50 protein-coding genes (2 of these 50 only partly in view) are annotated in these 56,874 nt (G+C 66.4%); 18 read left to right on the forward strand and 32 right to left on the reverse strand.

Annotated features, from left to right (window positions below; translation table 11 throughout):
- From V5F78_RS08930 to V5F78_RS08940, 3 genes are all read right to left on the reverse strand, one after another.
- A protein-coding gene (locus tag V5F78_RS08930; RefSeq protein WP_394071803.1) for a lytic murein transglycosylase crosses the window boundary here: on the reverse strand, window positions 1-124 show its 5' end (the start). It extends 1,121 nt beyond the left edge of the window; only the first 124 of its 1,245 coding nucleotides appear in the window; the start codon lies at window positions 122-124; its stop codon lies beyond the left edge, outside the window.
- 21 nt (window positions 125-145) lie between these two features.
- The gene (murI, locus tag V5F78_RS08935) at window positions 146-1,015 is read right to left on the reverse strand and encodes a glutamate racemase (RefSeq protein WP_394071802.1); all 870 of its coding nucleotides are present in this window, start codon (window positions 1,013-1,015) and stop codon (window positions 146-148) included.
- Between the two features lie 121 nt (window positions 1,016-1,136).
- Window positions 1,137-1,457: a 2Fe-2S iron-sulfur cluster-binding protein gene (locus V5F78_RS08940; protein WP_394071801.1), complete on the reverse strand. Its 321-nt coding sequence runs from the start codon at window positions 1,455-1,457 to the stop codon at window positions 1,137-1,139.
- Window positions 1,458-1,763: 306 nt separating this feature from the next.
- Here V5F78_RS08940 and V5F78_RS08945 point away from each other — a divergent pair, with 306 nt between their 5' ends.
- Window positions 1,764-7,067 carry an apolipoprotein A-IV repeat region-like domain-containing protein gene (locus tag V5F78_RS08945; RefSeq protein ID WP_394071800.1) on the forward strand — a complete coding sequence of 1,768 codons (5,304 nt, stop codon included), beginning with the start codon at window positions 1,764-1,766 and terminating at the stop codon, window positions 7,065-7,067.
- Between the two features lie 203 nt (window positions 7,068-7,270).
- Here the strand turns inward: V5F78_RS08945 and V5F78_RS08950 are convergent, their stop codons facing one another.
- From V5F78_RS08950 to V5F78_RS08965, 4 genes are read right to left on the reverse strand one after another with little or no spacing between them, the layout of a single operon-like run.
- Entirely contained in the window at window positions 7,271-7,867 is a 597-nt protein-coding gene (locus V5F78_RS08950; RefSeq protein ID WP_394071799.1) for an ABC-type transport auxiliary lipoprotein family protein, read from the reverse strand.
- 33 nt (window positions 7,868-7,900) lie between these two features.
- Window positions 7,901-8,821, reverse strand: coding sequence for an MlaD family protein (locus V5F78_RS08955; protein WP_394071798.1), 921 nt, complete (start codon window positions 8,819-8,821; stop codon window positions 7,901-7,903).
- 15 nt (window positions 8,822-8,836) lie between these two features.
- The gene (locus V5F78_RS08960) at window positions 8,837-9,655 is read right to left on the reverse strand and encodes an ABC transporter ATP-binding protein (RefSeq protein WP_394071797.1); all 819 of its coding nucleotides are present in this window, start codon (window positions 9,653-9,655) and stop codon (window positions 8,837-8,839) included.
- A gap of 6 nt (window positions 9,656-9,661) precedes the next feature.
- Window positions 9,662-10,741 carry an ABC transporter permease gene (locus tag V5F78_RS08965; RefSeq protein ID WP_394071835.1) on the reverse strand — a complete coding sequence of 360 codons (1,080 nt, stop codon included), beginning with the start codon at window positions 10,739-10,741 and terminating at the stop codon, window positions 9,662-9,664.
- Window positions 10,742-10,935: 194 nt separating this feature from the next.
- Here V5F78_RS08965 and dgcA point away from each other — a divergent pair, with 194 nt between their 5' ends.
- Entirely contained in the window at window positions 10,936-11,913 is a 978-nt protein-coding gene (dgcA, locus tag V5F78_RS08970; protein WP_394071796.1) for an N-acetyl-D-Glu racemase DgcA, read from the forward strand.
- Here the strand turns inward: dgcA and V5F78_RS08975 are convergent.
- From V5F78_RS08975 to V5F78_RS08990, 4 genes are all read right to left on the reverse strand, one after another.
- The gene (locus V5F78_RS08975; protein ID WP_394071795.1) at window positions 11,865-13,052 is read right to left on the reverse strand and encodes an MFS transporter; all 1,188 of its coding nucleotides are present in this window, start codon (window positions 13,050-13,052) and stop codon (window positions 11,865-11,867) included. The two genes, dgcA and V5F78_RS08975, sit on opposite strands and share 49 nt — an antisense overlap.
- An 89-nt stretch (window positions 13,053-13,141) precedes the next feature.
- Window positions 13,142-14,128: a threonine ammonia-lyase gene (locus V5F78_RS08980; RefSeq protein ID WP_394071794.1), complete on the reverse strand. Its 987-nt coding sequence runs from the start codon at window positions 14,126-14,128 to the stop codon at window positions 13,142-13,144.
- A complete protein-coding gene (locus V5F78_RS08985) occupies window positions 14,125-15,192 on the reverse strand; it encodes a glycosyltransferase family 4 protein (protein ID WP_394071793.1) in 1,068 nt (355 codons plus the stop codon). The genes V5F78_RS08980 and V5F78_RS08985 overlap by 4 nt, the downstream gene beginning before the upstream one ends.
- Window positions 15,192-15,992, reverse strand: coding sequence for a UDP-2,3-diacylglucosamine diphosphatase (locus V5F78_RS08990; RefSeq protein ID WP_394071792.1), 801 nt, complete (start codon window positions 15,990-15,992; stop codon window positions 15,192-15,194). The genes V5F78_RS08985 and V5F78_RS08990 overlap by 1 nt, the downstream gene beginning before the upstream one ends.
- Window positions 15,993-16,276: 284 nt before the next feature.
- Here V5F78_RS08990 and V5F78_RS08995 point away from each other — a divergent pair, with 284 nt between their 5' ends.
- Window positions 16,277-17,125, forward strand: coding sequence for a fumarylacetoacetate hydrolase family protein (locus V5F78_RS08995; RefSeq protein WP_394071791.1), 849 nt, complete (start codon window positions 16,277-16,279; stop codon window positions 17,123-17,125).
- Window positions 17,126-17,167: 42 nt separating this feature from the next.
- Here V5F78_RS08995 and V5F78_RS09000 read toward each other — a convergent pair whose 3' ends face one another.
- From V5F78_RS09000 to V5F78_RS09010, 3 genes are all read right to left on the reverse strand, one after another.
- A complete protein-coding gene (locus V5F78_RS09000; RefSeq protein WP_394071790.1) occupies window positions 17,168-18,289 on the reverse strand; it encodes a carboxylate-amine ligase in 1,122 nt (373 codons plus the stop codon).
- Window positions 18,290-18,616: 327 nt separating this feature from the next.
- On the reverse strand, window positions 18,617-19,372 hold the full coding sequence (locus tag V5F78_RS09005; protein WP_394071789.1) for a 16S rRNA (uracil(1498)-N(3))-methyltransferase: 756 nt from the start codon (window positions 19,370-19,372) through the stop codon (window positions 18,617-18,619).
- Window positions 19,373-19,439: 67 nt separating this feature from the next.
- A complete protein-coding gene (locus V5F78_RS09010; protein ID WP_394071788.1) occupies window positions 19,440-19,838 on the reverse strand; it encodes a c-type cytochrome in 399 nt (132 codons plus the stop codon).
- 255 nt (window positions 19,839-20,093) lie between these two features.
- Between V5F78_RS09010 and V5F78_RS09015 the strand changes: the two genes are divergently transcribed.
- The 5 genes from V5F78_RS09015 to V5F78_RS09035 are packed head-to-tail and all read left to right on the forward strand — an operon-like array spanning window position 20,094 to window position 24,055.
- Window positions 20,094-20,702 (forward strand): aspartate kinase, encoded by a 609-nt coding sequence (locus V5F78_RS09015; RefSeq protein ID WP_394071787.1) that lies wholly within the window; start codon window positions 20,094-20,096, stop codon window positions 20,700-20,702.
- Window positions 20,699-21,268 (forward strand): flavoprotein, encoded by a 570-nt coding sequence (locus V5F78_RS09020; RefSeq protein ID WP_394071786.1) that lies wholly within the window; start codon window positions 20,699-20,701, stop codon window positions 21,266-21,268. The genes V5F78_RS09015 and V5F78_RS09020 overlap by 4 nt, the downstream gene beginning before the upstream one ends.
- Before the next feature lie 2 nt (window positions 21,269-21,270).
- Window positions 21,271-22,695, forward strand: a complete 1,425-nt coding sequence (locus tag V5F78_RS09025) for a DUF6513 domain-containing protein (RefSeq protein ID WP_394071785.1) — start codon at window positions 21,271-21,273, stop codon at window positions 22,693-22,695.
- A complete protein-coding gene (locus V5F78_RS09030) occupies window positions 22,692-23,273 on the forward strand; it encodes a DUF447 domain-containing protein (RefSeq protein ID WP_394071784.1) in 582 nt (193 codons plus the stop codon). Before V5F78_RS09025 ends, V5F78_RS09030 begins: the two co-directional genes overlap by 4 nt.
- On the forward strand, window positions 23,270-24,055 hold the full coding sequence (locus V5F78_RS09035) for a (5-formylfuran-3-yl)methyl phosphate synthase (RefSeq protein ID WP_394071783.1): 786 nt from the start codon (window positions 23,270-23,272) through the stop codon (window positions 24,053-24,055). The genes V5F78_RS09030 and V5F78_RS09035 overlap by 4 nt, the downstream gene beginning before the upstream one ends.
- Window positions 24,056-24,152: 97 nt before the next feature.
- Here V5F78_RS09035 and tgt read toward each other — a convergent pair whose 3' ends face one another.
- The 4 genes from tgt to V5F78_RS09055 form a co-directional block, all read right to left on the reverse strand.
- A complete protein-coding gene (gene tgt / locus V5F78_RS09040) occupies window positions 24,153-25,289 on the reverse strand; it encodes a tRNA guanosine(34) transglycosylase Tgt (protein ID WP_394071782.1) in 1,137 nt (378 codons plus the stop codon).
- Window positions 25,286-26,377, reverse strand: a complete 1,092-nt coding sequence (gene queA, locus V5F78_RS09045) for a tRNA preQ1(34) S-adenosylmethionine ribosyltransferase-isomerase QueA (protein WP_394071781.1) — start codon at window positions 26,375-26,377, stop codon at window positions 25,286-25,288. Before queA ends, tgt begins: the two co-directional genes overlap by 4 nt.
- 83 nt (window positions 26,378-26,460) lie before the next feature.
- A complete protein-coding gene (locus V5F78_RS09050; protein ID WP_394071780.1) occupies window positions 26,461-27,063 on the reverse strand; it encodes an exopolysaccharide biosynthesis protein in 603 nt (200 codons plus the stop codon).
- Window positions 27,064-27,184: 121 nt separating this feature from the next.
- Window positions 27,185-27,454: an usg protein gene (locus V5F78_RS09055; protein ID WP_394071779.1), complete on the reverse strand. Its 270-nt coding sequence runs from the start codon at window positions 27,452-27,454 to the stop codon at window positions 27,185-27,187.
- 222 nt (window positions 27,455-27,676) lie between these two features.
- On the opposite strand from V5F78_RS09055, the gene V5F78_RS09060 reads away from it, so the two are divergent.
- The 3 genes from V5F78_RS09060 (at window position 27,677) to groL (ending at window position 31,462) form a co-directional block, all read left to right on the forward strand.
- Window positions 27,677-29,329, forward strand: coding sequence for an ABC transporter substrate-binding protein (locus V5F78_RS09060; protein ID WP_394071778.1), 1,653 nt, complete (start codon window positions 27,677-27,679; stop codon window positions 29,327-29,329).
- Between the two features lie 167 nt (window positions 29,330-29,496).
- On the forward strand, window positions 29,497-29,784 hold the full coding sequence (gene groES / locus V5F78_RS09065) for a co-chaperone GroES (protein WP_348848073.1): 288 nt from the start codon (window positions 29,497-29,499) through the stop codon (window positions 29,782-29,784).
- Window positions 29,785-29,830: 46 nt separating this feature from the next.
- Window positions 29,831-31,462: a chaperonin GroEL gene (gene groL / locus V5F78_RS09070; protein WP_394071777.1), complete on the forward strand. Its 1,632-nt coding sequence runs from the start codon at window positions 29,831-29,833 to the stop codon at window positions 31,460-31,462.
- A gap of 303 nt (window positions 31,463-31,765) precedes the next feature.
- Here groL and recQ read toward each other — a convergent pair whose 3' ends face one another.
- Together recQ and V5F78_RS09080 are read right to left on the reverse strand one after the other, a co-directional pair.
- A complete protein-coding gene (recQ, locus tag V5F78_RS09075) occupies window positions 31,766-33,610 on the reverse strand; it encodes a DNA helicase RecQ (protein WP_394071776.1) in 1,845 nt (614 codons plus the stop codon).
- A 79-nt stretch (window positions 33,611-33,689) separates the two neighbouring features.
- Window positions 33,690-34,400, reverse strand: coding sequence for a metal-dependent hydrolase (locus V5F78_RS09080; protein ID WP_394071775.1), 711 nt, complete (start codon window positions 34,398-34,400; stop codon window positions 33,690-33,692).
- Between the two features lie 224 nt (window positions 34,401-34,624).
- Between V5F78_RS09080 and ruvX the strand changes: the two genes are divergently transcribed.
- Window positions 34,625-35,164: a Holliday junction resolvase RuvX gene (ruvX, locus tag V5F78_RS09085; RefSeq protein WP_394071774.1), complete on the forward strand. Its 540-nt coding sequence runs from the start codon at window positions 34,625-34,627 to the stop codon at window positions 35,162-35,164.
- A 346-nt stretch (window positions 35,165-35,510) separates the two neighbouring features.
- Here ruvX and V5F78_RS09090 read toward each other — a convergent pair whose 3' ends face one another.
- Together V5F78_RS09090 and V5F78_RS09095 are read right to left on the reverse strand one after the other, a co-directional pair.
- A complete protein-coding gene (locus V5F78_RS09090) occupies window positions 35,511-36,809 on the reverse strand; it encodes a DNA polymerase IV (RefSeq protein ID WP_394071773.1) in 1,299 nt (432 codons plus the stop codon).
- 6 nt (window positions 36,810-36,815) lie between these two features.
- Complete coding sequence (locus V5F78_RS09095; RefSeq protein ID WP_394071772.1) at window positions 36,816-37,142, reverse strand: DUF3572 domain-containing protein; 327 nt, start codon at window positions 37,140-37,142, stop codon at window positions 36,816-36,818.
- Between the two features lie 141 nt (window positions 37,143-37,283).
- Here V5F78_RS09095 and V5F78_RS09100 point away from each other — a divergent pair, with 141 nt between their 5' ends.
- The 3 genes from V5F78_RS09100 to V5F78_RS09110 all read left to right on the forward strand — a co-directional run bounded on the left by V5F78_RS09100 (window position 37,284) and on the right by V5F78_RS09110 (window position 39,934).
- Window positions 37,284-37,652 carry a response regulator gene (locus tag V5F78_RS09100; protein WP_348848135.1) on the forward strand — a complete coding sequence of 123 codons (369 nt, stop codon included), beginning with the start codon at window positions 37,284-37,286 and terminating at the stop codon, window positions 37,650-37,652.
- Between the two features lie 362 nt (window positions 37,653-38,014).
- Window positions 38,015-39,007, forward strand: a complete 993-nt coding sequence (gene dusA / locus V5F78_RS09105; protein WP_394071771.1) for a tRNA dihydrouridine(20/20a) synthase DusA — start codon at window positions 38,015-38,017, stop codon at window positions 39,005-39,007.
- Window positions 39,008-39,097: 90 nt separating this feature from the next.
- On the forward strand, window positions 39,098-39,934 hold the full coding sequence (locus tag V5F78_RS09110; protein WP_394071770.1) for a sulfite exporter TauE/SafE family protein: 837 nt from the start codon (window positions 39,098-39,100) through the stop codon (window positions 39,932-39,934).
- Window positions 39,935-39,953: 19 nt separating this feature from the next.
- On the opposite strand, the gene V5F78_RS09115 is transcribed toward V5F78_RS09110, so the two are convergent.
- Window positions 39,954-40,649, reverse strand: coding sequence for a hypothetical protein (locus V5F78_RS09115; RefSeq protein ID WP_394071769.1), 696 nt, complete (start codon window positions 40,647-40,649; stop codon window positions 39,954-39,956).
- 277 nt (window positions 40,650-40,926) lie between these two features.
- Here V5F78_RS09115 and V5F78_RS09120 point away from each other — a divergent pair, with 277 nt between their 5' ends.
- On the forward strand, window positions 40,927-41,832 hold the full coding sequence (locus V5F78_RS09120) for an ATP-binding protein (protein WP_394071768.1): 906 nt from the start codon (window positions 40,927-40,929) through the stop codon (window positions 41,830-41,832).
- A 69-nt stretch (window positions 41,833-41,901) separates the two neighbouring features.
- Here the strand turns inward: V5F78_RS09120 and V5F78_RS09125 are convergent, their stop codons facing one another.
- The 3 genes from V5F78_RS09125 to V5F78_RS09135 all read right to left on the reverse strand — a co-directional run bounded on the left by V5F78_RS09125 (window position 41,902) and on the right by V5F78_RS09135 (window position 46,641).
- Window positions 41,902-43,545: an SPOR domain-containing protein gene (locus V5F78_RS09125; RefSeq protein ID WP_394071767.1), complete on the reverse strand. Its 1,644-nt coding sequence runs from the start codon at window positions 43,543-43,545 to the stop codon at window positions 41,902-41,904.
- A gap of 87 nt (window positions 43,546-43,632) precedes the next feature.
- Window positions 43,633-45,405 carry an arginine--tRNA ligase gene (gene argS / locus V5F78_RS09130; protein WP_394071766.1) on the reverse strand — a complete coding sequence of 591 codons (1,773 nt, stop codon included), beginning with the start codon at window positions 45,403-45,405 and terminating at the stop codon, window positions 43,633-43,635.
- A gap of 33 nt (window positions 45,406-45,438) precedes the next feature.
- On the reverse strand, window positions 45,439-46,641 hold the full coding sequence (locus tag V5F78_RS09135; protein ID WP_394071765.1) for a deoxyguanosinetriphosphate triphosphohydrolase: 1,203 nt from the start codon (window positions 46,639-46,641) through the stop codon (window positions 45,439-45,441).
- Between the two features lie 80 nt (window positions 46,642-46,721).
- On the opposite strand from V5F78_RS09135, the gene erpA reads away from it, so the two are divergent.
- Window positions 46,722-47,096, forward strand: coding sequence for an iron-sulfur cluster insertion protein ErpA (gene erpA / locus V5F78_RS09140; RefSeq protein WP_394071764.1), 375 nt, complete (start codon window positions 46,722-46,724; stop codon window positions 47,094-47,096).
- 27 nt (window positions 47,097-47,123) lie between these two features.
- Here erpA and V5F78_RS09145 read toward each other — a convergent pair whose 3' ends face one another.
- The 4 genes from V5F78_RS09145 to V5F78_RS09160 form a co-directional block, all read right to left on the reverse strand.
- A complete protein-coding gene (locus V5F78_RS09145) occupies window positions 47,124-48,266 on the reverse strand; it encodes an acyltransferase family protein (protein ID WP_394071763.1) in 1,143 nt (380 codons plus the stop codon).
- Between the two features lie 106 nt (window positions 48,267-48,372).
- Entirely contained in the window at window positions 48,373-49,503 is a 1,131-nt protein-coding gene (locus V5F78_RS09150) for an alginate O-acetyltransferase AlgX-related protein (protein ID WP_394071762.1), read from the reverse strand.
- 151 nt (window positions 49,504-49,654) lie between these two features.
- Window positions 49,655-50,788, reverse strand: coding sequence for an alginate O-acetyltransferase AlgX-related protein (locus V5F78_RS09155; RefSeq protein WP_394071761.1), 1,134 nt, complete (start codon window positions 50,786-50,788; stop codon window positions 49,655-49,657).
- Between the two features lie 3 nt (window positions 50,789-50,791).
- Window positions 50,792-52,198: an MBOAT family O-acyltransferase gene (locus tag V5F78_RS09160; RefSeq protein ID WP_394071760.1), complete on the reverse strand. Its 1,407-nt coding sequence runs from the start codon at window positions 52,196-52,198 to the stop codon at window positions 50,792-50,794.
- A gap of 131 nt (window positions 52,199-52,329) precedes the next feature.
- Here V5F78_RS09160 and xth point away from each other — a divergent pair, with 131 nt between their 5' ends.
- Window positions 52,330-53,118, forward strand: a complete 789-nt coding sequence (gene xth, locus V5F78_RS09165; RefSeq protein ID WP_394071759.1) for an exodeoxyribonuclease III — start codon at window positions 52,330-52,332, stop codon at window positions 53,116-53,118.
- Between the two features lie 69 nt (window positions 53,119-53,187).
- Here the strand turns inward: xth and V5F78_RS09170 are convergent, their stop codons facing one another.
- Together V5F78_RS09170 and V5F78_RS09175 are read right to left on the reverse strand one after the other, a co-directional pair.
- The gene (locus V5F78_RS09170) at window positions 53,188-54,123 is read right to left on the reverse strand and encodes a tetratricopeptide repeat protein (RefSeq protein WP_394071758.1); all 936 of its coding nucleotides are present in this window, start codon (window positions 54,121-54,123) and stop codon (window positions 53,188-53,190) included.
- Between the two features lie 326 nt (window positions 54,124-54,449).
- Window positions 54,450-56,874, reverse strand: the 3' portion of a protein-coding gene (locus V5F78_RS09175) for a valine--tRNA ligase (protein ID WP_394071757.1). 362 nt of this gene lie beyond the right edge of the window; 2,425 of the gene's 2,787 nt are visible here — the last part of the coding sequence; its start codon lies off the right edge, out of view — the gene reads right to left on this strand; it ends in the stop codon at window positions 54,450-54,452.

Consider the following 56,874-nt stretch of genomic DNA (forward strand, 5'->3'; position numbering starts at 1 on the left):
TCTGCACCCAGGCGGCAAACGGCTGGGCCGCGCTCTGCGCCAGCGAAGGTGACGCAAGGACACCTGCGAGGCCTGCGCCGATCAGGCCCGTCGTAAAGGTGCGGCGGTCCAGCTTGAGGCTCACGATGGTGTTCCTGATTGGCGGCTAGGATGCCACAGCAAGCTGGGTGGACAAAATCTCCGGCATCTCGACCCGGCGCTGCACGAGAGCGCTGACGAGCGCCGCATCCAGCGCACGGCCGGTCGAGATCAATCGCACCGGACCCGGACTGCTGGCAAATGCCGTGGGGCCGAGCAGCGACACGACGCGCCGCGCGATGGCTTCCGCGGGATCGACCCAGGCGACCGGCCACGGCGCGAGCCGGCGCAACTGGTCGAGGATCAGCGGATAATGGGTGCAGGCGAGAACCACCGTGTCGGTGCGTCCGCCCGCATCACGCACGAAGCAGGGTGCGATTTCCGCTCGGATGTCGGCATCGTCTACCGGAATGCCCTGGATGAGGGATTCGGCGATGCCGGCCAGCCGCTCGCTCGGCACGAGCGCCACCTGGCAGGAACTGGCGAATTCGCGGATCAGGGCGCTCGTATAATCGCGCCGCACGGTGCCGGGCGTCGCGAGCACGCTCACCCGCCGGGATACGGAGGCGGCACAGGCTGGTTTGATGGCGGGCACCGTGCCGACGAAGGGGACGCCATAGCGCGCGCGCAGAACGGGCAGCGCCAGGGTGGACGCGGTGTTGCACGCGACCACCACGATATCAGGACGCACCGCCGGCAACATCACGTCCATCACGTCACAGACGCGGCCGGAAAGCGCTGAATCGCTCAGGGCCCCATAGGGGAACCCGGCATCGTCAGCCGCGTAGACATAATGGGCGTCCGGCCGCAGGCGGGTGATTTCCCGGAAAACGGACAGGCCGCCAAGCCCGGAATCGAACACCAGGATGGTCGGTGGATGAAAACTCAAGGACGGCACGGCAGCGTATCTCTCGGCCGAAGCGGTGACTCTCGCCATGGTGTATCCTCGTCGCCCCGGGCGATATTGTGGCTGCGAGACGTAAAAGAAGGATGAGCGGCGCGCGCGCCGGCTCCGGCAGTCCACCCTGGCGCGGGACGAAGGCGCGGCCGAAAGCGCCTCAGCCCTGGAATTCGGGGGTGTGCAGAACCAGCCCGTCGAGCTTCGCATCCAGCACGATCTGGCAGGACAGGCGCGAGGTGGGGCGCACGTCGCGGGCAAAATCGAGCATGTCTTCTTCCATGCCCTGGGGCTCCCCCACCGCCGCGCGCCATGCTTCGTCCACATAGACGTGGCAGGTGGCACAGGAACAGGCGCCGCCGCACTCCGCATCAATGCCTGGCACGAGATGCCGGACGGCGACCTCCATGGCGGTACTGCCTTCCGGTGCTGTGAAGGTCCGGGCGACACCATCAAAGGAAACGAATGTAATGCGCGGCATGTCTCGCTCAGTCTCCCGCTCAGTCCCAAAGGTTCCGCAGCAGGCCGCGGCGTGCCCGCCCGCTGGAGCGGCTATAACCGCCGCTGATGTGCAAGGCCAGACCTAAGACGGCGCGCTTGTTAACGATATCTTCATATGTGTGGCCGGGCACGGTTCCAATCACCACCCGGTCATAGTTAAGATAAGGTAAGGTAAACCGTCTGGTTCTGGAAAGCGCTTGCTCTCCGCAACCCGACGATTTCGAGCGAAGTTCGGTCGATGGACGTGCATGCGCGTCGATCCCCGCGACAGAGGCGAACGGCCACCATGAAGACCCCGAAGAAGATCCAGGATCCCACGGAGGCCGCCCTCTCGGCGATCCAGGAGGCGTTGACGCTGCCTCTCGACGAGGCGGAAGTTGCGCCGCCCATGGACGAACGGCCGGCTCCGCCGGTGCGGGAAGGACGGTCGCCAGGCAACCGTCCGCGGGTCGATGTCGCCGGCCGGCGCGCCGCCAATGACGATCGCCAGACGGTCGGCCAGTTGCTCAGCCAGTTGCAGCGCCGCTCCTCGGCAGCGCCCCTGTGGTGGGCGCTTGCGGTCTCGGTGGTGTGGATCGTGTTCGGCATCGCTTATGCCATTGCCTCCCACTCCACGGCCTTCGCGGAGGCGAGCGGCGTCAACGCCATTCTCGCATCTCCCGCGCTCCTGGCCATCCTCGCCGGCCTGATCCTTCCGCCTCTCGCCTTCTTCGCCATGGCCGCGATGGTGCGCCGTTCGCGCGATCTGCAGCTGATCGCGCGCTCCATGACCGAGGTGGCCCTGCGGCTCGCGCAACCGGAATCCCTCGGCACCGATGCGGTTGTTTCGGTTGGCCAGGCCGTGCGCCGCGAAGTGGCCGCCATGGGCGAAGGCCTCGACCGTGCCGTGGCGCGCGCCGCCGAGCTGGAAGCCGTGGTCCGCAACGAGGTGTCGATCCTGGAGCGGGCCTATGAAGGCAATGAGATCCGCATCCGGAACCTCATCGAGGAGCTTCAGGCCGAGCGCCAGAACATCCTGATCCACACGGACCGGCTGCGCGAAGGCATCATGGATGCCGACAGCCTGCTGTCCACCGACATCAAGGAAATCGCCGACCGGGTGGAAAGCGGCGTGCTCACCGCCGCCGAGCGGGTCACCGATGTGTTCAGCCAGCGCGGCGGGGAAATCCTCGACAACCTCACCCGGTCCAGCGAAAAGCTCGAAGACGCCCTCAAGAGCCGCACCGCGGAATTGAATGCGAGCCTTCTCAGCTCCAGCGGCGAACTCGCCAGCATGATCTCCCGCTGGAGCGAGGAGGTCAGCACGAATGTGGAAAACACACGGACCGTGATCGCCGACACGCTCGCGGCCAACAGCGCCCGCCTCGACGCCGATATGGCGGCGCGCGTGACGGACATGAACGATACCGCCGACCGCATGCAGGAAAACATCTTCGCGGCCGCCGATCGGGCGGGCGAGATGTTCGCCGAAAAGGGCGAGCAGATGGTCGACACCCTCACCCGTGTCGGCGACACGGTGGCCGACGGCATCCACGCCAAGAGCAATGAGGTGATCGACCGCCTCCAGATGACCGGCACGGAATTGCGCTCCGACCTGACCCAGGCCAGCGAGAAGCTCGAAACCACGCTGAAGGCGCGCACCGACGACCTCAGCGCCTCCCTCATGTCGGCGACCACGGAAGTCTCCCTCTTGGTGTCCCGCTGGAGCGACGAGGTCTATTCCGGCGTCGAATCCACGCGCACCGTGATCGCCGAGACCCTCACCGCCAACAGCGCACAGATCACCGAGGAGATCGCCCAGCGCGTCGGCGACGTGACCGAGACGCTGCGGCGCACCGGCGATACCATGGCGCTGGAATTCTCCACCCGCGGCGGCGACATCGTCCGCAAGCTCGAAGAGACCGGCGCCCGCGTGGCCGAGACCATCTCGCTGCATGGCGGCGATTTCGCCGATCGCATCGAGACCACCGGCAACCGCATCCACGAGACCATCGCCGCCCAGAGCGATGCATTGCAGGACCGCCTGGCCGACACCGGCGACCGCCTGGCCCAGGCCCTGGAACGCAGCGGAGTCCAGGTGACGGAATCGCTGGTGCAGAAGGGCGACGAGATCGCCGAATCCCTCACCCGCGCCGGAACCGACATGACCGACCGGCTTGGCGCCGTCGGCACCGAGGTCACCGAGGCCATCGGCGCGCGCGGCAGCAAGGTGACACAGGCCTTCAGCGAAACCGCCGATCTGCTGGTGACCACCATCACCGCGAAGAGCGAAGCCATCGAGGACATGCTCGACGGGCGGCTGAAGGCGCTGGATGAGACCATCACGGTGCGTGGCGGCGAGCTGGCCGAGCGCATCGGGCGCGACAGCACCCTCATGGCCCGGGCCGTGCGCGATGGCGTCAGCACCTTCGACAGCGCGCTGCGCGAACATGCGCCGGCGCTGGTGGACGGCATCGCCACGCAGGTGGATGCCCTCAACGAAACCCTGCGCGGCACCCTCGAAACCATGGACGAGCGCTTCGGCGCGGCCGCCCAGACGGCCACCACAAGCCTGGACGAGCGGGTCGCCCGCATCACCCAGACCATCGACGCGCGCGCCGAAAACCTGACCGACGCCCTAGCCGATCGCACCGCCGAGATCACCAAGCTGCTGGCGGACGGCACGCGCTCCAGCCAGGTCGCGCTGGATGGCACCTTGTCCAGTCTCGACACCTTCTTCGCCGAGCGCACCCAGGCGCTCAGCGAGGAACTGGCGAACCGGACGAGCGAGATCAGCGGCACCATCGCTGAAAGCGCCCGGTCGAGCCAGGCGGCCGTGGAACGCTCGCTCGAGACCCTTAACGACATGATCGTCCAGCGCGGCCAGAGCCTCACCGAGGCATTGGAAGGCCGGACCAGCGAGATCGACCGCCTGATCGCGGAAGGCACCCGCGCGACCCACGCCGCCGTGGAACAGTCGCTCGAAACGCTCAACGGCCTGTTCGCCGAGCGCGGCCAGGGTCTCACCGACGCGCTGGACAGCCGCGCCAGCCAGATCGACCGTGCGATCGCCGAAGGCACCCGCACCACCAAGGCGGCGGTCGAGCAATCGCTGGATACGCTGAACGGCCTGTTCGCCCAGCGCAGCCAGGCCCTCAGCGAGGAATTGGCGAGCCGCACCACGGAAATCACCCGCGCCTTGAGCGAGGGGACCCGCGCCACCCATGCGGCGGTGGAGCAATCGCTCGATACGCTGGAAGCGTTCTTCACCCAGCGCTCCGAGAACCTCAGCGATACGCTGACGAACCGCACCGCGGAGATCGCCCGCACGCTCACCGAAGGCACCCGCTCCACCGGCGCGGCGCTCGACCAGTCGCTTGAATCCCTGGACGCTTTCTTCGGCGAGCGGGCGGACAGCATCGCCGAGAAGGTGGCGGCGCGGACGGCCCATATCACCCAGGCCCTCGCCGAGGGCACGGACGCCACAAATGCGGCGCTCGACCAGTCGCTTAACCAGCTCGACTCCTTCTTCGCGACGCGCAGCCGTGCGCTCAGCGACATGGTGGGCGAGCGCGCCAACTTCGCGAGCCGCACCATCGGGACGCGGGCGGACGAAATCGCCGCCATGCTCGACGGCCGGGTTGCGCGCATCGAGGACCTGGTCACCGGCCGCCTGGCGGAAGTGACCGAGGGTCTGGAACAGCGCGGCCTCGCCGTCGCCGAGAGCCTCGCCGGCCGCGTGGAGGCCGTGACCGGCCAGATGTCGCGTGAAGCCGGAACCGTGGAACGCAACCTGGTGCAATTGGCGGATAATGTCGGGCGCGGGCTTTCGCTCCAGGCGGAAAGCGTCTCGGCGATCCTCGGCGCGCGCCTCAACGAGATCGGCGATCTGATCGACTCCAAGAGCGACAGCTTCGTCACCGCGCTGCGGACCACCGGGGAAAGCGCGGTCGCGCAGATCTCCTCCACGCACAGCACGCTTCAGGCCGACGTGGAAGGCATCGTGGAAAGGCTCAACACCGCCAACGGCACATTCCAGCAGGCCATGGGCAATGTGGTCGCCTCGCTGACCCAGTTCGAAGGCGGTTTCGCCGATCAGGTGAAGGCGCTCGAAAGCTCCGTGGGGCTGATGGGCGATGCGGCGAGCGCGACCCTCGGGCAGATGGATGCGCAGGTTCAGACCCTGCGGACCCTCACCCAGGGGGCCTTGAAGGATATCGCCGGCCTCACCACCCGCTTCGAGGAACAAGGCCGCCTCGTGCGCGCCGCGTCCGAGCAGCTGGGGCAGAGCCACGAGCAGGTGGACCAGACCCTCTCCAACCGACGCGTTGCGATCGAGCAGCTGGCCACGTCCCTCACCGAGCGCGTGCAGGATCTCGACGAGCGGCTTCAGGGCTTCCACGGCACGCTGGAACAATCGCTCCAGACCGCACAGAAGCGGGCGCGAGAGATTGCCGCCATCGTCGCGGATTCGGCCAGCAGTTCCTCGAAGGCGCTCGAAAGCCAGATGGAGCGCATGCGCTCCAGCTCGGATGCCGAGCGCGAGCGCATGATGCAGGCGCTGACCAGCACCTACCAATCCGCGCTCACCGACGTGAATGGACTGTTCGAGGATACCGGCCGCCGCTTCAACGATGTCGCACGCGAACTGAAGGGTGCCGCCCAGGAAGTGCAGCACTCCATCGAGCTGGCGCGTGAGGAAATGAAGCGCGGCATTCTCGAACTGCCGGCCGAAACCGAGGCCAGCGCCGCCACCATGCGGCGCGCAGTGGCCGAGCAGATCAAGGCGCTGGCGGAGCTGAACGAGATCGTGGCGCGGCAGGGCCAATCCGCCGATATCGCCGCGCCGGCGGGCCGGGTGATCGCAAGGGAAGGCGCATCGGTTGCCCCGCGCGATCCCATTGCCCGGGACACCGCCGTGCGCGAGGCGCGCCGCGAGCCGGCCCGCGAGGCACCGCGCGACGCCCGCCCCGAACCCGTGCAGCCTGTGCGCACCCGCGCCGAGCCGCCGAGCGTCCCGGTCGGTCCGTTCGAACCGAACCGCCGCCCGGCACCCCGCCGGCCGGAACCGGCCCCCGAACGGGCGCAGGACCCCCGGCCCGCCGCCCGCGCGCCGCAACAGCGCGAGACCGAGGACAACGCCCGCGAAGGCTGGCTCTCCGAGCTTCTGGCGCGCGCCTCCGGCGATCTGGCGGAAGCCAAGCTGGACCCGAAGCCGGAGCCGGTGCGTCCCGCTCCGCGCCCCGCCCGCGAGAGGCCTCACCATCACACCATCGAGTCGCTGGATTCGCTCTCGGTCGATATCGCCCGCATGATTGATCATCAGGCGGCGGTGGAGCTGTGGGAGCGCTACAAGCGCGGCGAGCGCAATGTCTTCACGCGCAAGCTTTATACGATGCAAGGTCAGCAGACCTTCGAAGAACTGCGCCGGAAATATCGCGCCGACGCCGAATTCCACGAGATCGTCGACCGCTATGTGGCCGAATTCGAGCGCCTGCTCGATCAGGTGGCGGCGGACGACCGGGGCAATGTCCTCACCAAGACCTATCTCACCTCGGACACCGGCAAGGTCTACACCATGCTGGCCCATGCCGCCGGCCGCTTCGACTGAAGCCGGCCGCGCACAGATAGACATGAAAAAGGGCGGGAGCGATCCCGCCCTTTTTCATTTTCGCGCAGCATGGGGAGGGGGAGATGCGCGACGAGCGGATCCTACCGGCGCAAAGGGCTAGGAATGCGCCGCGCACGGCTATCCCGCCGGGATGATGGGCCCGACGGGTTCAACGGCAAAGAGGCGAAGTCGAAAGCGTGCACTCAGAAGCGCACGGATGCCCAGCGAACGATCTCCACCAGGACCTGGTTGGACGCGGCATCCAGCGCAGCCGCCACGGTGGCGCCATTGACGCTCGCCACCGGCACGCGGGCCGAGAACACCTGCGCCGCCAGGATGCGGCCCCCGGCGTTGCCGATGATCTTCGCGGACAGTTCCACGACGGCGGTCGAGGTGCCGTTCTCCACCCGTACGCCAAAGGTGCGAATGTCGATGTTGAGCTGATATTCCGCCGTGATCCCGTCACCCGGACGCGCGACCCGGCGCAGCTTGCTGCCGTTCTCGAACGCCTGGATCATCCGGGCCTGGAGCAGCGCCGGCAGGCGGTCGCCCCATTGCGCGTCGGCAAGGTAGGTGATCTGTCCGGGCGCGGGTTCCACCAGGATCTTTTCGGTGTCGAGCGCGGCCAGGGCGGTGGGAATCGGCACCACCATCTGCCCGCTGCCGGCGCCCCGCGCGGTGAAATTGCCGGGGGCCGAGAGATCGAATGTCGGAACCGGAGCCGACGAACAGGCCGCCAGAGCCAGCACCGTCATCAAGGCCAGCAGTGGCCGCACGGGGGGGCGCGGAGAAAGGGACACTTTACTCACCCTTGGCTGGCGGATCATCACGGCTTACCGCCTGTATTCTGGCACGGAACTGCCGCCGAAGATGAACTGGCGGGGATTGCGCTCCAGATTTTTGAAGACGCGCTCGATTTCCGAGAGCGTGCGACGCCCGTCCGTGGCCAGCGCCTCATATTGGCGCAGGCCAGGGCCGGTAAATTTCTCGATCTGGCTCGCAAGATCGGCCGTGCGCTTATCCAGATTGTCGGACAGGCGACGCACCGAGGCAGCGGCATCGGACACCTGCTGCACCATCCCGTCCTTGTCGCCGGTGGCGCGCTTGAGATTGTCGAGCACGCCGTCGGCCTTGTTGGCGAGATCGTTCAGCTGGCCGGACAGATCGTTCACCCGCTTCAGCAGCGAGCCGACATCCTCCGACTTGTCGGACACCGCCTTGGTGAAGGTATCCACATTGGCGACAATGGCCGCCACCTTCTGCGGGTCGATGGCTTCCAGCACAGCGTTCACGCGTCGCGCCACGCCCTGCACGGTTTCGATCAGGCTTGCCATGCCGCTGCCGCCCTCGGCCTCGATCCGGGGAAAGCCGTTGGGTCCGACGGGCAGCGGCGCCGCATTCGCCGCACCGCCGCGAATGCTCACCGCCACGATGCCGGTGAGGCCCTGCGATTCGAGGGTGGCACGCGCATCGGCGAGGATCGGCACATTGGGCTGGACACCGATACGCACCAGAACCTCGTCGGGGGCTCCGGGCACCAGTCCCAATTGCAGCACCTGTCCGACAGGGATGCCGTTGAACAGCACATTGTTGCCCTGCCGCAACCCGCTCACGGTGCCGGAATAAACGATCTCATAGGTCTTTCGCCCTTCGGAATCCTGCGGGCGCGCAAACCAATAGACGAAGGCAAACGCGGCTACGATCACGATTAGGGTAAAAGCGCCTATGGTGGTGTAGTTGGCACGGGTTTCCATCCTTACCTTCCCACCTTACCGTTTCGCCTGAACCGCGCGGGCGCGCGTTCCGTGAAAATACGCCCGCAGCCACGGATGCTGCGCTTCCATCATCGTCTCGATCGTGCCTTGAGCAATAACTTTACCATCTGCCAGGGCCGCGATTCGATCGCAGACCGTGTGCAGACTGTCGAGATCGTGCGTTACCATGAAAACGGTCAGGCCCAAAGTCTGCTGAAGGGTTTGGATGAGTTCGTCGAAGTCGCCGGCCCCGATCGGATCGAGGCCGGAGGTGGGCTCGTCGAGGAACAGGATTTCCGGATCAAGCGCAAGCGAGCGGGCAAGCGCCGCACGCTTGATCATGCCGCCGGACAGCTCGGACGGCAATTTCTCCCCCACATCGCACTTCAGGCCGACCATCTCAATCTTCGCATAGGCGATGTCGTCCATCATGCGCTGAGAGAGCTTGAGATTCTCCCGCAGCGGAAACTGGATGTTCTGCTTCACCGTCAGCGAGGAGAACAGCGCCCCCTGCTGGAACAGCACGCCCCACCGCCGCTCCATGGCGGAACGTTCGGCCTCGTTCAAGGTATCGATGTCGTGCCCGAACACCTCCACATGGCCGGAGCGCTTCGGCACCAGCCCCAGAATGGTGCGCGTGAGCACGGATTTGCCGCCCCCGGAGGTGCCGACGAAGCCGAGAATCTCGCCGCGCAGGATGTCGAGGCTGAGGTGATCGAGGATGATGCGGTCGCCGAAGCCCACCACCAGATCGCGCACCCGGATGATGGGTTCGCGATAGCCCTCCATCTCCTGAAGGCCGCTGCGCCGCATTTCGAGCGTGGAGGAGTTCATCGCGCCTCACATATCGATCGAGGCGAAGAACATGGCGAACACGCCGTCCATAACGATCACCAGGAAGATCGACTGAACGACGGACTTGGTGGTGTGGTTGCCGAGCGATTCGGCGCTGCCGCCCACGCTCAGCCCTTCCAGGCACGCCACAAGGCCGATCACCGCGGCCATGAACGGCGCCTTGATCATGCCGACGAGAAAATGGTCGATGGAGATCGCATCCTTCAGGCGGTCGATGAACACGTCCGGCGCGATGCCGCCATAGGTCCACGCCACCAGCCCGCCGCCGACGAGCGCCGACATGGAGCCGATAAAGGTGAGCAGCGGCAAGGCGATGATGAGGGCCAGGATGCGGGGCACCACCAGGATCTCGACCGGATCGAAGCCCATCACCCGCAGGGCGTCCACCTCCTCACGCATGCGCATGGAGCCAAGCTCGGCGGTATAGGCGCTGCCGGAGCGCCCGGCGATCATGATGGACACGATCAGCACGCCGAGTTCGCGCAGCACCAACACGCCCACCATGTCGACCACATAGATGTCGGCGCCGAACCGGCGGAAATGGAAGATGCCCTGTTGGGCGAGAATGCAGCCGATCAGGAATGTGATGAGGATGATGATCGGCACCGCGCGGAAGCCCACGCGATCGACCTGATTGACCATGGCGGTGAAGCGAAACGTGCGCGGGCGCCCCATCATGCGCAGCCCGGCGGCGATGGAGGCGCCAATGAAATTCAGCAAATCCTTGGCGTCGATGGAGATCGACACCACTTCGCGGCCGACCCGCTCGAGGATGGAATCGTGTCGCCGCACCGGCGGCTGGGGCTCGAGCCCGGTGCGCTTCATTTCTTCCAGCAGCACCCGGTACCGGCGCTTCAGCCCGCGCACCTCGGGTTCCACCCCGTCCACCGCCCAGGCGCGGCGCAGGCGCTCCAGCAGCAGAGCGCCGAAGGTATCCATGCGCTCGATGCCGGACAGGTCGATATCCACATTGCCAGCGCGGGGATGCGCGCTTGTGGCCTCGTCCACGAGATGCTCGAGGTCGTCCGCCCGATCCGATGTCCAGAGGCCTCGCCCGACCACCATCAGGCGGCCATCGGCGGACGTGACATCAAGGAGCGAGGCGTTGGCCACTCAGGTCTCCGGAAAACGACCGCGCTTGAGTGTGCGCAGCACCATGGTCATACTCGGCCCGCAGTACCGCGTCGAGGGTGCAAACGCGCCAAGCCTCCGGCCGGCGACCCGGTCATTCCTTCAACAGGCCCACAGCGTTAACAAATATGCCATCCCTCAGGGTCGAGATCGAGCGCTTTCCCATCGCGGGAACCTTCACCATTTCCCGTGGCTCGAAGACCGAAGCGGTGGTCGTGGTGGCGCACCTGCGAGACGGCGCCCATGTGGGGCGCGGGGAATGCGTGCCTTATGCCCGCTATGGGGAGACCGTCGAAGGCGTGGCGAACGACCTGCGCGCCCTGGCGCCGGAACTTGAGGCGGGGCTCGATCGCGCCGGCTTGCAGATGCGCCTGCCCGCGGGCGCGGCGCGTAATGCGCTCGACTGCGCGTTCTGGGACCTGGAGGCGAAGCGGGCGGGCGTGCCGGCGCATGTTCTCGCCGGCCTCCCGTCACCCTTGCCTTTGACGACGGCCTTTACGCTGAGCCTGGATTCCCCGGCCGCCATGGCTGCAGCTGCGGCGGCGGCCGGGCGCCCGCTGCTCAAGCTGAAATTTGGCGGCGGCAGCGATGTGGAGCGGATCGCCGCCATCAGGGCGGCGGTGCCCGACGCCCGGCTGATCGTCGATGCCAACGAGAGCTGGAGCGCGGACGATCTCGTCGCGAATCTCGATGCCTGCGCGCGGGCGGGGGTGGAATTGATCGAGCAGCCCCTTCCTGCGGATAATGACGCGGCTCTCGCCCACCTCCCCCATCCCGTTCCGATCTGCGCCGACGAGAGCGTGCATGACCGCGCCGGGCTCGCGGAGCTGCGCACGCGTTATGACGCGGTGAACATCAAGCTCGACAAGACCGGCGGCCTTACCGAGGCGCTCGCGCTCGCCGAGGCCGCGAAGGCGCAGGGCTTCACGCTCATGGTCGGCTGCATGCTGGCCTCCTCGCTCGCCATGGCGCCGGCGATGCTGGTGGCGCAACTGGCGCAGATCGTGGATCTGGACGGCCCGCTGCTGTTGGCGCGCGATCGCGAGCCGGGGCTGCGCTATGACGGCGCCCGTGCCTTTCCGCCCGCCCCCGCGCTTTGGGGCTGAAGCCAGAGCGTGCCGAGGGCAAGCACGCCGCCGAGACCGCCCACCACCGCAGACGCAAGGAAGCATAGGGCGCCGTACTCGGTCCAGAACGCCCCCGCCGCAGCGCTCGCCCCGGACAAGGTCAGGCTTACCGACCAGGCCGCGATGGATTGGGTGCCTGCCGCCCGGTGCTCCGGCGTGGTGCGGGCCACAAGCTCCACCATGCCGAGATAGGTCGCGCCGAACGTCGCGCCGTGCAGCAATTGCAGCACCACCAGAACCGAGAGCGGCGGATCGTAGGCGTAAGAAGCAAAGCGGATCACCGCCGCCAGGCCTCCGAGCGCGATCAGGTTCAACGGTCCAAGGCGGGAGACGGCCCGCGTCCCAAAGCGGAAGAACACGATTTCCGCCCCAACACCGATCGCCCACAGAGCGCCGATGACGGTCAGCGAAATGCCGGTGGCCGCCCAATGCAGGGAGCCGAAGGCATAAAGCGTCGCATGGCTCGCCTGAACCAGGGCAGCGGCGGCGATGCCGGCGATCAGCACCGGAGGCACGCGCAAGCGCGAAAGTCCCAATGCCGTCACTTCCGGCGGACGCTTCAATTCCGGCAGCGCCAGAGTGCCGGCGAACAGGGCGACCTGCCCGGCGATCATCAGCACCACCACGATGCCCGCGCCGGCCTGCGCCACCAGCAGCCCACCCAGCAGATTGGCGCAGACGAAGGCCGCCGACCCCCACAGGCGGCTGCGGCCATAATCCACCGCGCCTCGCCGCGCTTGCCGGGTCGTATAGGCATCCAGCAGCGAAAAGGATGGGTTCCACGCCATGGCGGTGATCCCGAGCACCACGTAGATGGCGAAGGCACCGTGACTGAAGGCGAGCGCGCCCATCATGAGGCTCGAAGCAAGGGCAAGCCACATCAGGATCGCCTTGGGCCGACCGAGGCGGTCCGAGAGCAGCCCGAGGACCGGCGTCGCGATCAACCGCGTGACCAGCGGCACGGCCAGGGCCATGCCGATCTCATCGGGATCCAGCCCGCGCGCGATGAGCCAGAGCGAAAAGAACGGCATGTAGATGCCGAGGGAGAAATAGAGGGCGCCGAAGGCGCAGGCCAAGGTCAGCCCAACCGGCCGCGCGTCTCCCTCGCCTCTGGTCATCCGGGTCTCCCACGGCCTCTTCGTCATGCCGGGTGCGGCGCGGCGGGTGCGGTGCAAGCCGGCCCGAGCCGGAACGCCATATGTCCGGATCAGGCCTGCAGGCAGGCCAGGAAGGTCGCCACGTCCACATTGCCGCCCGACAGCACGATGGCGACCACCTTGCCGCGCGCGTCATAGCGCCCTTCGAGCAATGCCGCGAGCGCCACCGCGCCACCCGGCTCCACCACCAGCTTCAGTTCGCGGAATGCAAAGGCAACCGCCCGCGCGACTTCCGCGTCGGTGGCCGAAACCGCTTCCCCCGACAGCTTGCGGGTAATCTCGAACGTGAGCGCACCGGGCGTGGGCGCCAGCAGCGCGTCGCAGAAGGAGCCGGTCGCGCTCGCATTCCGCTCCCGGGCACCGGACTTGAACGAGCGCGCGTGGTCATCGAACAAAGCCGGCTCGGCGACGATGATGCGCGCATCAGGAACCCGCGCCTTCACCGCGAGCGCGATGCCCGCCATCAGCCCGCCGCCGGAGGCGTTGGCGCTCACGATATCAGGGGCCAAGCCCTGGGCGGCGAGATCCGCAACGATTTCAAGCCCGGTCGTGCCCTGGCCGGCGATGATGTCCGGATCGTCATAAGGCGGAACGAAGATCGCGCCTCGCTCCGTGGCGATCGCATTGGCGATGGCGTCGCGGTCATCGGTGATGCGATTGTAATCCACCACCTGCGCCCCGAGCGCAATCGTGCGTTCGCGCTTCAAGGCGGGAGCGTCCGTCGGCATCACGATCACCGCCGGCATGCCGAGCAGCTTCGCCGCCGCAGCGACACCCTGGGCATGATTGCCGGAGGAGCAGGCCACCACCCCGGCTGCGCGCAGTTCGACCGGAATCTGCGACATGCGGTTATAGGCGCCGCGAAACTTGAAGGAGCCCGTGCGCTGAAGCGTCTCGGGCTTCAGGAAGATTCTGCCCCCGGTCAGCTCGCTGAGCACCGGGGAAAACACCAGCGGGGTCCGCACGGCAACGCCGGCGAGGCGAACGGCGGCGGCATCGACGTCCGCTGCGGTCGGGAGATGAGAAATCGTATTCATGCGGACGAGACGATACGCGTCCTGCGCAGCAAGCGGAAGCGCCGGGCGACCGGCCCAAAATCGTGGGCGATCAGTACATTGTCGAGAAACTGGCGGGCGCATTCGCGCCAGGTATGGCGCAGCGCGAATTCCCGTGCGGCCACCGGCGACAGCTCCAGTGCCTTCAGGCAGGCGTTGCGCAAATCCTCGTCCAGCACGCCGACAGGTTCGGTTGCATCTTCCAGAACGTCCTTGGGCCCGGTCACGGGATAGGCGGCGACCGGAAGGCCGCTCGCCAGGGCCTCAAGCAACACGATGCCGAACGTATCGGTGCGGCTCGGGAATACGAAGACATCGCTGCCGGAATAGACCCGCGCGAGATCCTCGCCTTCCAGCGGGCCAAGGAAATGGCTCTCGGGATAGCGCTCACGCAAGCTGTTCAGCGCCGGCCCGCCACCCACCACCACCTTGGAGCCCGGCAGGTCCAGCGCAAGGAACGCCTCGATGTTCTTTTCCACCGCCACCCGGCCGACGAACAGGAAGATCGGCTTGGGGAGGTTGAGATCCACCTCCGGACGCGGCCGGAACAGCTCCGCATCCACACCGCGCGACCAGCGCATCAGGCGCTTGAAGCCGCGCGCATCCAGTTCACGTTCCAGGGTGGCCGTGGACACCATGACGCCACCGCCGGCGTTGTGGAAGCTGCGCAGCCACGCATAGGTCAGGCGTTCCGGCACCGGCGCGCGGGCGGAGAGATATTCGGGAAACTTGGTGTGATAGCTGGTGGTGAAGGTGCGCTTGCTGGCGATGCAGGCGCGCCGCACCAGCATGCCGATCGGCCCCTCGGTGGCTACATGGACGAAGTCCGGCCGCATGGCCTCGATCCGACGCATGATCATGCGCGGTGTTGCGAGCGCCAGGCGAATTTCCTGATAGGTGGGGAGCGGAACGGTTTTAAACCCTTGGGGGCTCAGGAACATCATCTCCGCGCCGAGCGCTTCGGCCTCGCGGGCGGTGTGTTCGAGGGAACGGACAACCCCGTTGATCTGGGGGTGCCAGGCATCCGTGGCGACAAGTACCCGCATCAGGCCGCCGCGCGCGCCCCCTCGACTTCGGATTCAGGTTCCGCCTCAAGGCGACGTGTCCAGGAAATGATTTCCATCCGCCCGTCTTCATGCTCCGCGATCGCGGTGCAGCTTTCGACCCAGTCCCCGCAATTCACGTACCGCACGCCGAACTGGTCATGAATGACCGCATGGTGGATGTGGCCGCAGATCACGCCATCCACCTTATGCCGCTTGGCCTCGTCGGCAACAGCTTCCTCGAACTTGCCGATGTAATTCACCGCATTCTTCACCTTCAGCTTCGCCCATTGGCTGAGCGACCAATAGGTGAGGCCAAGCTTGCGGCGGGCGAGGTTCACATAGGTGTTGATTGCGAGTGCGAGCGTATAGGCGCCGTCGCCGAGGAAGGCGAGCCATTTTGCGTGGCGCACCACCACGTCAAACACGTCCCCATGGATCACCAGATAGCGCTTGCCATCGGCCGCCTCGTGGATGGCGGTTTCCACGACTTCGATGCCGCCGAAATGGGTGCCGTAGTAATCGCGCAGGAATTCGTCGTGATTCCCGGGCAGATACACCATGCGCGTGCCCTTGCGGCCCTTGCGCAGCAGCTTCTGCACCACGTCATTGTGCTTTTGCGGCCAATACCAGGAGCTGCGTAGGCGCCAGCCATCCACAATGTCGCCGACCAGATAAACCGTATCGGCATCGTGGAATTTCAGGAAATCAAGAAGCAGGTCAGCCTGACATCCCTTCGTCCCGAGATGGACGTCGGAGATGAACAGAGCTCTGTACCTGCGCGCTTCAGGGCTGTCGCTCACGGCATGGCCTCTGCGGAAAATTGCTCCCTGAGAGCAGTGTGACGGACTTAGCCGGAGTCGTGTATCCCTTTTATGACGCCACTGCGAACAACTTCTCGGTTTTTACTGCACAGCAATATAATCAGCCGGCCACACTTCCCTACCCCCTTACGGAAGGCGGGACGGATGGCGAATCGGCACGATCCAGCATCCCAAGCATTGACCAAATGGCTTCCGCGCGCCAGCTTGCGCGGCAGTGGATCGGTTCCGTGTCCGCATCATCACTCAGCTCAGGGAGAGGTCCGATGAAGCTCGTGCGCTTCGGGGAAAAAGGGCGAGAAAAGCCTGGTTTAATCGATTCAACCGGCAAGATTCGGGACATTTCGTCCCTGGTTCAGGACATTTCGGGCGATGTTCTCACGCCTGAGGGACTGGCGCGGATTCAGGCCGCCGACCCCCAGGCCTTCCCCCTCGCGCCCGAAGGCGTGCGCCTCGGATCCTGCGTCGCGCGACCGGGCAACTTTGTCGCGGTCGGGCTGAATTTCGCCGATCATGCGGAAGAGACCGGCAACCCGATTCCCGAAGAGCCGGTGCTCTTCAACAAGGCGCCCAATTGTGTCGTCGGTCCCGATGATGACGTGATGATCCCCAAGGGGTCCACCAAGCTGGATTGGGAAGTGGAGCTGCTGATCGTCATCGGCGCCCGCGCGCGCTATGTGGAGAAGCAGGACGCCCTCAAGCATGTGGCCGGCTATGCGATCTGCAACGACGTGTCCGAGCGCGCGTTCCAGATCGAGCGCGGCGGCCAGTGGGTGAAGGGCAAGGCGTCCGAGACCTTCGGCCCGATCGGTCCCTATCTCGTCACCTCGGACGAAATGAGCGACACGTCCGACCTTGCCATGTGGCTCGAAGTGAACGGCGAGAAGGTCCAGAACGGCTCGACCCGCACCATGATCTTCGATCCCGCCTATCTCGTGTCCTACATCAGCCAGTTCATGGTGCTGGATCCCGGCGACATCATCACCACCGGCACGCCGCCCGGCGTCGGCCTTGGCATGAAGCCGCCGCGCTATCTCAAGGCCGGTGACGTGATGCGGGTGGGCATCGAGGGCCTCGGCGAACAGCGCCAGACCGTGGTGCCCTTCGCGCCCTGATCCCAACGGGGCCCCTCAGCAGGGGCCCTGTCTTTCCGGCGGTCACTGCAAGGTCGCGTGGGCGAGCCAAGTCTTCACCGCGTTCAGCGCCTCGCCCCGATTTCCGGTGCGATGGTGCGCTTCCTGAAACACCGCCAATTGCATATCCGCACTCGTGCCGGCGAGGGCAATGGTGCGCAGATGCAGGAGCGCATCGAGCGCCCCAAGGGCGTCGGCATCTTCCCCGACCATGGCGATCAGAGATTCGACCGCATCCGTGACCGGTACGGCGCGGCGTTCCGCGAGATTCACGAACGAGCCGTGGATGCCGTAGCGCTGGGCCCGCCATTTGTTCTCATTGGCGATCGCCCGGTCCACCGCGCCGATCTTCGCATTGTGCTCGGGATGGCGCACGAGATAGCGCACCAACGAGCGATAAAGCGCTGCGATCGCAACCGTATCCTGAATGCGGGTGCAGCTGTCCGGCGCCCGCAATTCGAGCGTCGGATGCTTGGAGGAGGGGCGGATCGCCCACCACACATAGCTTGAATCGGTAATCGCGCGCGCTTCCACCATGGCGTCTACGTAAGCCTGGTAATCGGCGCTGTCCTCGAACAGCTCGGGAAGGCCGGTACGCGGCAATTCATCATAGGCGGCAAGGCGATAGCCCATCAGCCCGGTCTGCTTCGAGCCCCAGAAGGGCGAGGAGGTCGCCAAGGCGATGAAATGGGGGATATAGGGCAGGATGCGGCGCATGACGTCGACCCGCTGGTCGGGCTGCGGCAGTTCCACGTGCACGTGCAGGCCGCACACCATGTTGCGCTCGCCCAGCATCTGCAGGTCATGCATCATGCCGGTGTAGCGATTGGCATCAGTGTGGCGCACGCCCTCCCAGGTGGCGGTAGGATGGGTGCCGGCGGCGATGAAGCTCAGCCCGTGCTCCCCGGCCACCCGCGCCGCCTTTCCCCGCAACTCCCTCAGCTCGTCGAGCGCGCTGCCGGCCTGCGTGGCGGGGTTGGTGGCCATTTCAAGCTGCGATTGCAGCAATTCAACAGTGACGGCGCTGCCCAGATGGTGCGACAGATCCTCGAAGAACCGCGACGGCATGCGCCTTTGAATGGCCTTGGACTCGGCATCGACCACGAAGAATTCTTCCTCGATTCCGAATCTATATTCTTCCGACATTGGTTTTCCCTCCGCACCTCTCCCCAACGTGAGCCTATAACGCAACAGTTGGGTTTCGGTTGCCGAGAGAGTGTGGAAAAATTGGACGTAAATGCGACGATTGATGCGAGCGGAGCAATTCTCCTTATTTACGAATATTTCCAAATAAAATTACGATGCGCCCTGAATGCCTTAGGACTCGACAAATTAAAGAGCGGGACGCGCGGAACAAAAAGCGCGCGGATGCGTTTCGCGCCCCTTCCAACAATGGCGGAACCGCGCTCGCGCCGGGCCTACGCCGGCCAGAGCGCCCCCGGCCGCTTGAGCGAGGAGAAGGCGGCTACGCGATCAGGCCGGGTCGACGCCCGCCAGATCGCCCCGCGCCGCCTGGGCGAGGGTGAGCGCGGCCACGGCAGCCGTGTCGGCGCGCAAGATCCGCGGGCCGAGCGAGAGCACGATCACACCGGGATGGGCATGCAGCATGCGCCGCTCCTCGGAGGCGAATCCCCCCTCCGGGCCGATCAGAACGCTCATGGGACCCGGCGCTGCCGCCTTCAGCGCGGCAATGGGATCGCTCAGGGCCGCGCTTTCATCGCAGAACACCAGCACCCGCTCCGCCGGCAATGCGGCGAGCCATTTGTCGAGGGCGAGTGGTTCGCGCACCACCGGCAGGGCGAGGATGCCGCATTGCTCGGCGGCCTCCACCGCATTTGCGCGCATGCGCTCGGTGTTGACGCGCGTGACCTGGGTATAGCGGGTGATGACCGGGGTAAGCTCCCCCGCCCCCATCTCCACCGCCTTCTGGATCATATAGTCCAGCCGCGCATGCTTCAGCGGGGCGAAGGCATATTCCAGGTCCGCCATGGGCGGCTGGGGCCGCAACTGGCGCTCGGCGGCGAAGCGCACTTCGCGCTTGTGCCCCTCGATCCGGTGGGCGAGCCACTCGCCGTCCCGCCCGTTGAACAGCAGCAAGCTGCCGCCCACCTGCATGCGCAGCACATTCGCCACATAATGGGCCTGCTCCGCCGCCAGCAGGATCTGCGCGCCGTCGCTCAGATCCTCGTCCACGAACACGCGCTGGAGGCGCGAAGGATTGTCGGACATGAAGGTCCCTCCCGCCCAAGCCACACCATGGCCGCGGCGAGAAAACAAGCCGGCCGGCGCAAGGGAATTATTGCTTCGCGCCCTCGGCGTTAAACTGCTTGAGAAAGGCGATCAGATCGGCGCGCTCGCCGGCCGGCTTGATGCCGAAGAAGGCCATCTTGCCTTTGGGGGCGAGCACCTTGGGATTGGTGAGATAATCGTTCAGCGTGGCCTCGTCCCAGACCTTGCCGGCCGCCGCGCCCGCCTTGATGTCGTCGGAATAGGCATAGTCCGGATAGGCGCCCCATTTGCGGCCGACGATCCCGTTCAGCGGCGGGCCAACCTTCACCTTCGCGTCCGGCCCAATCATGTGGCAGGCCATGCATTTGCGGAACGATTGCTCGCCCTTGGCAACGTCGGGGTCGGCATGGGCGAGCGTGGTGGAGATGGCCAGGGCGGCCAGGGCCGAAAGCAAAAGACGAGACATGACGTTTTCCCTAGGGCATTTCGAGCAAAGGCGGCACCGGCGCGGGGAAGATGCTGCAAGAGGAACGCCCGGTGCAGGGCCGGCTCCGCCGCCGCGACATAAGAACCGCATTGGACACATTCCAATTGGCCATTTGCGCGCGGGTGACCGTTGGTTAGTCAATGCTGCGACGCAACCCGCGCCCCTTGGAGGGGACAACCGGCTCGGCTAACATTGTGGTTTGAAGGATTCTCGCGGAAGGCGCAGGGGTTCGCCATGGCGTTTCACGTGGTCAAGCTCGGCGGCAGCCTGGAGCGCGGTGGCGACATCAGGTCGCTGGCGGGCCGGTTGGCCGGCTGGCCCGGCGTTATGGTCGTGCCGGGCGGCGGGCGCTTCGCCGATGCGGTGCGCGCGGCGCAAGGACCCCTCGCGCTTTCAGAACGCGCCTGCCATGCCATGGCGATCCTGGCCATGGAGCAGATGGCCCACGCCCTCGCCGATTGCGCCCCCGCCCTGGTGCCCTGCCGCACCCTGGACGACATGAAGGGGGCCACGGACAAAGCCGCGCTCTGGTTTCCCGCCGACCTGCTGCTCGGCGCCGCCGATATAAGCGCGAGCTGGGATGTCACCTCGGACAGCCTCGCCTGCTGGCTGGCGACGCGCCTCCACGCGCCGCGGCTGACGCTGGTGAAGGCTCCGGGCGCTCTGGTTCACACGCCCGCGCGGGGCGACGGCCCAGCGGAATGGAGCGCGCGCGGCGTGGTGGATCGTGCCTTTCCCGCCTTCGCTGCACGCTTTCGCGGTATCATTCGCCTCGTGGCCGCCGACGATGCGCCGGCACTCGACCAGCTGTTTCCCTCTTCTCGAACCGCGAGCGCTGCATGAGCAAGGGTGCTTACCCCCGCTGGGCCTGGGCGCTCTCCGGCTCCGGGCATTTCTTCACCGAGAGCCTGGAATTGATCCACACCCTGGGCGACGTGGATTTGTTCGTCTCTGCGGCGGCGGAAGAGGTGTTGCGCATGTACAAGCAGGACAAGAGCCCCCTGCCCGCCAATACCCATGTGTTCCGCGACACCACCGCGAGCGCCGCGCCCGTGGGCATGTTCTATGAGGGCAAATATCACACGCTTGTTGTGGCGCCGGCCTCGTCCAATACCGTGGCGAAATGCGTCTACGGTATTTCCGACACGCTGGTGACCAATTGCTTCGCCCAAGCCGGCAAGTGCCGGGTGCCGGGCATCGTCTTTGCCTGCGATACCGCCCCGGAGCTGATCACCATGGCGCCCGGCGGGCCGGTGCCGGTTTTTCCGCGCAAGATCGACCTGGAAAACACCCGCAAGCTGAAGGACTTCGAGGCGACCACGGTCGCTGAATCCCTGGTCGAGCTGAAGGCCGCCATCGCCGCCCGCAAAGCCGAGCTGGACGCGCGCGTCTGCGCGCCGGCCCGCTAGGGATGGCGGAGCGCGTCGTCCTCCTGACCGGCTCGCTGGCGCAGCCGCGCGTTGCCAAGGCGGCGGAGGAGATTGCCGACGCCTTCCTGGAGCCGGTGGTGGTCAATATCGGCGTGAAAGTCGCCGCCCTGATGACGGCGGAGATCGTGGAGCGCCGGTTCGTCCTGCCCGAGGGCGCCGAGCGGGTGGTGATGCCGGGGCGGTTCAAGGGCGATCTGGACCGGCTTACCTCCCGGTTCGGCGTGCCCTTCCTGCGCGGGCCGGACGAGGCGGCGGACATTCCTGACTTCTTCGGCAAGGGCGGCGGTCCGGCGGATCTGATGCGGCACGACGTGACCATTTTCGCCGAGATCGTGGATGCCACCAAACTGACCGTGGACGAAGTGTTGGCGCGCGCGCGGGCGCTAAAGGCCGACGGCGCCGACGTGATCGACCTCGGCAGCCTGCCGGATCAAGCCTTTCCCCATCTGGAAGCCTTCATCAAAGCCTTGCACGGCGAAGGCATGAAGGTGAGTGTCGATTCTTTCGACCCGCACGAACTATCCCGCGCCACCCGCGCCGGCGCCGATTATCTGCTGAGCCTCAACGAGGAGACGCTCGCGATCGTCGACGAAGGCCCGGCGGTTCCGGTTCTGGTGCCGGCAAAGCCCGGCGATCTGGAGTCGCTCGTCCGCGCCATCGACGCCTGCCGCGCCAAGGGGCGGGACTTCCTCGCCGATCCCATCCTTGATCCCATCCATTTCGGCTTCACGGCTTCCCTGGTGCGCTATGCCGAACTGCGGCGCCGCATGCCGGATGTGCCGATCCTCATGGGCATCGGCAATGTCACCGAGCTGACGGACGCGGACACCACTGGCATCAACGCCATTCTCATGGGCATTATTTCCGAGCTGCATATCGGCGCGGTGCTGGCGGTGCAGGTGAGCCCCCATTGCCGCACGGCGGTGCGGGAGTTCGACCGGGCGCGGCGCGAATTCTTCGCCGCACGCGAAGCCGGCGCGCTGCCCCAGGGCTTCGGCGGCGGACTGATGGCGCTGCGCGACCGCAGGCCGTTCAGCGCCTCGCACGAGGAGGTGGAACGGCTCGCGGGTGAGGTGCGCGATCGCAATTTCCGCATTGCCGTCACCGACCAGGGCATCCACGCCTATAATCGCGACGGCCATCATGTGGCTGGTGATCCCTATGGCCTGTTCCCGCATCTGAAGGTGGAGGACGATGGCGCCCACGCCTTCTATCTCGGGGTGGAGACGGCACGGGCGGAAATCGCCTTGATGCTCGGCAAGCGCTATGCCCAGGATGAGGCGCTGAAATGGGGCGTCATCGGCGAAACCGCCGCCAGCGCCGAGGAGGCGCACCGGCTCGCCTTCAAGGAGCGCGGCGCGACGCTTGCTTCCAAGGCGCGCGCAGCGCCGGATGAGGACGCATGATCCGCGAAACCATCGTCACCACCCTTTCGGCGCAGGGCGAACCGCATGTGGCGCCCATGGGCGCGACGGTGATCGAGGGCGGTTATTTGCTGTTGCCGTTCCGCCCCTCGCGCACGCTGGACAATCTGCTGGCGCGCCGGGTGGGCGTGATCAATCTCGCGGATGATGCCCGCATTTTCGCCGGCTGCGTCACCGGCCGCAAACGCGACTGGCCCACCGTTCCGGCGGACGTGGTTGCGGGCGTGCGGCTGGCGCAAACCGTGGCGCATGAAGAGTTTGAGCTGGTGGAGGTGGTCGAAGATGCCCAGCGACCGCGCTTGACCTGCCGGGTGGTGCATCGCGCCCAGACCGGCGCCTTTTTTGGCCTCAACCGGGCGGTGGCGGCGGTGGTGGAAGGCGCGGTGCTGGTCTCCCGCCTTTCCCTTCTGGATGCGGAAAAGGTGGATCGGGACATGGCGTATCTCTCCATCGCCGTGGAGAAAACCGGAGGCCCGCAGGAGCGGGAAGCCTGGCAATGGCTGTGCGACGCTGTAGCGGATTTCCGCGCTGAAGCGACCAGCGGTGGGGCCGCGCAATGAGCGTCGTCTCCCGCGCCGCTCATTGCGCTCCCGGCCTGTTGGCGAGCGTTGCAACCCTTGCCGAAATGGACTGCGCACTCGCGGGCGGCGCCGACATCGTGGATCTGAAGGACCCCACGCGCGGGGCTCTTGGGGCTTGGGCGGTCCCCGATCTTCAGGCGGCGGTGGCGCGCTGGCGTGCCCTGCCCGAAAACCGTCCGCTGCTGAGCGCCACCGTGGGCGACCATCCGCCGATGCCGGAGGTGCTGGCGCAGGCGGTGCGCACGGTTGGCGCGACGGGGGTGCCGCTGGTGAAGATCGGTTTCTTCCCGCAAACCAGCGACGCTCCCCTCTATGCCTGCCTCCAGGCGCTGCGACCGCTGGCGCGGGAATATCGGCTGATTGCGGTTCTGTTCGCCGACCAGGCGCCGGATTTCGCGGTGCTCCCGCAATTGAAGGCCGGCGGATTCCATGGCGCCATGCTGGATACGGCGGACAAGGGCGCCGGGCGGCTGACCGACCATCTCCCCCTGCCCCGCCTGCGGGATTTCGTGACACAGGCCCGCTCGCTCGGCTTGCTGACCGGGCTCGCGGGGTCGCTACGCCTTGAAGATATCGCGCCCTTGCGGGCACTTTACCCGGATTATCTCGGGTTTCGCGGCGCCTTGTGCTGCGGGACACGGACGGATGCGCTCGATCCCGTGGCCCTGGCACGGGTGCGGGCGGCGATGGATTTGAGCCTCGAAGAAGAGCGCGCCGGCCAGCTCTTTTCTAAAAATGTTTCACGTGAAACAATGCCTTAGCGGAGACGAACAGCGGTTTACTGGCGCTTCTCCGCGCCATTTCGGCCGATGGCACCGCCGTTTCGGGCGAAATTCCCGAACATGAATTCGCCGACCGTCAGCCCCTCTCGGGAATATCGCCCGCCGCCCAGCCGGCCTTCGTCTGCGCCCGGAACTCCTGGAATCGCCCCTCGGCGATGGCGGCGCGCATGCCGGCCATCAAATCCTGGTAATAATGCAGGTTCGCCCAGGAGAGCAGCATGGAGCCCAGCATCTCGCCGCAGCGGATGAGGTGGTGCAGATAGGCGCGCGAATAATCCCGCAGCGCCGGGCAATCGCTCTCCTCGTCCAGGGGACGGGGGTCTTCCGCGTGGCGCGCGTTCTTCAGATTGATCTTGCCGAAGCGGGTGAAGGCGAGTGCGTGCCGGCCCGAGCGGGTGGGCATGACGCAATCGAACATGTCGATGCCGCGGCCCACCGCCTCCAGCAGATCGTCCGGCGTACCCACCCCCATGAGATAGCGCGGCTTGGTGGAGGGCAGATGCGGCTCCACCGTCTCGATCATGCGCAGCATGACCTCCTGCGGCTCGCCCACGGCGAGGCCGCCGATGGAATAGCCAGGGAAGTCCATATCCGCCAAGGCGCGGGCGGATTCGATGCGCAGGCGCTCCACGGCGCCCCCCTGGACGATGCCGAACAGGGCCCGCCCCTTGGGCTGCGCCTCGAACGCGCGCTTGGAGCGCTCGGCCCAGCGCAGCGACAGGCGCATGGCGCGCTCGGCCTCGGCGTCCTCGCACGGCAGGCGCACGCATTCATCCAGCTGCATCTGGATGTCGGACCCGAGCAGGCCCTGGATCTCCACCGCCCGCTCCGGCGTCAACTCATGCACCGCCCCGTCGATATGGGAGCGGAAGGTGACCCCGTCCTCGCTCAGCTTGCGCAAGGCGGAGAGCGACATGACCTGGAAGCCGCCGGAATCGGTGAGGATCGGCCGGTCCCAGCGCATGAAATGGTGCAGGCCGCCGAGCCGGGCGATGCGCTCGGCGCCGGGGCGCAGCATCAAATGATAGGTGTTTCCCAACAGGATATCGGCGCCCGTGGCGCGGACCTGCTCGGGATAGACGCCCTTGACGGTCGCTGCCGTGCCCACCGGCATGAAGGCGGGCGTGCGGATTTCGCCCCGCGGCGTCGAGATTTCGCCCGTGCGCGCGGCGCCGTCGGTGGCGTGGAGGGCGAAGGAAAAGGCGTCGGTCATCGGTGCAGGCGCTCGGGCAGAAGCAGGCAGGCATCGCCATAGGAATAGAAGCTATAGCCGTCCGCGATGGCATGGGCATAGGCGCGCTTCTGGAGATCGTGGCCGATCAGGGCGGCCACCAGCATCACCAGGGTGGAGCGCGGCAGGTGGAAGTTCGTCAGCATCGCGTCCACGGCGCGGAAGGCATAGCCGGGGGTGATGAAGATGTCGGTCTCGCCGCGATAGGCGGACAAGGTCCCGTCGGGCGCGGCGGCGCTCTCAATCAGCCGGGTCGGCGTCGAGCCGATGGTGATGATCCGACCGCCCGCCGCGCGCACGGCATTGAGGGCGGCGGCGGTTTCCTCGCTCACCTCCCCCCATTCGGCATGCATGCGATGGCCAGCGGTGTCGTCCGCCTTCACCGGCAGGAAGGTGCCCGGCCCCACATGCAGCGTCACCTTATGGAAAGAAGCGCCGGCGGCGCGGACCTCTTCCATCAGCGCCGGGGTGAAATGCAGGCTCGCCGTGGGCGCGGCGACCGACCCTTCCACCTGGGCGAAAATGGGCTGGTAGTCGGTGCGGTCCTGCGCATCCTCCGGCCGGCGGGCGGCGATGTAAGGCGGGAGGGGCATGTGGCCGACGGCGTCGATGGCGGCATCGAGCGCCGCGCCGGAGAGGTCGAAGGCGAAATCCACCGCGCCGTCCTCGCCTTTGGCCAGCACGGTCGCATCCAGCGTGCCGAGGGTGCAGGTCTCGCCCGAACCGCCGAAGCGCACCCGGTCGCCGGGCGCGAGGCGCTTCGCCGGACGCACGAAGGCGCGCCAAACCTCAGGCGACAGGCGTTTCACCAAGGTCGCCTCGATGGGCACAATGGAGCCCCCGGCGCGGGTGCGGGTACCATCGAGGCGGGCGGGGATGACCTTGGTGTCGTTGATCACCAGCGCATCGCCCGGCCGCAGGAAGCGCGGCAGGTCGCCGATATGGGCATCCTCAAGCTCGGGCGTTCCGTCAGGGCGCACCACCAGCAGGCGCGCGGCGGCGCGCGGCTCGGCGGGGCGGAGCGCGATCAGCTCGGGCGGCAGTTCGAAATCAAAGGCGTCTACGCGCATGAAACCCACATGCGCCGCGATCCATGCGGCGGGAGCGCCTTCCTAATTCGGTTTGGCCGGAAGGGAAACCACCAAACGAGCGCTCAGAAGATGGCGACGGCACCCTGCCAGATGGCCCAGCTCATGCCGGCGGTGATGAGGATGCCGAGCACGGTGGCGAAGAAGCCGGCGAGGATCACCGCCCCGTCGCGCTCCACGAGGCCGAGGCCGAAGATGCACACGGCAAAGCCCGGCGGCAGATTGCCCAGGAAGGGAATCGGCAGCAGCAGGATGAAGCCGAGCAGCACCACCACCGCGCCCACCACCCGGCGGGCGGTGGGGCCGGCAAACATCTCCATGCGGGGGCGCGACCAGCGCTCGAACCATTCGATGGTGGGGCGCGAGCGGGTGACGATGGCGTCCAGCATGCTGCGGGAGAAGGTTTGGCGGGCGATCCGGTCGGGCAGCCACAATTCCTGCCGGCCCATGGCCATCTGCAGGCCGATGAGGCCGAGCACGATGCCGCAGATGACGGGAATGCCCGGCGGCATCGGAATGCAATTGGGAATACCGAACAAAAGGAAGGTGATACCGAAGGCCCGGTTGCGCAGCGCATTGATCAGATCGCCGATGGCGACACGCTCTCCTTCCTGGGCGGCGAGTACGGCGGCGAGCAGTTCAGACGTGCGCGGTGTGCGGTGATCCACGGGGGCCTCTGGTCCTTCAGGCCTTCCTCTTAGCACCGGGAAAGCGGCGCTGTCAGGGCATAAGCTGCAATCGCACCCGCCCGTCCGCCCTGCTCCCGTGGATCGCGCCCGCAGCGCGGTGTCAGTGCAACACGAACATGCCGCTGACCGTGCGCAGCTCCGCCGGCTTGATCAATTGCTGGTGGGTCACCTCGACCGAATGCAGCTTGCCGTCGAGGTCGCGTTCCCAGAATGCGAGGAATTTCATCAATTCCGGAAATTTCGGACACAAATCATATTGCTGCCAGATGAAGCTCTGCAAGAACGCCGGGTGATCCGGCATGCGGTAGAGAATATGGGCGGTGGCCAGGCCGTAACCGGCCATCTGTTTCGCAAAACCCTCGCAAACCATCTTTGACACCTCCGTACGGTGCCCCAACCGATCATGGGCAAAAGGATTGTCGGCTCGCTACCTTGCGCGAGCCAGACTAAAATTTGGTATATCGGTTCAAATTCAAGGCGTTAGCAGCGAAGGTGGGAGACTGCTGACAAGACGCGGCGGGCGCGTTTGCGGTTTCCATGGACGCCGGGCAGGGGCGGCAGTAACGTTTCGTGATCGCGTAGGACAAAAACAATGCCGCGCCGTTTTGCGGTGTACTTCAACGCTTCACTCCTGGCCGGCTTTGTCGCATTCATCTGCCTGACGGCCTGTTCGCCCACGCACGCCCAGTCGACGCCGAGACATTCCGGGCTGGAGCCGGTGCGAATTCAGCTGAAATGGTCCCATCAATTCCAGTTCGCCGGCTTCTACGCGGCCGTTGCGAAGGGTTTCTACCGGGACGTAGGCCTGGACGTGTCGCTGGTCGAGGGTGGGCCGGCCATAGATCCCGTGGCGGTGGTGCTGTCCGGGGCGGCCGCATTCGGGGTCGGCAATTCCTCGCTGATCGTGGATCGCGCCCAAGGGCGCCCGCTGGTCGCGCTCGCCGCGATCTTCCAGCATTCCCCGTTCGTGGTGCTGGCGCGGCGTGGCGACGGCATCAACGGCCCGGCCGACCTGCGTGGCCGGAAAGTGATGATCGAGGAGCATTCCGCCGAGGTGCTCGCCTATCTGCATGCGCTCGGCCTGTGGCCCAACAAGCTCCAGATCCTGCCCTATGAGGGCGATCCGCTGGTGCTGGCGCAGGGCGAAATCGCCGCCATCAACGCCTATTCCACAACCGAGCCGTTCATCCTGCTGCGCAACGACGTGCCCTACCAGACCTTCAACCCGCGCGAACTGGGTATAGATTTCTATGGGGACACGCTGTTCACCACGTCCGGCGTGGCGGCGGAGCGCCCGGAGCTGGCGCGGGCGGTGCGCGATGCCTCGCTGCGCGGCTGGCAATATGCGCTAAACCACCAGCAGGAAATCATCGACCTGATCCTGCGCGACTATATGCCGGGCTTCGACCGGCGGCGCCTCGAATTCGAGGCCGACGCCATGCGCCCGCTGATCATCGCGGACGTGGTGGACCTCGGCTATCAGAGCGAGGCGCGCTGGCGCCGGATCGCGGACCAGTTCGCCGCTGCCGGCATGATGCCGGAGCACTTTCCGCTCTCCGGCTTCATCTTCGAGGCCCCGCGCCGCAGCCTGCGCTGGCTCTATCTCTCGCTCGCGGCGGCGACGCTGCTGGTGATGGTGGCGGCGTTCCTGGCGCAGCGCTTCTATCGCCTGAACCGCCAGTTGCGCCGCGAGATGGAGCTGAGCCGGCGCCTGCAAAGCCGCCTCTCCAAGCTCGCCGCCACCGATGACCTGACGCAGGTGCTGAACCGGCGGCGGTTTCTGGAGCTGGCGGGCGACGCCTTCGCCCGCGCCCGCGCCGCCGGAACGGCGCTCAGCGTCGCGGTCATGGATCTGGATGACTTCAAGGCCGTCAACGACAGCCATGGCCATGCCGCCGGGGACGAGGTGCTCCAGGCGGTCGCGCGTGCCGTCTCGGACATGATCGGCACCACGGCGGTGTTCGCCCGCACGGGCGGGGAGGAATTCGCCCTGCTGTTTGCCGGGTTCTCCCAGGAAGCGACCCTCGCGAGTTGTGAGCGGATCCGCGCGCGCATCGCCGAGCTGCGGGTCCGCGCACCCTGTGGGGATGTCATAAGCCTCACCATCAGCGTCGGTGTCGCGGGCATGGGCGCCGACGACGAGACGTTCGACGCCATGCTGGCGCGGGCCGATTCGGCGCTTTACATGGCCAAGAAGGACGGGCGCGACCTTGTGCGCGCGCATCCCCTCCCGGTGTCGTGTTGAGCCGATCGAGGAGGCCGGAAGAGGAGCGGTAGCACTCACCACCGAAGAGTGCTAATAATCCGCCCGCCGACCCTTGCGGGGGGATTATGCCCCTCTTAGATCAGGCTGGGCGGCGGCCGTGGTGCCGCGCCCGTGAAGAAGATCAAACATTGAACCGGAGGTTCCCGATGGGTTTCCGCCCTTTACATGACCGCGTGGTCGTGAAGCGCATTGAAGCGGAGCAGAAGACTGCTGGCGGCATCATTATCCCCGACACCGCCAAGGAAAAGCCCCAGGAGGGCGAGGTGGTTTCCGTGGGCCCTGGCGCGCGTGACGAAAGCGGCACTGTTGTCGCCCTCGACGTGAAGGCCGGCGATCGCGTGCTGTTCGGCAAGTGGTCCGGCTCCGAGGTGAAGATCGACGGCCAGGACCTGCTCATCATGAAGGAAAGCGACATTCTCGGCGTGATCGCCTGAGCATTCGCCTTTTCTTCCACGTTCCTCGAAATTCAGGAGACGGCACATGGCTGCCAAAGAAGTAAAATTCTCCGTTGATGCGCGCGATCGCTTGCTGCGCGGCGTCGACATTCTCGCCAACGCCGTGAAGGTCACCCTCGGTCCCAAGGGCCGCAACGTGGTGATCGAGAAGTCCTACGGCGCCCCGCGCATCACCAAGGACGGCGTGACCGTCGCCAAGGAAATCGAACTGGAAGACAAGTTCGAGAACCTCGGCGCCCAGTTGCTCCGCGAAGTCGCGTCCAAGACCAATGATCTGGCCGGCGACGGCACCACCACCGCGACCGTGCTGGCCCAGGCGATCGTCCGTGAAGGCGCCAAGTCGGTTGCCGCCGGCATGAACCCGATGGACCTCAAGCGCGGCATCGACCTCGCGGTCGACGCCATCGTCAAGGATCTCGCCGCCAAGTCCAAGAAGGTGACCTCGAACGCCGAGATCGCCCAGGTCGGCACCATCTCCGCCAACGGCGACGCCGAAGTCGGCAAGTTCCTGGCCGAGGCCATGGAGCGCGTGGGCAACGAAGGTGTCATCACGGTCGAGGAAGCCAAGACCGCCGAGAGCGAGCTGGATGTCGTCGAAGGCATGCAGTTCGACCGCGGCTATCTCTCCCCCTACTTCGTCACCAATGCCGAGAAGATGCGCGTTGAGTTCGAGGATCCCTACATCCTCATCAACGAGAAGAAGCTCTCGGGCCTCCAGGAATTGCTGCCGGTTCTCGAAGCCGTCGTGCAGTCCGGCAAGCCGCTCGTGATCATCGCCGAAGACGTGGAAGGCGAAGCCCTCGCCACCCTGGTGGTGAACAAGCTGCGCGGCGGCCTCAAGGTCGCGGCGGTGAAGGCTCCCGGCTTCGGTGATCGCCGCAAGGCCATGCTGCAGGATATCGCCATCCTGACCGGCGGCCAGGCCATCTCGGAAGACCTCGGCATCAAGCTCGACAGCGTCGATCTTTCCATGCTCGGCCGCGCCAAGAAGGTCGTGATCGAGAAGGAAAACACCACGATCGTGGACGGCGCCGGCGAGAAGGCCGACATCGAAGCCCGCGTGGCGCAGATCAAGGCGCAGATCGAGGAAACCACCTCGGACTACGACCGTGAGAAGCTCCAGGAGCGTCTGGCCAAGCTGGCCGGTGGCGTCGCGGTCATCCGCGTCGGCGGCTCCACGGAAGTGGAAGTGAAGGAAAAGAAGGACCGCGTCGACGACGCCCTGCACGCCACCCGCGCTGCGGTGGAAGAAGGCATCGTCCCCGGCGGCGGCGTCGCGCTGCTGCGCTCCATCGCGGTTCTGGCCGGCATCACGGTCGAGAATCCCGACCAGAAGACCGGCATCGAGATCGTGCGCCGCGCGATCCAGACCCCGGCCCGCCAGATCGTCCAGAACGCGGGCGACGATGGTTCGGTCGTGGTCGGCAAGATCCTGGAAAACCCGGATTATTCCTTCGGCTACAACGCCCAGACGGGCGAGTACGTCGACATGGTGAAAGCCGGCATCATCGACCCCACCAAGGTCGTGCGCACCGCGCTTCAGGATGCCGCCTCGGTGGCTTCGCTGCTCATCACCACGGAAGCGCTCATCGCCGAAGTGCCCAAGAAGGGCGGGGCCGCGATGCCCCAGATGCCCGGCGGCGGCATGGATTACTGATCGCTTCACAGCGGTTGGATCACGGAAAGGGCGCAGCGCAAGCTGCGCCCTTTTTCGTTGCGCGCAGCTCTGTTGCGCGTGTGTCTTCAGAGAAAGCTTTAAGAACTTCCTTCGTTCGTCATGGCCGGGCATGTCCCGGCCATTCACGCAGCGCCGATGCACGACACTCGCAAGGCTGGCGCCGGCGGCACCGCGTAGATGCACGGGACAAGCCCGTGCATGACCGTGCTCTGCTGCAATCGCGCCGGACCAGGAATGTCGACCGGTCCCAGACCTCACGCGGCCCGCCCAGGAATGCGTGCCCTACGCCTCGCGGACCGCTTTCAGGAATTGCGGGCCATAGCGCTCCAGCTTGGCCTCGCCCACGCCGGAGACGTCGCCGAGCCCGGCCAGCGAGCGCGGGCGGGCGCGGGCGATCTCCATCAGCGTGGTGTCGTGGAAGATCACATAAGGCGGCACGCCCTGCGCGCGCGCCAGCTCCAGGCGCAGCGCCCGCAGCTTCTGATACAGCGCCTCGTCGTGCGGATCGGAGAGCGCGGCCTTGGGCGCCCGCGCCCCGCCGGGGACCCGCGCCGCACGCGTGCGCGCCTCCACCTTCAATTCGATGCGCCGTTCCCCGCGCAGCACCGGGCGGCAGGCGGCGGACAAGGACAGGCCGCCGTGGCCTTCCACATCCACCTGCAACAGGCCGAGCGCCACCACCTGGCGGACGATGGCGCGCCATTCGTCCCGCGAGGTCTCCTTGCCGATACCGAACGTGCTCAGCGCCTCGTGGTTGAATTTGGTGATCTTCTCCGTGCTCGCCCCCACGAGCACGTCGATCACATGGCCGGCGCCGAAGCGCTCGCCGGTGCGATAGACACAAGACAAAAGCTTCTGCACCGCCTGCGTGCCGTCATAGGTCCGCACCGGCTCCAGGCAGGTATCGCAATTGCCGCACGGCTCGTCGCGCTGTTCCTCGAAATAAGACAGCAGCACCTGGCGCCGGCAATTGGCGGTCTCGCACAGGCCGAGCAGCGCATCGAGCTTCTGCCGCTCCACGCGCTTGCGGGCTTCCGGGGCGTCGGACGCCTCCACGAACTGGATCAGCTTCGCCACATCCTCGACGCCATAGAGCAGCAGCGCTTCGGAGGGCAGACCGTCGCGCCCGGCGCGGCCGGTCTCCTGATAATAGGCCTCGATGCTCTTCGGCAGATCGAGATGCACCACGAAGCGCACGTCCGGCTTGTCGATGCCCATGCCGAAGGCGACGGTGGCCACCATCACGATGCCGTCTTCCTTCAGGAAGCGGTCCTGGTGGCGGGCGCGGGTCTCCGCGTCGAGGCCGGCATGATAGGGCAGCGCCATGCGCCCTTCGTCCATCAGCGCCTGGGCGGTGGCCTCCACCTTCGCGCGGCTCATGCAATAGATGATGCCCGCTTCGCCCTCGTGCTCATCCAGCAGGGCGCGCAGCTGCGCCTTGGGATTAGCTTTGGCGGCAATGCGATAGCGGATGTTGGGCCGATCGAAGCTGGAGAGGAAGACGCGCCCCTCCTCCAGCCCGAGCCGCTCGACGATCTCGCGCCGCGTCGGTCCGTCGGCGGTGGCGGTGAGCGCGACGCGCGGAATGCCGGGAAAGCGCTCATGCAGCAAGGTGAGCTGGCGATATTCCGGGCGGAAATCGTGCCCCCATTGGGACACGCAATGCGCTTCGTCGATGGCGAACAAGGCGATCCGTGCGCCCTGGAGCAAGGTGAGGAAACTGTCGGTCAGAAGGCGCTCAGGCGCCACATAGAGCAGATCGAGTTCGCCCATGGCGAGCGCCCGCTCCACCTGCCGCGCTTCGCCGGGCGGCAGCGAGGAATTGAGCGCCGCCGCCCGCACGCCGAGCTGGCGCAGCGCCTGCACCTGATCGTGCATCAAGGCGATGAGCGGGGAAATGACGATGCCCGTGCCGGGCCGCACCAGGGCCGGCACCTGATAGCACAGCGACTTGCCGCCGCCGGTGGGCATGAGAACGAGCGCATCGCCCCCCGCGCACACATGCGCGACGATCTCCGCCTGGGGCCCGCGAAACGCTTCATATCCGAAGACATGACGCAGGATCTCTCGCGGGTCCTTGGACGAAGCCGGGACCTTCAGCGACTCAAGCGGCAGGGCGGCGGACATGGCCCTTTATAGCGCGGGCGGGCGGGCCGGCAACGCGGTCGTGCCGCCCCCCGCCCCCCGGCGCTTCAATGGCGGTGGATCACAGCTCGAAGCTGCCGCCGCTCGCCGGAACGATGACCTTTGTGGAGTGCCCTTCCAGGGCAGCGACGAACCGCCGGGCATCCTTCACCAGCATGGGGAACGAGCCATAATGGCACGGCACCACGTTCGGCACGTTGAGGAAGCGCTTCACCGCCAGCGCCGCGGTATCCGGCCCCATGGTGAACCGGTCGCCGATGGGCACGAAGGCGACCTTCGGCTTATGGATTTCACTCAGCAGCGCCATGTCGGAAAAGATGTCGGTATCGCCGAGGTGCCACACGGTCGGCTCCCCGTTCGCCTTCACGATCAGCCCGGTGGGATTGCCGAGATAGGTCGGATGCGCCCCGCCGCCGCCCGAGGAATGGTCCGCGCGCACCATGGAAACGGTGAAGCCGCCGAGATCGACCGTGCCGCCGGTGTTCATCATCTCGAACTTGGTCAGGCCCTGGCCGCCGAGAAAACCGGAAATCTCCGGATTGCAGACCACCGGGATCGCCCGGTGCGCCGCTTCGGCTTCTTTGACGATCTCCACGGTATCGCCGATGTGATCGCCATGCCCATGGGTCAGCAGAATATGCGTGACGCCATGCACCGCATTGCGCCGCCCGGCCGAAAAGGATGGGTTGCCGGTGAAAAACGGGTCGATGAGCACGGCCTTGTCCGCGAAGTCCAGGCGGAAGGCGGCATGTCCGAACCATGTGATCTTCATGAAATGGCCTTCGAAGGTCGATCCGCCGGCGGCGCGGCGCGGAGGCCGCCGCCGTGGGAAAGGAGGGTCCGGCCCCGGGCTTTCGCGCTGGACGCATCATATACGCCGGCCACCGCCCAGGGGCTGCCGCTGGAGTATCGCGAAAGCCGTTGGTCGGCGCAACGCGCAAGGCATGCGGCGCGCGCATGTGTGGCGAGGGAGAACGCCCCATGCTAGCGAGGGGAATGAGCAAGGATCCGCCCGCCGTCCCCACTCCGGTTGCCGCTCGCGTGCTGCCGCTCCTCGATCTCGCCGGCCTCCTGCCGATGCGCGGCGCGCTGATCGGGCTCGACCTCGGCACCAAGACCATCGGCGTCGCCAGCTGCGATCCCGACCGGCGCCTCGCGACCGTGGTGGAAACCGTGTGGCGCACCAAATTCACTGCCGATGCCGTGCGCCTGCTCACCCTTGCCAAGGAGCGCAATGCCGTCGCCTTCATCCTCGGCCTGCCGCTCAACATGGACGGCAGCGAAGGCCCCCGCGCCCAGGCGAGCCGCACCTTCGCGCGCAATTTCGCGCGCATCAGCGAGCGGCCCATCGGCCTGTGGGACGAGCGCCTCTCCACCGCCGCCGTCGAGCGCGCGCTGATCGCGGCGGACGCGAGCCGGGCGAAGCGCGCCCAGGTGATCGACCAGCACGCCGCCGCTTTCATTCTCCAGGGCGCGCTGGATTTCCTCGGCCGCATTGCGGACGAAAACGCACCGGACGAAGAGCTGCCGGATTAGGATCGGTTGACGTTCGAAACTGATCGGGCGCGGCTCTTTCCTGTCGTCCTGGCCTTCCCGGCACGCAATCGCGTGCGTGAGGCGCCGCTTTTCCCCCCCCTGCGGGGGAGGGCAGGGAGGGGAATATCTCTCCGTTTGTCCGGGCAAGGGTGGTGCTTGCGGCGCCATACCCCCCTCCCCAGCCCTCCCCCACAAGGGGGGAGGGTGGCGAATCCGCTCACGTGAATGTCGATTGGCGCAAGCCCGGGGAACGCAGGCGGAACACGCGGCGGCGGGCGATTCGGTCCCGGTTCGGTCCCGCCACGTTCTCCCCGCCGTGCCGCCCCTGTCCCGGGTTGGGACAGTCTCAGCGCGGGCGCGGCAGCCGGCGATGGCGCGGGGTTGCTCCCAGCAGGATGCCGCGATCCACGGCCCCGGCCCCGAACTTGGCGCGCAGCTGCTCCATGGCGTCTTCCGCCGCCTTCAGGCGCGGGGTTTTCGTGTCCACGAGATCGGCAGGGTCCGCCTCGGCGCCCGGCACGAGATCGGACAGGCCGACGCCGATGAGGCGATAGGCCGTGCCGTCCACCTCCTTCACCAGCAGATCGTGGGCGGCCTCATAGAGACGCGCCGCGAGCTGCGTCGGCGTGTCGAGCGCGCGCGAGCGGGTCTTGGCACGGAAATCGGCGCCCTTCAGCTTCAGCGTCACCGTGCGCCCGGCGATCTCGCCGCGCCGCAGGCGGCCGCACACCTCTTCGCACAGGCCGTAGAGAATCTGTTCCAGCGGGCGCAAATCGCGGATGTCGGTGTCGAACGTGGTTTCGGCGGAAACGCTTTTCGCCTCGCGATGCGGCTCCACCTTGCGCATGTCTATGCCGAGCGACAACCGCCACAGCCGCTGCCCCTCCGCCCCATAGCGGCGCAGCATGTCGATTTCGCCGAGACGCTGGATGTCGGCGATGCGGTTCAGCCCGTCGCGTGCGAGCTTCGCGCCAAAGGCCGGCCCCACGCCCCAGATGAAGGTGATCGGCCGCGGCGCCAAAAAGTCCGCCGCCTCCGCCTGCCCCAGCACCGAATAGCCGCGCGGTTTGTCCAGATCGGAGGCGGTCTTGGCCAAGAACTTGTTGCTCGCAAGCCCGATGGAAACGGTGATTCCCACCTCTTTCTCCACCTGCTGGGCAAAGCGCGCCAGCGCGCGGCCTGGGGAGAGGCGGTGCAGGCGCTCGGTTCCCGCGAGGTCGAGGAAGGCCTCGTCGATGGAGAGCGGCTCCACCAAAGGGGTCAACGCCTGCATGAGCGCGCGCACCTGCCGCCCGGCGATGCGGTATTTCTCCATGTTCGGCTTCAGCACCACCGCCTGCGGGCACAGCGCCTTCGCCTTGAACATGGGCATGGCGGAACGCACCCCATGGATGCGCGCGATATAGCAGGCCGTGGACACCACGCCGCGCGTGCCGCCGCCGATGATCAGCGGCACATCCGCGAGGCTCGGATCATCCCGCTTCTCGACCGCCGCGAAGAAGGCATCGCAATCCACATGGGCGACGGTGAGCGAATCGATCTGCGCATGGCGCACCAGGCGCGGACTGCCGCAGGAAACGCACCTCGGCCCGCTTCCCGCATCGGCGAGGCAATCGCGGCAGAAGCCGGGAAGCGGCGCGTTCACGGCTCCTCAGCGCCCTCGGCGCGCCGGTGCGTCGGGATCGAAGGGCGGATTGAGCACGTCGTGGGCCCGCGCCACATCCTGCGGCTTCAGCCCGGCATGGGCGGAGAATTCAAGCAGCAGAGGCTCGTCGGCCAGCAGGAAGGCCAGCAATCCGGCATTGAAATGTGGCTCGCGCGCCGCCGCGCGCAGCTCCGCCGGACCGAGCCCGGTCTCGGCCAGGAAGCGGCCGATACGGTCCGGCTCCTGCGCCAGGAAGCCGAGCGCGGACACGGCGACGGCCTCGGCCGCCTGCCGCACCCGCGCCGGCGTGTTCGAATGATCTTTGATGGGCATTTGCGCTTCCGCAACGAATGGTCTCTAGCTTGAGCCATCATGTCCGATCCTATCGCGAAAAGCGAAGCGGTCGGCATGCAGCACGATGTTCGGAGCCGCGCCACCGGCGCGGAGGCGGACCTCATGGGCGGGGACAGAGGTATGCCGAAAACGGTGATGATCGTGGAGGACAACGAGCTCAACATGAAGCTCTTCCACGATCTGCTGGAAGCCAACGGATATCAGACCGTGCAGACCCGCACCGGCGTGGAGGCGGTGCCGCTCGCGCGCAAGCACAAGCCGGACCTGATCCTCATGGACATCCAGCTGCCCGAGGTCTCGGGCCTGGAAGTGACCGGCTGGCTGAAGGCCGACCCCGAGCTGCGCTCCATTCCCGTGGTCGCGGTGACCGCGTTCGCTATGAAGGGCGATGAGGAGCGCATCCGGGCGGGCGGGTGCGAGGCCTATCTTTCCAAGCCCATATCGGTCGCGAAATTTCTGGAGACGGTGCGCATTTATAGCGGGGGATGACCGCATCGGGGGCGAATCGGGTGCTTTGACATCGCGCGCGCTTCCGCTAACTTCCCCGTGTCGGGACGTGAAGCATGGGGGCTGCGCAGGGCGCGGCGCCGCTTCGAAAATACCCTACGGAGTGCTCAGGTCCGCCGCATCTCCTGGGTCCGTGGGGTTCGGCCGGCGGCCGGGCTGTGTGGGTGGCCTCCCCGCGCGCCCGCCGTCGGCCACCCGCCCACCTCGCCGGATGGGTTGAGTGAAGACGGCCGATCCGTCCGCGCCGCGCGCGCTGCCGCGCCGAAAGACCTGAAAAGGCACGGCGCATGGGGTAAAATCACCTGCGATCGCCGCGCCAGACGTTCTGAAGTTACGAAAAGACTATGACATATCAAGCGTTTATCTTTTCCGTTGCCCCAATGATGGATTGGACGGACCGCCATTGCCGGGCGTTCCACCGGACCCTGTCGGCGCGGGCGCTGCTCTATACGGAAATGGTCACCGCACCGGCTGTGCTTCATGGCGATCGCGCGCGGCTGCTTGGCTTTTCGCCGGCCGAGCACCCCGTCGCGGTGCAGCTCGGGGGCAGCGACCCCGGGCAGCTGGCGCTGGCCGCGCGGATCTGCGCGGATTTCGGCTATGACGAGATCAATCTCAACGTAGGCTGCCCCTCGGACCGGGTGCAGGGCGGCAATTTCGGCGCCTGCCTGATGCGCGAGCCGGACCTCGTCGCGCGCTGCGTTGCCGCGATCAAGGCCGAGGTGGCGCTCCCGGTCACCGTCAAATGCCGCATCGGCGTGGACGACCAGGACCCGGAAATCGCCCTGGATGCCTTGGCCGATGGCGTGATCGCGGCGGGGGCGGACGCGCTCATCGTCCATGCCCGAAAGGCGTGGCTGCAAGGGCTCTCACCGCGCGAGAACCGCGACATTCCCCCGCTCGACTATGACCGCGTGCGCCGCCTGAAGGCGCGCCTGCCCCATGTTCCCATCGCGCTGAACGGCGGCCTTGCCTCGCTGGAGCAGGCGCAGGCCGAAAGCGCGGGGCTCGACGGGGTGATGCTCGGCCGCGCGGCCTATCAAAATCCGGAACTGCTGCTTGGGGTCGATCCGCTGTTCCACGGCGCGGCCGCCCCGCACGCCGACGCCTTCGCGGCGGTGGAGGCCTTCGAACCCTATATCGCGGCCCATCTGGAGGCCGGCGGGCGCTTGCACGACATCACCCGCCACATGCTCGGCCTGTTCACCGGGAAGCCGGGCGCCCGCACCTTCCGCCGCCGGCTGTCCACCGAGGGGATCGCCCCCGGCGCCGGGCTGGACGTGCTGCGCACAGCCCTGAACGACGTGCGTCGCGCGCCCCGCCGCGCCGCCGCCTGACATCTGGACAGGAACGCCGGTTCGGGCGCAGGTTGGCGCCCCATTCCGCGGGCTTTCCAGTCGCGCATCCCTCCCTTCGAGGCCGCCTTCATGCTTTCCTCCATCCCCTGGAGCGAACTCGCCTATCTGACGCTGGCGCTGCTGGTGGGCGGGGTGGTGACGGGCCTGCTCGCCGGGCTTCTGGGGGTCGGCGGCGGCGCGGTGATCGTGCCCGTGCTGTACGAGGTGTTTCGCATCATCGGCGTTGCCGAGGACATCCGCATGCAATTGTGCGTCGGCACCTCGCTCGCGATCATCGTGCCCACCTCGCTCCTGTCCTATCGCGCCCACAAGGCGCGCGGGGCGGTGATGGAGGGGGTGCTGAAGACCTGGAGCCTCCCGGCCATACTCGGAATCATCGTCGGCAGCGCCATCGCGGCCTTCCTCGACGGCTGGATTCTTCAGGCGGCCTTCGTGGTGATCGCCAGCCTGATGGGCCTCAAGGCCCTGCTCGGCCGCGCCGAGTGGCGCCTCGGCACCCAATTGCCGGGACGCACCGCCATGTGGGCCTACGGCTTCTTCATCGGCCTCGCGGCCTCGCTGATCGGTATCAGCGGCGGCGGCATTTCCAGCATCATTCTCGGGCTGTACGGCGTGCCGATCCATGCCGCCGTCGCCACCTCGGCCGGCATCGGCATGCTGATTCCCATTCCCGGCATCATCGGCTATGCGGTGGCCGGCTGGCCCCACATGGCGGACCTGCCGCCGCTCTCGATCGGCTATGTCTCGGCCCTTGGCTTCGCCTGCATGGCGCCGGTGAGCGCGCTGACCGCGCCGTTCGGCGCGCGCCTCGCCCACCGCCTGTCGCGCAGAACGCTGGAAATGGGTTTCGGCCTGTTCCTGCTGATCATGGCGGCGCGCTTCCTCATCGCCATCATCCTGGGATAGGGACGGCGGAACCGCCCCCTCACCAAGTGCTGTGGAAGCCGGCCGTGATGGAGCGGTTGATCTCGGTGCCGGTGTCGGCCACCGTGGTGGTGAGCACCAGCGGCCCGATCAGATTCTGCTGGGCGCTCAGCGAGGGCAGCCAGGTGTGCCGATCGCTGGCGACCGAGGTGCCGAGACTGAGGCGCGTGCCGGTCTCGTGCAGGTTGAGGCTCAGGGATTTATCGCTGCTCCACCCCTCCCCGGAAGAAGACGGGGAGACGGTCACCGCATAACTGTCGCTGACCTGAGCGCTGATATGGCCGCCCAGATCCCATTCCCGGGAAAAGCTCGTACCGAGCTGGCTCGTGTCCTGAAGCGGGTCGAGCCGAACGTCCACCGCGCCTTTGTCCCAGAACAGAAGATTCGATACGCCCGGCATCGCCACCTTCGCCCAGGCCACGGCGCCCGACGTGTCGGTCGCGTTCCAAGGCAGAGAGGAACGCGGCTGCACCGTCGTGATCGGAGCGGCGGAAAGGGAGAGGTCGACGCCGAACTCCGCGGCGCTCCATCCGTTCAGCGCGCCGGCGGCCGTCACCGAGGCGGAACCATCGGCATTGGCGGTACGCGAAACGTGGGTCGAGACTTCCTGCGCCGCCGCGGGCGAACTCCCAACGGCCACGAGGAGCAAAGGCACGCATACGGGCGCGATGGCACGGGGCAAACGGGTTTGCGACATGTCGTCTCCGTCGATGCGGCATTGCCACGCCGCCCGAAGGCACGCGGCATTGCCTCAACTTCCAGAACCCAGCCCACCCCAATAGGCCAGAGGCAAGTTAAAGGAATCTTGCCGCAGCGCAATATGCCCTCCCCCTTCCCCGGCCCTCTTCCCCTGCCCCCATTCCCGCGCGCCGCCCGGCCCCATGCAGCGATCGCATGTCTCGCGCCGGTGACGCCCGCGCTGCCAACTTGCTGGGACGGCCCGGCGCGGCTATCCCCGCGCCAAGGAGACAAAAATGACGCCACCCAGCGAATCCCCTGCCGACGCCACCCACGCCCTGCTGCTGCGCATCGCCGACGCTCTGGAGCGTCTCGCGCCGCCGTCGCTCCTCACGCCCGATTTCGAAGCGGCGGACGCGTTCGTGTGGCATACCCAGCCGAACCGCTTTGAGCCGGTGAAGCGCGTCAACCGCGTGGACATGGAACTGCTTCAGGGCATCGACCGGGTGCGCGACCAGCTTGTGGACAACACCGAGCGCTTCGCCCGTGGCCTGCCCGCCAACAATGCCCTGCTCTGGGGCGCGCGCGGCATGGGCAAGAGCTCGCTGGTGAAAGCCTCCCACGCCCATATCAACCACACCGTTCTCGGCGCGGATGCCGGCGGGCGGCGGCTGAAGCTGGTGGAAATCCATCGCGAGGATATCGAGACCCTGCCGGTCCTCATGTCGCTGGTGCGCGGCTCGCATCACCGCTTCATCGTTTTCTGCGACGATCTTTCCTTCGATGGCGACGACACCACCTACAAGTCGCTCAAGGCGGTGCTGGAAGGCGGCATCGAGGGCCGTCCGGACAATGTGATCTTCTACGCCACGTCAAACCGGCGCCACCTGCTGCCCCGCGACATGATGGAGAACGAGCGCTCCACCGCCATCAATCCCGGCGAGGCCGTGGAGGAGAAGGTCTCGCTCTCGGATCGCTTCGGCCTGTGGCTCGGCTTCCACAAATGCAGCCAGGACGAATATCTGGAGATGGTCGCCGCCTATGTGGCGCACCACAAGATTCCCATGGAAGAGGACAAGTGGCGGCCGCTGGCCCTGGAATGGGCCACCACGCGCGGCTCGCGCTCGGGCCGAACCGCCTGGCAGTTCGTGCAGGATCTCGCCGGCCAGCTCGGCGTGGCTCTGGCGCCGTCCGCCGCCTGAAACCCAGCTCTCCAAAGAAAAAGGCCGGCCCGAAAGGGCCGGCCTTTATTTTTTGAACCGTCGACAGCCTCAGTTCCGGGTAACGATGCAGGTGCCGCCCTGGGCCTGGAGCGCGTTGCAGAGGTTATTCGCCTCCTCGCGCGTCGAGAACGGTCCCACCTGGGCGCGGTAATAGATGCCCTTGTCGCCGAGATCGGCGCGGCGGACCGATGCCTTATAGCTGCCGAGCAGCTGCGGATAGCGACCCTGGAGCACCTTCCAGGAGCCCATGGCGTCGCTTTCGGATTTCTGCGAGGACACCTGCACCACATAGGCGCCATTGGCGACGGCCGCGGGAGCGGCAGCTGCGGGCGCGGCGGCCGAGGCCGCGCCGACGGCCGCCGTGGTGGTCACGGTCTTCGGCGCCGGAGCGCCCGTGGGCAGCGGATTCTGCGTGGGCGCATAGGCCGTGGGTGCGATGCCGGGGGGCAGCGCAGAAGCGGGGGCCGACGCGGAATTTTCAACCAGGCTGCCATCGGCCCGCACGGCCACGGTCTTCACCCGCTTCGGCTCGGTCGACGGGGTCCCGGCTGCGGCCGGCGCTGCACCGGCTGCGGCAGCCGCCGCGGCCGCTGCGGCGTTCACATCCATCGGCTGCTCTTCGCGGGGCACGACGCGTTCCGTGCCGGGCGCACCGCCCACGCGATCATAGATCAGCTTCTGCCCATCGGTGCCGGTGGTGGGCGTGGGCCCCGCCACCTTGGTCGGCGCACTGTCGGCCTTGATGACCGGCGGCGGCTCGCCGCTGTTCGTGGATCCGCCGCTTCCCATCATGCGGTAGGCGAACAGCCCGCCCGCGGAGGCGACGCCGATGCCCACCACACACGCCACGATGACCAAAGCCATGCGGCCCTTGCGCTGGCGCGGCTCGGTTTCATAGACCTCGTCGGCATGGGGCGGCATATAGCCGTCCTCGCCATAGGCGGGGTCGTAGGTGTCGTCATAATCGTCATAGCCGTCGCCCTGGGCGGCACCGCCATAGGCGTAACCGGCCTGGGCGTCGTCCTCCTCCTCATCCGCATAGCGGGCGGCAGGCGGGGGAGGCTCGCTCGGGCGGGAGGGGGCGGCCGGGCGGGGGTCGTATTCATCCTGAAGCTGGCGGCCCTCGGCGCGACGGGAGAGCGAGCCATAGCCGAGGCGCACCGAGGTGCGGCTCTGCTCGGCGGCGACCTCCTGCTCCAAGGCTTCCCAACTGGCCTGCGTGTCCTGGCCACGCGGATCCTGGCCACGCGGGTCCTGAAGGCGCGGATCTTGGAGACGCGGGTCCTGCAGACGCGGGTCCTGCAGACGCGGGTCCTGGCTGCGTGCCCGCGGGGCCATGTCCTCGGCCGGCAGGGCGCGGCCAGTCGCCTCGGGGGCGGCACCCTCGCGCGCGCCACGGCGACCCGGCTGCCAATCCTCGAACCGGCGTTCCACCGGCGGGGCGGGAAACTGCGGCGCCGCGGCGATGTCCGGACGGGCGGCGCGGGCACGCGGCGCGGGCGCCGGGGGCGGCTGGTCCTGTCCCATCTCGGCGAAATCGGCGAACGGGTCCTGATCACCGATCAGGCGTGCCAGTTCCGCCAGCGCATCTTCATTGCGCGGACGGCGAGAAGCGGGAGTCGCGGCCGCCGACGGCGCCTGACTGGCGTATTCGTCATCGCGCCGGTAGCGCAAGCTGCTGTCGTCGCCCATGTGGCCTCAATCATGTTTGGTAGGACCGGAACCCCCGCACCCTCCAAACCCAACCTTACGGCACACGGCTCGGAACGGACGACGCGGTCACTTCAATTCCTGAACAGCCTCAACCCCCAGCACCAACAACCCGGAAGCGAGCACCGCTGCCACGCCATGAACCAAGGCCAGACGTGCTAAGGTCAATTCTCGATCATTCTCCATAATGAAGCGTAAATGTGGCAATTCATTTCCGCGATTCCACTGCCCGTGAAAATCGCTGGCCAAATCGTGCAAATAAAAGGCGATCCGGTGGGGTTCGCGCGCGGCGGCCGCCTGTTCTACGAGCCGCGGCCAGGCCGCGAGGCGCGCAAGTAGCCCCAGTTCTCCCGGATCGTCCAGCCGCTCCAGCGGCGCATGGGCATAAACTTCCGCCGTTTCCGGCAAAGATGCAATCTGTTCTTTGGCTTTGCGCAGGATCGAATGGGCGCGGGCGTGCGCATACTGCACATAGAAGACGGGGTTTTCGCGAGACTGCTCGATCACCTTGGCGAGATCGAAGTCCAGCGGCGCGTCATTCTTGCGGAACAGCATCATGAAGCGCACCGCATCGCGCCCGACCTCGTCCACCACCTCGCGCAGGGTCACGAAAGAACCCGCGCGCTTCGACATGCGCACCGGCTCGCCATTGCGATACAGCCGGACCAACTGGCACAATTCCACGTCCAGGCTCGCCTGGCCGCCGGTCACTGCCTTCACGGCGGCCTGCATGCGCTTCACATAGCCGCCGTGGTCCGCACCCCACACGTCGATCATGCGGCGGAAGCCGCGATCGAACTTGTCCTTGTGATAAGCGATGTCGCCGGCAAAATAAGTATAGCTGCCGTCCGATTTCACCAACGGGCGATCCACGTCGTCGCCGAACGCCGTGGAGCGGAACAGGCTCTGCTCGCGATCCTCCCAATCCTCGATGGGCGCGCCCTTGGGCGGCGGCAGGCGGCCTTCATAAACCTCGCCCGAACGGCGCAGCTGCTCGATCATCAGGCCGACCCGGTCGGCGCCCACCGTCAGCGAGCGCTCGGAGAAGAACACGTCGAACTCGATGCCCAGCGCGGCGAGATCGGCGCGGATCATCACCATCATGGCGCCGATGGCGAAGGTGCGGAACACCGGAAGCCATTCGCTCTCTGGCGCTTCAAGGAACGCACCGCCGTGCATCCCGGCCAGTTCCTGGCCCACGGGGACGAGATAATCTCCGGGATACAGGCCGTCGGGAATTTCCGCCGCCTCGCCAGTGGCCGCCTCGCGATAGCGCAGGAACACCGAGCGGGCGAGCACGTCCACCTGGGCCCCGGCATCGTTGATGTAATATTCCCGCGTCACCTTGTAGCCAGCGAATGCCAGCAGGCTGGCCATGGCATCGCCGAACACCGCGCCCCGGCAATGGCCCACATGCATGGGGCCGGTGGGGTTGGCGGAAACATATTCCACGTTCACCGGGATGTTATCGCCCATGGTGGAGCGCCCGAAATTGGGACCCGCGCGCAGGATGGCCGCCAGCACCACCGGCCAGAACGCCGCGTCCAGCGTCAAATTGATGAAGCCGGGCCCGGCCACGTCCACCTTGGCGACGCGCGGCACGGCCGCCAGCTTGGCGGCGATGCGCTCGGCGAGATCGCGCGGCTTCATGCCGGCGTCCTTGGCCAGCACCATGGCGGCATTGGTGGCGAGATCGCCGTGGGTCGGATCGCGCGGCGGCTCCACCACGATGCGGCCAAGATCGAGACCCTCGGGCGTGCGGCCTTCCCCCAACTGACCCTGGCGGGCTAGCTCGGCGACGGCTTCTCGCACGTGATCGGCGAAGATCGCGTAGACGTTCATGGGGCGTTCCAATGTGGTGAGAGCACCGGGCGCCTAACGCAAATCCGGCGTCGAGTCAAAATAGCGGGCGTGCTGGTCCAAGGCATAACGATCGGTCATGCCGGCAATATAATCGGCCACGCGGCGGATCAGGCGGGGCGTGTCGGAAGGGTCGATGTCCTGCCGCCAGTCGGGCGGCATGTCGTCCGGGGCGCTCAGGAAATGCGCGAACAGGTCACGCACCACCTGCGCGGCATCGTCCATGATGCGGTTGACGCGCTCATGCCGATACATGCGCGGAAACAGGAAACCCTTGATCGCCGCCTCCGCCGCCTGCACCTCGGCGGAAAAGCCCACGAGCGGCCGGCCCAGCGCCCGCACCTCCTCGACGCTCTCCACCCCTGCCGCCTTCGCGCGGCGGTCGGTCTCGCGGACCACATCCTCGATGAAGCGGGTGATGATCCGGCGCATCATCTCATAGGCGGTGCGGTTGCGATCGAGCGTCGGCCAGAGCGCGCGGACCTCGGCGAGCGCGTCGCCCACCAGCGGGAGGCCGGCGAGATCCTCCAGCGCGAACAGGCCGGCGCGCAGGCCGTCGTCGATGTCGTGCACGTCATAGGCGATGTCGTCGGCGAGCGCGGCGACCTGCGCTTCCGGGCCGGCATGGCTCCACAATTCCAGGTCCTGGGCGGCGGAATGCACGTTCACCGCATGGGGCACGCCGGCCGCATAGCGGCCGATTCCCCTGCCCTGCCGATCGGTCATCGGCCCATTGTGCTTGACGATGCCTTCCAGCGTCTCCCAGGTGAGATTGAGCCCGTCAAAGGCCGCGTAGCGCCGTTCCAGGCGGGTGACCATGCGCAGCGACTGGGCATTGTGATCGAACCCGCCATGGGCCTGGAGGCACACGTCCAGGGCCCGCTCTCCGGCATGGGCGAACGGGGGATGGCCAAGATCATGGGCAAGGCCCAGCACCTCCGCCAGATCCTCGTCGAGCCCCAAAGCCCTGGCGATCGAGCGGGCCACCTGCACCACTTCCAGCGTGTGGGTGAGGCGGGTGCGGAAATGATCACCCTCGTGAAACACGAAAACCTGGGTCTTGTGCTTCAGCCGGCGGAAGGCGGTGGAATGGATGACGCGGTCGCAATCGCGGCGAAACACATTGCGGCTGCCCTCAGGCTCGGGGTGCAGCCGGCCTCGGGAACGCAAGGGGTCACTGGCGTAGGATACGCGCGGGATCGATCCCAAAACCGCCATTACCACCCCTATGCCCTTTAATTTAAGCGCGGCCGCACTTAACTATCATGTCGAACACTGATCAACCGTCGAAGGCCGCCATGTCCAGCGCCGTGACACCGCAGACCGCTTCTTCTCCCCCGCCCGCCTCGGGTCCCTTCATCGTGACCGAAAGCGCGGCCCGCCGCGTGGCGCAGATCCTCGCCGGCGAGGCGCCGGAAAGCGCGCTGCGGGTCAGCGTCGAAGGCGGCGGCTGCTCGGGCTTCCAATATCGCTTTGATGTCACGCAGGCGCGTGACAGCGAGGATCTCGTTATCGAGCGGGACGGCGCCACCATCCTGGTGGACAAGGTTTCGCTCGATTATCTCGCGGGCTCGCGCCTGGACTTTGTCGACGACCTGATCGGCGCCGCCTTCAAAATCGACAATCCGCAGGCCACGTCCTCCTGCGGCTGCGGCACCAGCTTCTCGCTCTGATCCCGGCGCGCATCCGAGCGGGCGCCCTCAAGCCTCGGTCGCGGCGGCGGCCGTGGGCTTGACGTTGCGTCCGCGCAGCCATTTGGTGACGCGGACTTCTAGGACCCGTTGGCTCGCCCAGGCGAGCGCGAGGCTCGGCGGAAGTGCGAGCGCGAAGAAGATCGGCATCGACCAATTCCCAGCCAGCGCGACGAGGCCGGACTTGTAGAGACCGAGCTTCACGAACGCCATGGCGATGGGGTGCCAGAGATAGAAGCTGTAGCTGATGGTGCCCATCCACAGCATGGCCGGTGTCCGCAGGATGCGCCCGAGAACGCCGGCCCCCGACGACATGCCGATGAACAGGATATAGGCGAGCAGCAGCGACAGCGGCATCAGCAGGCTGCGCCAGTCGGCGAACGTGAGAAACGCCAGCAGCGTCAGCTTCTTGGTCGCCGCGATCTCGATCACCGTGTGCCAGACTGCCAGGAACGCCACCAGCGCCGCGAGCGAAAAGCGCAGCCCGATCCAGCGGGCGATCGGCGGCACCGCGTTCAGCGCCACCAGCACGCCGGGAATGAACATCAGCGCGGGCGTGTGGATCCACAGCAAGGGCGCCGCCGCCGCGATCGGCAGCGCATAACCCCAGCGGCCCACCAGCGCGAAAAGCGCAAAGCCGGAGGCGCACACGAGGTAGAAGGCGAATTCGTAACTCAGCGACCATGCGGCCGGGTGGATCAACGGAACCGGGACCACCGGCGGCATGGCCAGCAGGTTCGCCGGCAGCGCGGCGATCAAGGCCAGGGGCGGCACACCTTCCGGGCGCCCGCCGGCAATGTTCATGGCGAGAAAGATCACCACCGTCACCCACAGCACCGGGAAAATGCGCGTGGAGCGATTCCACAGGAAGGCCGCGGCGCTGCGCGAGCGACGCAGCGAGCCGATGATGACGATGCCGCTGATGCCGAAGAACAATTCCACCGAGTGGGACAGGCTCATCAACGCGAAATGCAATGGGCCGGCGGTCACGGCGGCCGGCGCCGGCAAGGCGGAATTGATGACGTGGTAGAAGAAGATCATGGCGCAGAACAAGCCGCGCGCGCCCTGGATATTGGCATTGAGCGTGTGGCCCGACACCGGGTCGCCCACTTGCTCCGGCGCGGAGGAAATCTGTGCCGTGTCGCCGCCCACGCCCGCCCCGCTCTTTGCCTGCGCCCGATTCACCGTGCGTGAAGCAAGCACCTAGCACCAATTGCGGCGCCGCAGCAGCCGCGCCGCGAAAAATCCGCCGAACGCCTCACTTCGGGCTCGGCAGATGGGCCGGCCATGCCCCGTTCAGGCAGGCGAACATGCGCTCCGTGCGGGCGATGATCAGCAGGTCGGGCTTGAAATTATAAATGTCCGCATAATCGAAATCGCACGCGCCGAAGGTGGTGCGGCTGAAATGCATCCATCCGGCCTCGGAGACGGGCGTGTAGCCGAACAAGGCGGGCCAGATGTCGACCGTGTAGGAATCACCCACCACCAGCACCCGCGGCCCCTCTTTCCGGTAGCGGATGACATAGCCGTTAAAGCCGCGCGCCTCGTGCCGAAGCCGCAGGGCCGGGTCCGGTTCCTTCTTGATGCCGGGCGGCAGCCGCAATTCATAATTCATGTCCGGCAAAGGCGGCGTCAGGCGCAGCGTGCGTGCGAGATCACCCACCAGCGCGGGCTGAAGCGGCCCGACCACCTTCTTCACGTCGAGCTGCCAATCGGGATGTCCGGCCGCCGCGACGGTGGCGTTGAAGGCCAGGACGGCGCTGAGGCTGGTCCAATGGGTGTCGTTGGGCAAATAGCGGCGCGCGTCGGGCGAGGCCCTGAGCACCTTGCGCAGATCCACGGCGGGTATGCCAGCCTTGGCGAGACCCTGGAGCATGAGGGTGTATTCTGTCGTGTGCGGCGGCACGTGATCCTGCCATGCGGGCAGATTTTCCGTATCCACCGACTGGGTGTTGGGCGGCAGGGCGACCACCATCTTCACCCCGTGGGGCGCGAGATGGTCGCGCAGGCTTTCCATCAACTCCACGAAGCGGTCCACGGCGCCCGTACGCACCAATTGCCCCGCCGATTGCTCCGGCGCGCGCTGGCCGGACCAGAACATCTGCCCGTTGCGGCCGAAATAGACGTTTTTCGTGTCCGGCGAATGGACCAGGGCGCGCAATTCCCGGCGGGCCGCCGGCATGGTGGCGCGGAACCCGAAATTGTCCTGAAGATAAAGACCGGCAGCCTGAAGCTGTCCGTGCATGCGACCGAACCAGCCGGCATCGGGCTTCGCGCCGCCGCGCCAGATGCCGCGGCCGAGAGGATCCGGCACCACATTGCTCAGCAGGAGGGCCACAAGGATACCCATGATCAGGATGCCCATGTAGCGGCGATACGAAGCGAGCAAGCCAAAGCCTCACAGTCACGGATCAGGATGCCGACGGCCAAGCCGCGATTGGCGGCCTCAAAACCTCATTCACATGGGCCGTCATTGGCACAAAGATCAACAATCCTCTGGTTTCCGAATGCAAACAGTGTTTCCCGCTGTGTAAACAGCCTCAATCTGGCGGCGGCGGCAGATTGTCCGGCCATTTGTTCTTGAGGCACGGAAACAGCCGCTCGGTGCGCGCGATGATCAGCACGTCGGGATTGAAATCCCGGATATCGGCGAAATCGAAATCGCACGCCCCCGAGGAGAACCGGCTGAAGTGCATCCACCCCACCTCGGCCACCGGGGTGAAGCCGAACAGGCCGGGCCATTGGGTGGCGGTATAGGAATCGCCCACCACCAGCACGCGCGGCCCGCTCTCGCGAAAACGGATGGCATAAGGCGTGAACTGGCGCGATTCCGTCTTCAGGCGCAGCGCCGGATGGGGTCGCTTGACCCAGGCCGGATCGAAATTGAGGCGCTGGTTCTCATCGGCCAGGGGGGTCTTGATCCGCAGCAGGCGCGCAAGATCGCCCTGCGGGATCGGCTCCATCGGCCCCACGGCCTTGCTCAGATCCACCTGCCAGTCGGGATGGCCGGCGGCGACCATCGTGGCATTGAACGCGATCGCCGCGCTCATATGGGTCCAATGGGTATCGTTGGGCAGATAATGGCGCACGCCCGGCGCGGCTTTCAGCACCGCGCGCAGGTCCACGGCGGTGATGCCGTCCTTCTGAAGATCCGCCAGCATGAGCGAATATTCGGTCGGGCGCGGACGCACATATTTGTACCAGGTGGGCAGATCGTTCACGTCCACGGTCTGGGCATTGGGCGGAATGGCGACCACGATCTTGGTGTGCGGCAGGCGGTCCTGCATCGCCTTCATGAGGGCGACGAAGCGCTCCACCGCATGCACGCGGTACAATTGCCCCGCCGTCTGCTCCGGCGCCCGCTCACCGGACCAGAACATCTGTCCGTTGGGGCCGATGTAGAGGATCGTCGTGTCCGGCGACCAGACGAGATTCCGCAGGGTGCGCCGAACCACCGGCATGGAGGCGCGGAAGCCGAAATTATCCTGAAGATAGAAGCCGAAGCTGCGCAGATTGCCATGGAAGCGCTCAAAGAAGCCGGCGCCTTCGCGCGGCAGTCCGCGCCAGGTGTGGAAGCCCAGCGGGTCGGGCACGAGATTGGTGAGCAGCAGCAGCGTCAGGATGCCCATCACCAGGGCGCCCATGTAGCGGCGATAGGAGACCAGCAGCGCCATGCCTCAGAACCGATAATAGAGGAAGGGCGTGCCCATTCCGCCACCGATCCACACCACGCTGAACAGCATCAGCAGGGCGATCATCACGTAATCGCCGACCGCGAGCAGGGGCTTCATGGCCGGCGACCAGCGGATGCGCGGCCACTTCCACAGGCCGATCAGGCCGCCGACCACCAGAGCGGCGATGGACAGCGGATACAAGCCGAAGCCGAACGCCACGCTGTATCCGCCAAGGCCGTTGAAGCCGAACAGCCCCTGGAACATGGCGATGGCGCCCTCGAAGGTCTCGGCGCGGAACCAGACCCAGCCGAGGAACACCGCGAGCAGCGTATAAATATGGGCAAATGCCGCCGGCATGCGCTTGAGCAGCTTGCCGAGCCCGGCGCGCTCGATCACCAGGAAGGCGCCGTGATGGGCGCCCCATATCACGAAATTCCAGCTCGCGCCGTGCCACAGGCCGCACAGCAGGAACACCGCCCACAGATTGGCATAGGTGCGCACCACGCCGCGCCGATTGCCGCCGAGCGTGATGTAGACATAATCCCGCAGCCACGACGACAGGCTCATGTGCCAGCGGCGCCAGAAATCGGTGATGCTGAGCGAGGCGTAGGGAATGCGGAAGTTGCGCGGCAGCGTGAAGCCCACCATCACGCCCAGGCCAACCGCCATGGCGGAATAGCCGCCGAAGTCGAAATAGATCTGGATCGCGTAGGAATAGACCCCGGTCCAGGCCTCCAGGAACGTCGGGTTGGAGGTGCCGTCGAACACGGCATCCACCATGCGCGCCACCTCGTCGGCGATCAGCACCTTCCAGGCAAGGCCGAGCGCGAACAGCCGCGCACCGGCGGAGAAGCGGCCCCAGGTGGTGCGCCGGTCCGACAATTGATGGGCGACCAACGAATAGCGCACGATCGGGCCCGCGACCAATTGCGGGAACATGGTCATGTAGAGAATGAATTCCCAGGGATTGCGATTGGCGCGCACCCGGCCCTTGTAGATGTCCGCGATGTAGGAAATCGCATGGAACGAATAGAACGAGATTCCAAGCGGCAGGGAAATGTTGGGATTGACGATATAGATGCCAAGCGGGTGCAATAAGAAGTCAAGATTCTCGATCAGGAAGCCGGTATATTTGAAAAATCCCAGCATCAGGACGTTGAAAATCACGCCGAGAATGAGAAACCGCTTGCGGCGCTGGCCTTCATTTCGATCGACTGCCAAGGCGACATAATAATTCACCGCAATCGAAAACAGCAGAATCAAAAGGTGCGGCGTGTATCCGACCGAATAGAAAATGAGCGAGAAGACAACGAAAATAAAATTCTTCGTCTTGATCTGCTTCGCCGAAAAATACAGCAGCAGGAAGAGCGGAAGAAAATAGAATAGAAACTGAATGGATGCGAAGGTCATACGATCGGGGCCGGCAGGGTCACGAGAAGGGGTCCGAAATGACATCCTTTCGCCCGTCAGGCAAGTCTCAATCCAGGTTTGCGCGACGGCAGCTCTGCACTATCCTGCCCATTCTCTCGGGAGTGTGACCGATGCGTATCGCCACCTGGAACGTCAATTCCATCCGCCAGCGTCTAGACCATGCCGTGCGCTGGCTCAGCGAGGCGCAGCCGGATGTCGTGTGCCTGCAGGAAATCAAGTGCCAGACCGAAGCCTTCCCGCGCGAGCCGTTCGAGGCGCTCGGCTATAATGTGTCCGTGCACGGGCAGAAGACCTTCAATGGCGTGGCCATGCTCTCCAAGCTGCCGCTCGAGGATGTGACCCACGGGCTCGCGGGCAATGACGAGGATGTGCAGGCCCGCTTCATCGAGGCCGTCATCTCCACCAAGGGTGGCGCGGTGCGCGTGTGCTGCATCTATCTGCCCAACGGCAATCCGGTCGGCACGGAGAAATATCCCTACAAGCTCAATTTCATGGAGCGCCTGCACGCGTTCGCCGCCGACCGGCTCGCCCTGGAGGAGCCGCTCCTGCTATGCGGGGATTTCAATGTGATCCCAGCCGAGGCCGATGCGGCGGACCCCGCCGCCTGGGTCAATGACGCCCTGTTCCTGCCGCAGACGCGGGAGGCTTTCCGCACCCTCACCCATCTCGGCCTGGTGGATGCGGTGCGTGCCACCTCGGACAGCGCCAAGCTCTACAGCTTCTGGGATTATCAGGCCGGCGCCTTCCAGCGCGACCTCGGCATCCGGATCGACCATCTGCTGCTGTCACCCCAGGCGGCGGATACGTTGCTCGCGGCCGGCATCGACAAGCATGTGCGGGCCTGGGAAAAGCCGTCCGATCACGTGCCGGTGTGGGTGGATCTCAAAATCGCGGCGTAGCGACGCCTGGCGCGGGGCGGGAGCCGGACCGAGGCAAAACCGCCCTGCCCGCTCCTCGAACCGCCGCCGTCAGCGCTGCGCGGTCTTCAGCCATTGCTCGAGATATTGCAGCGCCTGTTCGCGCTCCTCGGGGGTGGCCTCGGCGAAGGCGTCCTCATAGAGGTCCACCACCCATTTGTCCTGCGGGGCGGCGGCCCCGTCGCGGGCGAGGGTCAGCCACATCAGCCCACGGGCGCCCTGCCGGCTGATGCCGTCGTCGCCCCGGAACAGCATGTTGCCGAGCAGCGCCTGGGCCTCATACTGCCCCTTCTGGGACGACAGGATGAGCCACCGCGCCGCCTGGCGCGGATCGCGCGGGGTGCCGACGCCGTCCAGATACATCTTGCCGAGCCGGTACTGGGCTTCCGAATCCCCGAAATAGGATGCGGCATAGGAATACATGTCGCGGGCGCGGGCCGCGTCCCGCCGCACCGAGGAATTGGGAATGCCCTGGAGATAATAGCTGCCGAGCGCCACGAACGCGCTCGCGACAAACCGCGCTTGGGCGGTGCCGGGATAGTCCTCGGCGTGGCTGTTCGCGACCCGGCTGAAATATTCGAACGCCTTGATGTCGTCGCGCTTCACGCCGTCGCCGTCGGCATACATGCGGCCCAGCTTCCATTGGGCGGCCGGGTGCCCCTGATCGGCGGCATAGCGCAGGGCGTCCACGCCCTTGGCCGTCTGGCCGAGCCGCAGCGCCTGCGCGCCGGAGCGGAACGCCTCGTCCACCGGGCGCACGCCGGGGGTCACGGGCACATCGGCCGGCGGCGTCAATTGTTCCGGCACCGTATGATCGGACTGGGCATTGCCGTCGAACGCGAGCGCCGGGCTCGCCAGCACGCCGCACAACAGCAGCGCCGCCGCGAACGTCTCGCGATAGGGACGCTTCGCCGGCCGGGGCGCGCAGAAGACACGCCCCCCACGGGGCGCGCGACGCTTCAACTGGAGATGGTTCTTGCTAACCATGATCGAGGAAAGATGCCATGCCGTGGGGGCAAGATCGGGGCCGCGCCAAGGCCAAGCCGAGGATTCTCCTGGGCGTCCCTGTGCTTCTGCCGCAATCAAGAGACCACAACCGGCCTTATGCCCTGTCATCCGGGATCACCCTCGACGTGGCGGCCGGAAAGACTTTCCGAGCAACTGAACCCGCCACGTGCAGGCCCTCGATTACACGCGGTTTTGTGGCGGCTTCGCGGCGCGCGGCACCTCGCGCCGGGTTCGTGGCTGGAATGCTTCTGGGTGTTGCGCGCCTGTCACAGTTTTCGGCCCGGAGGAACCGGGCCGAAATCGTGTCACGCGGTGCGCGACAATTGCGCGATGGCGGAGAGAACCTTCTCCTTGCGCGCGAGATATTCCTCGCGCTTCTCGCGCTCGGCCTCGACCACCTCCTCGGGCGCCCGGGCGACGAAGGAAGCATTGGAGAGCTTGCCGTCGATCCGCGCCACTTCCTGGTCGAGCTTGCCTTCTTCCTTGCGCAGGCGGGTCAGTTCCTCCGCGAGATCGACGATGCCGGCGAGCGGCAAGGCGGCCACCTCCCCACGCACCACCATCTGAACGGACTCGCCCGGCATGGCGGCGGCGAACGTGATGTCCGAGAGCCGCGCAAGCCGGCGGATGGCGTCGTCCCACACCTTGGCGCGCATTTCAGTGGCTGCGGAGGCGTCCACCAGCACCAGAGGCACTTGCGCGCCGGCCGGCACGTTCATCTCGGCACGCACGGAGCGCACTTCGGTGATGAGGTCCACCGCCCAGCCCACTTCGGCCTCCGCATCGGGCGCCTCCAGGCCGGAGAGGTCGGGCCAGGGGGCAAGGGCGAGCAGCCCATCGCGCGCCGGTCCCTGCTCGCCCGTGCGCGCCCACAACTCCTCGGTCAGGAACGGCATGAAGGGATGCAGCAGCTTCAGCGCCACGTCGAGCACGAAGGCCGTGGTCGCCCGCGTCTCGCTCTTGCCCGCCCCGTCGGGGCCGGAGAGCACGGGCTTCGCCAGCTCCAGGTGCCAGTCACAGAACACGTTCCAGATGAAGCGATAGACCGCGCCGGCAGCATCGTTGAAGCGATAGGCGGCAAGCGCCGCCTCAAGCTCGGCCGTGGCGCGGGCGGCCTCGCCGATAATCCAGCGGTTGAGCGTGCCGTCCACCTTCGCGGGATCGAACCCTTCCACCCGCTCGCAGCCGTTCATCTGGGCGAAGCGCACCGCATTCCAGAGCTTGGTCGCGAAATTGCGGTAGCCCTCCACGCGCGAGGTGGCGAGCTTGATGTCGCGCCCCTGGGCGGCCATGGCGGCGAGCGTGAAGCGCAGGGCGTCAGCGCCATACTGGTCGATGAGGTCCAGCGGGTCGATGACGTTGCCCTTGGACTTCGACATCTTCGCCCCCTTCTCGTCACGGACGAGGGCGTGGATGTAGATGTCCTTGAACGGCACGTCGGGCATGAAGTGCAGGCCCATCATCATCATCCGGGCGACCCAGAAGAAGATAATGTCGAAGCCCGTCACCAGGACCGAGGTCGGGTAGAATTTGGCGAGCTCCGGCGTCTCGTCTGGCCAGCCCATGGTGGAGAAGGGCCAGAGCGCGGAGGAGAACCAGGTGTCGAGCACGTCCTCGTCGCGGGTGAGGAAGGCGGCGCGCTTCTCCGCATCGTCGATCAGCGCCTGCGCTTCCTCGCCGGTGAGGTTTTCCGCGCCGACATTGTGGGCCAGCGCGGCCTCGAACGCCTGGTCTTCGTCCAGCTCGACGAACACATTGCCGAACGGGTCGTACCAGGCCGGAATCTGGTGACCCCACCAGAGCTGGCGCGAGACGCACCAGGGCTGGATGTTCTCCAGCCATTCGAAATAGGTCTTTTCCCAATTCTTGGGCACGAAGCCGGTGCGCCCCTCACGCACGGCGGCGAGCGCCGGCTGGGCCAGCGTCTTGGCGTCCACATACCATTGGTCGGTGAGCCAGGGCTCGATCACGACGCCTGAGCGGTCGCCGTGCGGCACCACGTGCGGATGCGGCTCGATCTTTTCCAGCAGCTCCAGATTGGTGAGCAGCTCCACGATCTGCTTGCGCGCAACGAAGCGGTCGGTGCCGCTGAGCAGTGTGAGCACGCCGCCGAAATCGGGATCGTCCACATAGGCATCGCGCCGGGCGGCATAATCGTCCCGGATATCCGACGGGTCGATGCGGGCCTCGGCGTCCAGGATATTGATCATCGGCAGGTGATGCCGGCGCCCCACCTCGAAATCGTTGAAATCGTGCGCCGGGGTGATCTTCACCGCGCCCGAGCCCTTCTCGGGATCGGAATATTCGTCCGCCACGATGGGAATGCGCCGGCCGACCAGCGGCAGGATGACGAACTTGCCGACGAGGTCGGCATAGCGCTCGTCCTCGGGATGCACCGCCACCGCCGTGTCGCCCAGCATGGTTTCCGGCCGCGTGGTGGCGACCACGATGAAGCGGTCGTCCTCGCCCTCCACCGGATAGCGCAGGTGCCAGAGATTGCCCTTGGTCTCGACCGGCTGGACCTCGAGGTCCGAAATCGCGGTGACCAGCTTGGGGTCCCAATTGACGAGGCGCTTGTCCTTATAGATGAGACCCGCGCGGTGCAGCTCCACGAACACCTTCAGCACGGCGCGGGAGAGCCCCTCGTCCATGGTGAAGCGCTCGCGCGACCAGTCGCAGGAGGCGCCGAGGCGCTTCAGCTGGTTGACGATGGTGCCGCCGGATTCTTCC

This window comes from Roseixanthobacter glucoisosaccharinicivorans, from assembly GCF_043195095.2.
Classification (GTDB): domain Bacteria; phylum Pseudomonadota; class Alphaproteobacteria; order Rhizobiales; family Xanthobacteraceae; genus NCEH01.

Bases quoted from the DNA above. Each gene is read 5' to 3' on its own strand.
- V5F78_RS09035 (WP_394071783.1), top strand. From the start codon at position 23,270: ATGAGCGTCGTCTCCCGCGCCGCTCATTGCGCTCCCGGCCTGTTGGCG.
- V5F78_RS09080 (WP_394071775.1), bottom strand. From the start codon at position 34,400: ATGAAGATCACATGGTTCGGACATGCCGCCTTCCGCCTGGACTTCGCG.
- groL (WP_394071777.1), top strand. From the start codon at position 29,831: ATGGCTGCCAAAGAAGTAAAATTCTCCGTTGATGCGCGCGATCGCTTG.
- V5F78_RS08945 (WP_394071800.1), top strand. From the start codon at position 1,764: ATGAAGACCCCGAAGAAGATCCAGGATCCCACGGAGGCCGCCCTCTCG.
- V5F78_RS09095 (WP_394071772.1), bottom strand. From the start codon at position 37,142: ATGCCCATCAAAGATCATTCGAACACGCCGGCGCGGGTGCGGCAGGCG.
- V5F78_RS09125 (WP_394071767.1), bottom strand. From the start codon at position 43,545: ATGGGCGACGACAGCAGCTTGCGCTACCGGCGCGATGACGAATACGCC.
- V5F78_RS09135 (WP_394071765.1), bottom strand. From the start codon at position 46,641: ATGGCGGTTTTGGGATCGATCCCGCGCGTATCCTACGCCAGTGACCCC.
- xth (WP_394071759.1), top strand. From the start codon at position 52,330: ATGCGTATCGCCACCTGGAACGTCAATTCCATCCGCCAGCGTCTAGAC.
- V5F78_RS09060 (WP_394071778.1), top strand. From the start codon at position 27,677: ATGCCGCGCCGTTTTGCGGTGTACTTCAACGCTTCACTCCTGGCCGGC.
- ruvX (WP_394071774.1), top strand. From the start codon at position 34,625: ATGAGCAAGGATCCGCCCGCCGTCCCCACTCCGGTTGCCGCTCGCGTG.
- dusA (WP_394071771.1), top strand. From the start codon at position 38,015: ATGACATATCAAGCGTTTATCTTTTCCGTTGCCCCAATGATGGATTGG.
- V5F78_RS09120 (WP_394071768.1), top strand. From the start codon at position 40,927: ATGACGCCACCCAGCGAATCCCCTGCCGACGCCACCCACGCCCTGCTG.
- V5F78_RS08940 (WP_394071801.1), bottom strand. From the start codon at position 1,457: ATGCCGCGCATTACATTCGTTTCCTTTGATGGTGTCGCCCGGACCTTC.
- groES (WP_348848073.1), top strand. From the start codon at position 29,497: ATGGGTTTCCGCCCTTTACATGACCGCGTGGTCGTGAAGCGCATTGAA.
- recQ (WP_394071776.1), bottom strand. From the start codon at position 33,610: ATGTCCGCCGCCCTGCCGCTTGAGTCGCTGAAGGTCCCGGCTTCGTCC.
- V5F78_RS09110 (WP_394071770.1), top strand. From the start codon at position 39,098: ATGCTTTCCTCCATCCCCTGGAGCGAACTCGCCTATCTGACGCTGGCG.
- queA (WP_394071781.1), bottom strand. From the start codon at position 26,377: ATGCGCGTAGACGCCTTTGATTTCGAACTGCCGCCCGAGCTGATCGCG.
- V5F78_RS08960 (WP_394071797.1), bottom strand. From the start codon at position 9,655: ATGAACTCCTCCACGCTCGAAATGCGGCGCAGCGGCCTTCAGGAGATG.
- V5F78_RS08980 (WP_394071794.1), bottom strand. From the start codon at position 14,128: ATGAATACGATTTCTCATCTCCCGACCGCAGCGGACGTCGATGCCGCC.
- V5F78_RS09010 (WP_394071788.1), bottom strand. From the start codon at position 19,838: ATGTCTCGTCTTTTGCTTTCGGCCCTGGCCGCCCTGGCCATCTCCACC.
- V5F78_RS09000 (WP_394071790.1), bottom strand. From the start codon at position 18,289: ATGTCGGAAGAATATAGATTCGGAATCGAGGAAGAATTCTTCGTGGTC.
- V5F78_RS09015 (WP_394071787.1), top strand. From the start codon at position 20,094: ATGGCGTTTCACGTGGTCAAGCTCGGCGGCAGCCTGGAGCGCGGTGGC.
- murI (WP_394071802.1), bottom strand. From the start codon at position 1,015: ATGGCGAGAGTCACCGCTTCGGCCGAGAGATACGCTGCCGTGCCGTCC.
- V5F78_RS08985 (WP_394071793.1), bottom strand. From the start codon at position 15,192: ATGCGGGTACTTGTCGCCACGGATGCCTGGCACCCCCAGATCAACGGG.
- V5F78_RS09155 (WP_394071761.1), bottom strand. From the start codon at position 50,788: ATGGCGCTGCTGGTCTCCTATCGCCGCTACATGGGCGCCCTGGTGATG.
- V5F78_RS09025 (WP_394071785.1), top strand. From the start codon at position 21,271: ATGGCGGAGCGCGTCGTCCTCCTGACCGGCTCGCTGGCGCAGCCGCGC.
- tgt (WP_394071782.1), bottom strand. From the start codon at position 25,289: ATGACCGACGCCTTTTCCTTCGCCCTCCACGCCACCGACGGCGCCGCG.
- erpA (WP_394071764.1), top strand. From the start codon at position 46,722: ATGTCCAGCGCCGTGACACCGCAGACCGCTTCTTCTCCCCCGCCCGCC.
- V5F78_RS09115 (WP_394071769.1), bottom strand. From the start codon at position 40,649: ATGTCGCAAACCCGTTTGCCCCGTGCCATCGCGCCCGTATGCGTGCCT.
- V5F78_RS08955 (WP_394071798.1), bottom strand. From the start codon at position 8,821: ATGGAAACCCGTGCCAACTACACCACCATAGGCGCTTTTACCCTAATC.
- V5F78_RS08965 (WP_394071835.1), bottom strand. From the start codon at position 10,741: ATGGTGGTCGGGCGAGGCCTCTGGACATCGGATCGGGCGGACGACCTC.
- argS (WP_394071766.1), bottom strand. From the start codon at position 45,405: ATGAACGTCTACGCGATCTTCGCCGATCACGTGCGAGAAGCCGTCGCC.
- V5F78_RS09100 (WP_348848135.1), top strand. From the start codon at position 37,284: ATGCCGAAAACGGTGATGATCGTGGAGGACAACGAGCTCAACATGAAG.
- V5F78_RS09170 (WP_394071758.1), bottom strand. From the start codon at position 54,123: ATGGTTAGCAAGAACCATCTCCAGTTGAAGCGTCGCGCGCCCCGTGGG.
- V5F78_RS09020 (WP_394071786.1), top strand. From the start codon at position 20,699: ATGAGCAAGGGTGCTTACCCCCGCTGGGCCTGGGCGCTCTCCGGCTCC.
- V5F78_RS09030 (WP_394071784.1), top strand. From the start codon at position 22,692: ATGATCCGCGAAACCATCGTCACCACCCTTTCGGCGCAGGGCGAACCG.
- V5F78_RS08975 (WP_394071795.1), bottom strand. From the start codon at position 13,052: ATGACCAGAGGCGAGGGAGACGCGCGGCCGGTTGGGCTGACCTTGGCC.
- V5F78_RS09160 (WP_394071760.1), bottom strand. From the start codon at position 52,198: ATGACCTTCGCATCCATTCAGTTTCTATTCTATTTTCTTCCGCTCTTC.
- dgcA (WP_394071796.1), top strand. From the start codon at position 10,936: ATGCCATCCCTCAGGGTCGAGATCGAGCGCTTTCCCATCGCGGGAACC.
- V5F78_RS09055 (WP_394071779.1), bottom strand. From the start codon at position 27,454: ATGGTTTGCGAGGGTTTTGCGAAACAGATGGCCGGTTACGGCCTGGCC.
- V5F78_RS09005 (WP_394071789.1), bottom strand. From the start codon at position 19,372: ATGTCCGACAATCCTTCGCGCCTCCAGCGCGTGTTCGTGGACGAGGAT.
- V5F78_RS08995 (WP_394071791.1), top strand. From the start codon at position 16,277: ATGAAGCTCGTGCGCTTCGGGGAAAAAGGGCGAGAAAAGCCTGGTTTA.